General features: G+C 37.6%; 64 protein-coding genes and 1 tRNA gene (1 of these 65 running past the window's edge). 40 read left to right on the top strand and 25 right to left on the bottom strand.

The features are described 5' to 3' along the window. A protein-coding gene (gene mqnE, locus SLH51_RS15615; protein WP_335962289.1) for an aminofutalosine synthase MqnE crosses the window boundary here: on the bottom strand, positions 1-878 show its 5' portion. 217 nt of this gene lie to the left of the window's left edge; 878 of the gene's 1095 nt are visible here — the first part of the coding sequence; it begins with the start codon at positions 876-878; its stop codon lies beyond the left edge, outside the window. Between the two features lie 322 nt (positions 879-1200). On the opposite strand from mqnE, the gene SLH51_RS15610 reads away from it, so the two are divergent. Together SLH51_RS15610 and SLH51_RS15605 are read left to right on the top strand one after the other, a co-directional pair. After that, positions 1201-1401, top strand: coding sequence for an aspartyl-phosphate phosphatase Spo0E family protein (locus tag SLH51_RS15610; RefSeq protein ID WP_335962288.1), 201 nt, complete (start codon positions 1201-1203; stop codon positions 1399-1401). 81 nt (positions 1402-1482) lie between these two features. Continuing rightward, positions 1483-1836, top strand: a complete 354-nt coding sequence (locus SLH51_RS15605) for a HesB/IscA family protein (protein WP_335962287.1) — start codon at positions 1483-1485, stop codon at positions 1834-1836. A 151-nt stretch (positions 1837-1987) separates the two neighbouring features. On the opposite strand, the gene SLH51_RS15600 is transcribed toward SLH51_RS15605, so the two are convergent. Further along, positions 1988-2977: an NAD(P)/FAD-dependent oxidoreductase gene (locus SLH51_RS15600; RefSeq protein ID WP_335962286.1), complete on the bottom strand. Its 990-nt coding sequence runs from the start codon at positions 2975-2977 to the stop codon at positions 1988-1990. Between the two features lie 324 nt (positions 2978-3301). Here SLH51_RS15600 and SLH51_RS15595 point away from each other — a divergent pair, with 324 nt between their 5' ends. From SLH51_RS15595 to SLH51_RS15580, 4 genes are all read left to right on the top strand, one after another. After that, positions 3302-4501 carry an NAD(P)/FAD-dependent oxidoreductase gene (locus tag SLH51_RS15595; RefSeq protein ID WP_335962285.1) on the top strand — a complete coding sequence of 400 codons (1200 nt, stop codon included), beginning with the start codon at positions 3302-3304 and terminating at the stop codon, positions 4499-4501. Between the two features lie 197 nt (positions 4502-4698). Continuing rightward, positions 4699-4848 (top strand): YuiA family protein, encoded by a 150-nt coding sequence (locus SLH51_RS15590; RefSeq protein WP_335962284.1) that lies wholly within the window; start codon positions 4699-4701, stop codon positions 4846-4848. Positions 4849-5113: 265 nt separating this feature from the next. Continuing rightward, on the top strand, positions 5114-5431 hold the full coding sequence (locus tag SLH51_RS15585) for a YuiB family protein (RefSeq protein ID WP_335962283.1): 318 nt from the start codon (positions 5114-5116) through the stop codon (positions 5429-5431). 312 nt (positions 5432-5743) lie between these two features. Further along, positions 5744-6442, top strand: a complete 699-nt coding sequence (locus SLH51_RS15580) for a 3D domain-containing protein (RefSeq protein ID WP_335962282.1) — start codon at positions 5744-5746, stop codon at positions 6440-6442. Positions 6443-6462: 20 nt separating this feature from the next. Here the strand turns inward: SLH51_RS15580 and SLH51_RS15575 are convergent, their stop codons facing one another. Both SLH51_RS15575 and SLH51_RS15570 read right to left on the bottom strand, forming a co-directional pair. Beyond that, positions 6463-7302: a cobalamin-binding protein gene (locus SLH51_RS15575; protein ID WP_335962281.1), complete on the bottom strand. Its 840-nt coding sequence runs from the start codon at positions 7300-7302 to the stop codon at positions 6463-6465. Positions 7303-7332: 30 nt separating this feature from the next. After that, on the bottom strand, positions 7333-7809 hold the full coding sequence (locus SLH51_RS15570; RefSeq protein WP_335962280.1) for a divergent PAP2 family protein: 477 nt from the start codon (positions 7807-7809) through the stop codon (positions 7333-7335). A gap of 243 nt (positions 7810-8052) precedes the next feature. Between SLH51_RS15570 and SLH51_RS15565 the strand changes: the two genes are divergently transcribed. From SLH51_RS15565 to SLH51_RS15525, 9 genes are all read left to right on the top strand, one after another. After that, complete coding sequence (locus SLH51_RS15565) at positions 8053-9546, top strand: leucyl aminopeptidase (protein ID WP_335962279.1); 1494 nt, start codon at positions 8053-8055, stop codon at positions 9544-9546. Between the two features lie 318 nt (positions 9547-9864). Beyond that, positions 9865-10380, top strand: a complete 516-nt coding sequence (locus SLH51_RS15560; protein WP_335962278.1) for a TRAP transporter small permease — start codon at positions 9865-9867, stop codon at positions 10378-10380. Between the two features lie 74 nt (positions 10381-10454). Continuing rightward, on the top strand, positions 10455-11723 hold the full coding sequence (locus SLH51_RS15555; RefSeq protein WP_335962277.1) for a TRAP transporter large permease: 1269 nt from the start codon (positions 10455-10457) through the stop codon (positions 11721-11723). A gap of 64 nt (positions 11724-11787) precedes the next feature. Continuing rightward, positions 11788-12897, top strand: a complete 1110-nt coding sequence (locus SLH51_RS15550; RefSeq protein ID WP_335962276.1) for a DctP family TRAP transporter solute-binding subunit — start codon at positions 11788-11790, stop codon at positions 12895-12897. A gap of 230 nt (positions 12898-13127) precedes the next feature. Next, positions 13128-13925 carry a hypothetical protein gene (locus tag SLH51_RS15545; protein ID WP_335962275.1) on the top strand — a complete coding sequence of 266 codons (798 nt, stop codon included), beginning with the start codon at positions 13128-13130 and terminating at the stop codon, positions 13923-13925. A gap of 4 nt (positions 13926-13929) precedes the next feature. Next, on the top strand, positions 13930-14316 hold the full coding sequence (locus SLH51_RS15540; protein ID WP_335962274.1) for a GntR family transcriptional regulator: 387 nt from the start codon (positions 13930-13932) through the stop codon (positions 14314-14316). After that, positions 14309-14998, top strand: coding sequence for an ABC transporter ATP-binding protein (locus SLH51_RS15535; protein ID WP_335962273.1), 690 nt, complete (start codon positions 14309-14311; stop codon positions 14996-14998). The genes SLH51_RS15540 and SLH51_RS15535 overlap by 8 nt, the downstream gene beginning before the upstream one ends. A gap of 147 nt (positions 14999-15145) precedes the next feature. Then, a complete protein-coding gene (locus SLH51_RS15530; RefSeq protein WP_335962272.1) occupies positions 15146-16465 on the top strand; it encodes a Na+/H+ antiporter family protein in 1320 nt (439 codons plus the stop codon). Between the two features lie 285 nt (positions 16466-16750). After that, on the top strand, positions 16751-17341 hold the full coding sequence (locus tag SLH51_RS15525) for a hypothetical protein (RefSeq protein WP_335962271.1): 591 nt from the start codon (positions 16751-16753) through the stop codon (positions 17339-17341). Between the two features lie 48 nt (positions 17342-17389). On the opposite strand, the gene SLH51_RS15520 is transcribed toward SLH51_RS15525, so the two are convergent. Further along, on the bottom strand, positions 17390-17986 hold the full coding sequence (locus tag SLH51_RS15520; protein WP_335962270.1) for a biotin transporter BioY: 597 nt from the start codon (positions 17984-17986) through the stop codon (positions 17390-17392). 188 nt (positions 17987-18174) lie between these two features. On the opposite strand from SLH51_RS15520, the gene SLH51_RS15515 reads away from it, so the two are divergent. Further along, on the top strand, positions 18175-18612 hold the full coding sequence (locus SLH51_RS15515) for an RDD family protein (RefSeq protein ID WP_335962269.1): 438 nt from the start codon (positions 18175-18177) through the stop codon (positions 18610-18612). A gap of 151 nt (positions 18613-18763) precedes the next feature. On the opposite strand, the gene SLH51_RS15510 is transcribed toward SLH51_RS15515, so the two are convergent. Both SLH51_RS15510 and SLH51_RS15505 read right to left on the bottom strand, forming a co-directional pair. Beyond that, positions 18764-19036 carry an HU family DNA-binding protein gene (locus tag SLH51_RS15510; RefSeq protein WP_335962268.1) on the bottom strand — a complete coding sequence of 91 codons (273 nt, stop codon included), beginning with the start codon at positions 19034-19036 and terminating at the stop codon, positions 18764-18766. A gap of 110 nt (positions 19037-19146) precedes the next feature. Then, entirely contained in the window at positions 19147-19968 is an 822-nt protein-coding gene (locus SLH51_RS15505; protein WP_335962267.1) for a YihY/virulence factor BrkB family protein, read from the bottom strand. Between the two features lie 134 nt (positions 19969-20102). Between SLH51_RS15505 and SLH51_RS15500 the strand changes: the two genes are divergently transcribed. Then, entirely contained in the window at positions 20103-20510 is a 408-nt protein-coding gene (locus SLH51_RS15500; RefSeq protein WP_335962266.1) for a hypothetical protein, read from the top strand. 140 nt (positions 20511-20650) lie between these two features. Here the strand turns inward: SLH51_RS15500 and SLH51_RS15495 are convergent, their stop codons facing one another. After that, a complete protein-coding gene (locus SLH51_RS15495; RefSeq protein WP_335962265.1) occupies positions 20651-21199 on the bottom strand; it encodes a cysteine hydrolase family protein in 549 nt (182 codons plus the stop codon). Between the two features lie 204 nt (positions 21200-21403). Here SLH51_RS15495 and SLH51_RS15490 point away from each other — a divergent pair, with 204 nt between their 5' ends. The 5 genes from SLH51_RS15490 to yugI all read left to right on the top strand — a co-directional run bounded on the left by SLH51_RS15490 (position 21404) and on the right by yugI (position 26196). Next, positions 21404-21898 carry an Lrp/AsnC family transcriptional regulator gene (locus tag SLH51_RS15490; protein WP_335962264.1) on the top strand — a complete coding sequence of 165 codons (495 nt, stop codon included), beginning with the start codon at positions 21404-21406 and terminating at the stop codon, positions 21896-21898. Continuing rightward, positions 21898-23073: an aminotransferase gene (locus SLH51_RS15485; protein WP_335962263.1), complete on the top strand. Its 1176-nt coding sequence runs from the start codon at positions 21898-21900 to the stop codon at positions 23071-23073. The genes SLH51_RS15490 and SLH51_RS15485 overlap by 1 nt, the downstream gene beginning before the upstream one ends. A 559-nt stretch (positions 23074-23632) precedes the next feature. Beyond that, positions 23633-24418, top strand: a complete 786-nt coding sequence (thiM, locus tag SLH51_RS15480) for a hydroxyethylthiazole kinase (protein ID WP_335962262.1) — start codon at positions 23633-23635, stop codon at positions 24416-24418. A 17-nt stretch (positions 24419-24435) separates the two neighbouring features. Beyond that, positions 24436-25575, top strand: a complete 1140-nt coding sequence (locus tag SLH51_RS15475; RefSeq protein ID WP_335962261.1) for a DEAD/DEAH box helicase — start codon at positions 24436-24438, stop codon at positions 25573-25575. Between the two features lie 183 nt (positions 25576-25758). After that, on the top strand, positions 25759-26196 hold the full coding sequence (yugI, locus tag SLH51_RS15470) for a S1 domain-containing post-transcriptional regulator GSP13 (protein WP_335962260.1): 438 nt from the start codon (positions 25759-25761) through the stop codon (positions 26194-26196). A gap of 138 nt (positions 26197-26334) precedes the next feature. Here the strand turns inward: yugI and SLH51_RS15465 are convergent, their stop codons facing one another. Beyond that, a complete protein-coding gene (locus SLH51_RS15465; RefSeq protein WP_034751015.1) occupies positions 26335-26562 on the bottom strand; it encodes a DUF378 domain-containing protein in 228 nt (75 codons plus the stop codon). A gap of 182 nt (positions 26563-26744) precedes the next feature. Between SLH51_RS15465 and SLH51_RS15460 the strand changes: the two genes are divergently transcribed. From SLH51_RS15460 to SLH51_RS15450, 3 genes are all read left to right on the top strand, one after another. Beyond that, positions 26745-27908 (top strand): iron-containing alcohol dehydrogenase, encoded by a 1164-nt coding sequence (locus tag SLH51_RS15460; RefSeq protein ID WP_335962259.1) that lies wholly within the window; start codon positions 26745-26747, stop codon positions 27906-27908. A 154-nt stretch (positions 27909-28062) separates the two neighbouring features. After that, complete coding sequence (locus SLH51_RS15455) at positions 28063-29412, top strand: glucose-6-phosphate isomerase (protein WP_335962258.1); 1350 nt, start codon at positions 28063-28065, stop codon at positions 29410-29412. A gap of 155 nt (positions 29413-29567) precedes the next feature. Beyond that, positions 29568-29990: a YugN-like family protein gene (locus tag SLH51_RS15450; protein ID WP_335962257.1), complete on the top strand. Its 423-nt coding sequence runs from the start codon at positions 29568-29570 to the stop codon at positions 29988-29990. Here SLH51_RS15450 and SLH51_RS15445 read toward each other — a convergent pair. After that, positions 29974-30984, bottom strand: coding sequence for a potassium channel family protein (locus SLH51_RS15445; RefSeq protein ID WP_335962256.1), 1011 nt, complete (start codon positions 30982-30984; stop codon positions 29974-29976). The two genes, SLH51_RS15450 and SLH51_RS15445, sit on opposite strands and share 17 nt — an antisense overlap. Positions 30985-31094: 110 nt before the next feature. Between SLH51_RS15445 and SLH51_RS15440 the strand changes: the two genes are divergently transcribed. From SLH51_RS15440 to SLH51_RS15420, 5 genes are all read left to right on the top strand, one after another. Beyond that, positions 31095-31250 carry a hypothetical protein gene (locus tag SLH51_RS15440; RefSeq protein ID WP_335962255.1) on the top strand — a complete coding sequence of 52 codons (156 nt, stop codon included), beginning with the start codon at positions 31095-31097 and terminating at the stop codon, positions 31248-31250. Next, the gene (locus tag SLH51_RS15435; RefSeq protein WP_335962254.1) at positions 31223-31405 is read left to right on the top strand and encodes a hypothetical protein; all 183 of its coding nucleotides are present in this window, start codon (positions 31223-31225) and stop codon (positions 31403-31405) included. The genes SLH51_RS15440 and SLH51_RS15435 overlap by 28 nt, the downstream gene beginning before the upstream one ends. Beyond that, positions 31391-31461: transfer RNA gene (locus tag SLH51_RS15430), tRNA-Ala, on the top strand. Before SLH51_RS15435 ends, SLH51_RS15430 begins: the two co-directional genes overlap by 15 nt. 94 nt (positions 31462-31555) lie before the next feature. Further along, positions 31556-32641 carry a tyrosine-type recombinase/integrase gene (locus tag SLH51_RS15425; RefSeq protein ID WP_335962252.1) on the top strand — a complete coding sequence of 362 codons (1086 nt, stop codon included), beginning with the start codon at positions 31556-31558 and terminating at the stop codon, positions 32639-32641. A gap of 174 nt (positions 32642-32815) precedes the next feature. Continuing rightward, the gene (locus SLH51_RS15420; protein ID WP_335962251.1) at positions 32816-33517 is read left to right on the top strand and encodes a hypothetical protein; all 702 of its coding nucleotides are present in this window, start codon (positions 32816-32818) and stop codon (positions 33515-33517) included. Between the two features lie 438 nt (positions 33518-33955). Here SLH51_RS15420 and SLH51_RS15415 read toward each other — a convergent pair whose 3' ends face one another. The 11 genes from SLH51_RS15415 to SLH51_RS15370 form a co-directional block, all read right to left on the bottom strand. Next, a complete protein-coding gene (locus SLH51_RS15415; protein WP_335962250.1) occupies positions 33956-34831 on the bottom strand; it encodes a hypothetical protein in 876 nt (291 codons plus the stop codon). Between the two features lie 108 nt (positions 34832-34939). Further along, positions 34940-35479, bottom strand: coding sequence for a major tail protein (locus SLH51_RS15410; protein WP_335962249.1), 540 nt, complete (start codon positions 35477-35479; stop codon positions 34940-34942). Between the two features lie 80 nt (positions 35480-35559). Then, positions 35560-37191: a phage major capsid protein gene (locus SLH51_RS15405; RefSeq protein WP_335962248.1), complete on the bottom strand. Its 1632-nt coding sequence runs from the start codon at positions 37189-37191 to the stop codon at positions 35560-35562. Then, the gene (locus SLH51_RS15400) at positions 37151-38473 is read right to left on the bottom strand and encodes a phage portal protein (protein WP_335962247.1); all 1323 of its coding nucleotides are present in this window, start codon (positions 38471-38473) and stop codon (positions 37151-37153) included. The genes SLH51_RS15405 and SLH51_RS15400 overlap by 41 nt, the downstream gene beginning before the upstream one ends. A 575-nt stretch (positions 38474-39048) precedes the next feature. Then, entirely contained in the window at positions 39049-39273 is a 225-nt protein-coding gene (locus SLH51_RS15395; RefSeq protein WP_335962246.1) for a hypothetical protein, read from the bottom strand. Between the two features lie 136 nt (positions 39274-39409). Then, on the bottom strand, positions 39410-39823 hold the full coding sequence (locus SLH51_RS24490; RefSeq protein WP_390183769.1) for an HNH endonuclease: 414 nt from the start codon (positions 39821-39823) through the stop codon (positions 39410-39412). Then, entirely contained in the window at positions 39789-41549 is a 1761-nt protein-coding gene (locus SLH51_RS15390) for a terminase TerL endonuclease subunit (RefSeq protein WP_335962245.1), read from the bottom strand. Before SLH51_RS15390 ends, SLH51_RS24490 begins: the two co-directional genes overlap by 35 nt. Next, positions 41546-42040 carry a hypothetical protein gene (locus tag SLH51_RS15385; RefSeq protein ID WP_335962244.1) on the bottom strand — a complete coding sequence of 165 codons (495 nt, stop codon included), beginning with the start codon at positions 42038-42040 and terminating at the stop codon, positions 41546-41548. The genes SLH51_RS15390 and SLH51_RS15385 overlap by 4 nt, the downstream gene beginning before the upstream one ends. A gap of 224 nt (positions 42041-42264) precedes the next feature. After that, on the bottom strand, positions 42265-43386 hold the full coding sequence (locus SLH51_RS15380) for a hypothetical protein (RefSeq protein ID WP_335962243.1): 1122 nt from the start codon (positions 43384-43386) through the stop codon (positions 42265-42267). Positions 43387-43411: 25 nt separating this feature from the next. Continuing rightward, complete coding sequence (locus SLH51_RS15375) at positions 43412-43600, bottom strand: hypothetical protein (protein WP_335962242.1); 189 nt, start codon at positions 43598-43600, stop codon at positions 43412-43414. A 28-nt stretch (positions 43601-43628) separates the two neighbouring features. Further along, the gene (locus SLH51_RS15370) at positions 43629-43790 is read right to left on the bottom strand and encodes a hypothetical protein (protein ID WP_335962241.1); all 162 of its coding nucleotides are present in this window, start codon (positions 43788-43790) and stop codon (positions 43629-43631) included. 313 nt (positions 43791-44103) lie between these two features. Here SLH51_RS15370 and SLH51_RS15365 point away from each other — a divergent pair, with 313 nt between their 5' ends. The 6 genes from SLH51_RS15365 to SLH51_RS15340 all read left to right on the top strand — a co-directional run bounded on the left by SLH51_RS15365 (position 44104) and on the right by SLH51_RS15340 (position 47115). After that, on the top strand, positions 44104-44595 hold the full coding sequence (locus tag SLH51_RS15365) for a hypothetical protein (protein ID WP_335962240.1): 492 nt from the start codon (positions 44104-44106) through the stop codon (positions 44593-44595). A gap of 99 nt (positions 44596-44694) precedes the next feature. Then, positions 44695-44874, top strand: coding sequence for a hypothetical protein (locus SLH51_RS15360; protein ID WP_335962239.1), 180 nt, complete (start codon positions 44695-44697; stop codon positions 44872-44874). A 381-nt stretch (positions 44875-45255) separates the two neighbouring features. Continuing rightward, the gene (locus tag SLH51_RS15355) at positions 45256-45570 is read left to right on the top strand and encodes a hypothetical protein (protein WP_335962238.1); all 315 of its coding nucleotides are present in this window, start codon (positions 45256-45258) and stop codon (positions 45568-45570) included. A gap of 95 nt (positions 45571-45665) precedes the next feature. Next, entirely contained in the window at positions 45666-46025 is a 360-nt protein-coding gene (locus SLH51_RS15350) for a hypothetical protein (protein WP_335962237.1), read from the top strand. A gap of 146 nt (positions 46026-46171) precedes the next feature. Continuing rightward, positions 46172-46522 (top strand): hypothetical protein, encoded by a 351-nt coding sequence (locus tag SLH51_RS15345; RefSeq protein WP_335962236.1) that lies wholly within the window; start codon positions 46172-46174, stop codon positions 46520-46522. Positions 46523-46611: 89 nt separating this feature from the next. Continuing rightward, complete coding sequence (locus SLH51_RS15340; RefSeq protein ID WP_335962235.1) at positions 46612-47115, top strand: hypothetical protein; 504 nt, start codon at positions 46612-46614, stop codon at positions 47113-47115. Positions 47116-47459: 344 nt separating this feature from the next. Here the strand turns inward: SLH51_RS15340 and SLH51_RS15335 are convergent, their stop codons facing one another. Next, positions 47460-48020, bottom strand: coding sequence for a DedA family protein (locus SLH51_RS15335; RefSeq protein ID WP_335962234.1), 561 nt, complete (start codon positions 48018-48020; stop codon positions 47460-47462). Between the two features lie 288 nt (positions 48021-48308). Between SLH51_RS15335 and SLH51_RS15330 the strand changes: the two genes are divergently transcribed. Then, entirely contained in the window at positions 48309-50306 is a 1998-nt protein-coding gene (locus SLH51_RS15330; protein ID WP_335962233.1) for a YjhG/YagF family D-xylonate dehydratase, read from the top strand. Between the two features lie 208 nt (positions 50307-50514). Further along, on the top strand, positions 50515-51159 hold the full coding sequence (locus SLH51_RS15325; RefSeq protein WP_335962232.1) for a YczE/YyaS/YitT family protein: 645 nt from the start codon (positions 50515-50517) through the stop codon (positions 51157-51159). A 408-nt stretch (positions 51160-51567) separates the two neighbouring features. Here SLH51_RS15325 and SLH51_RS15320 read toward each other — a convergent pair whose 3' ends face one another. From SLH51_RS15320 to SLH51_RS15310, 3 genes are all read right to left on the bottom strand, one after another. Continuing rightward, on the bottom strand, positions 51568-52452 hold the full coding sequence (locus SLH51_RS15320; RefSeq protein WP_335962231.1) for a DUF3231 family protein: 885 nt from the start codon (positions 52450-52452) through the stop codon (positions 51568-51570). Between the two features lie 208 nt (positions 52453-52660). Then, positions 52661-52801 (bottom strand): hypothetical protein, encoded by a 141-nt coding sequence (locus SLH51_RS15315; protein ID WP_335962230.1) that lies wholly within the window; start codon positions 52799-52801, stop codon positions 52661-52663. Positions 52802-52968: 167 nt separating this feature from the next. Then, entirely contained in the window at positions 52969-53577 is a 609-nt protein-coding gene (locus SLH51_RS15310) for a lytic transglycosylase domain-containing protein (RefSeq protein ID WP_335962229.1), read from the bottom strand. A 245-nt stretch (positions 53578-53822) separates the two neighbouring features. Between SLH51_RS15310 and fumC the strand changes: the two genes are divergently transcribed. Together fumC and purT are read left to right on the top strand one after the other, a co-directional pair. Next, positions 53823-55205 carry a class II fumarate hydratase gene (gene fumC, locus SLH51_RS15305; RefSeq protein WP_335962228.1) on the top strand — a complete coding sequence of 461 codons (1383 nt, stop codon included), beginning with the start codon at positions 53823-53825 and terminating at the stop codon, positions 55203-55205. 820 nt (positions 55206-56025) lie between these two features. Then, positions 56026-57210 (top strand): formate-dependent phosphoribosylglycinamide formyltransferase, encoded by a 1185-nt coding sequence (purT, locus tag SLH51_RS15300; protein ID WP_335962227.1) that lies wholly within the window; start codon positions 56026-56028, stop codon positions 57208-57210. Positions 57211-57380: the final 170 nt, after the last annotated feature.

The raw sequence follows: 57380 nt of genomic DNA, 5'->3' as shown, positions 1-57380 counted from the left end.
GCTTTAATGTGATCAAAGTTGTCTAGCATTAATCGGCTAATGGCAAGAGTGCGCATATCATCATAAGCCGTTGTACGTCGTTTAATTCCAGCATTGACACTACGAGGTTGCATCGCGAGTGGAATAAAGACCATGAAGCCGTTTGTACGATCTTGAAGTTGACGAAGGCGATCCATATGAATTAGACGTTCTTCTACTGTTTCAATCGAACCGTAAAGCATAGTAGCATGGGTTTTTAAACCAAGGTTATGAGCGATCTCATGAGCTTCTAACCATTGATCAGTTGAAGCTTTATCTGGACTCATTTTTAAACGGTAGCGTTCCGTTAAAATTTCAGCACCTCCACCAGGCAGTGTATCTAAACCAGCTTTAATCAAATCTTCTAAAACCTCTTTCATTGATAAGCCAGAAATACGGGAGAAGAATTCAATTTCAGCACCTGTATAAGCTTTGACTGTTACTTGAGGATAATGCTTCTTTAACGTACGTATGGTATCTAAGTAATAGTCGAATGGAACCTCATGGTTGTGCCCGCCGACAATGTGGAATTCACGAATGTTATCATTCCATCTTTTTTCTACGTATTCAAGTAAGGCATCACTATCCATCGTGTAAGCGCCCTCTTCACCTGGCTTTCGTTTAAATCCACAAAATCCACAGTTTGCTTCACATACATTTGTTGGGTTAATATACATGTTTTCAATGAAATAGACGTTGTCCCCATTTTTCTTATAGTTCACAGAATTAGCTAGTTGGGCGATCCCTAGTAAGTCTGGGCTATCAAATAAATATAACCCATCTTCAATTGTTAGGCGTTCACCATGATTTACTTTTTCAGCTATTGTTTGTAGCTTAGTATCGGTTAAAATTATTCCCATACGTTTTATCCTCCGTTTCTTCATCATACCGTAACATATTCTTAACTTAGATTCGACTTGTTGAAGGAATATGCTTGTTTTTATAGAAGTATATTATTAAAGATCATAAAAGTCTTTCATGTTTACCTACTATTATACTATCAGAATAAAGTTATTGAAAGAAATAGGGTTCAATTGGTAAGGTTATTCGCTTTCAAAAAAAGGAACTTATGTAAAAACATCCTATTTTACCATTTGTTATTGCGCAATTTTCCTTTCATTTGGTAAAATTGCAATATAGATGTACGGATGAGTGAATACTGTAAATGGGGGGGATGATGGGATGAACAAAGTATTGAGACAAGAAGCCTGTATGGAGAGAATTGAAGAGCTTCGTAAAAAAATGATCGCTGCAGCAGGACAGTACGGAATGAGTCATCCTATCGTGCTGCATTATAGTCAGGAATTAGATCGTGCACATAATAAAATGATATTACTAGAAGTATCAAATCCGAAAAAATGGGAACAATCATTGTCGTTCTAAACATAATTGGGTGAGCAGACATCTTGAGTTTCACCGTTTTAAAAGGTATACTGATCGTGTAACACGATTAGGAGGGGTGACATGATTACATTAACGGATGCAGCAGTAAGCCAAATTAAAGACATGATGGAAGCTGAAGGTGATCAAAGTTTAATGCTTCGAATCGGTGTAAAAGGTGGCGGCTGTAGTGGACTTTCATATGGGATGGGTTTTGATTCAGAAAAGCATGAGGAAGATACACTTTTAGATATTAATGGACTTTCCGTTTTGGTGGATAAGGAAAGCGAACCAATTGTTAAAGGATTGGTTGTAGATTACAAGCAAAACATGATGGGTGGGGGATTCACAATTGATAACCCCAATGCAATTGCATCATGTGGATGTGGCACATCATTCCGTACAGCTACAAATACGGGAACACCTGAAGAATGTTAAAGACTTACCGATAAAAAATTCAGACCTCCTAAACGAAGTAACATCTAGGAGGTCTTTTTGTTGGTTCTAAGGATGAGGAAGAACAGGACTGATAACATTCAAAACGGTATGACCTTATAGTGGACAGACCTTTTGAATTTTCAAATTCTTATTAAAATAAGCTAGTACTATGTCCTGGAAATACTTTTGCTTTTGGATCAACATATGTTTTTGCATTGTTTACAGCAGTAGGTGCTTCACCAAAGCCGGTCGCAATTAATTTCACTTTTCCTGGATATGTACAAACATCTCCAGCAGCATAAATACCTTTTCGGTTTGTTTCCATTTTTGTATTGACGATAATCGAATTTCGTTCAATTTCTAATCCCCATTCTTTAATAGGGCCAAGAGAAGAGACGAATCCAAAATTTACGATGACTGCGTCAACATCAATGGTTTGTTCAGTGTCACCTTTAATTTCTTTAATAAGCACTTGCTCGATTGCATTATCATTACCTATTAATTCTTTAATCTCAAAAGGAGTGAGGATTGTTACTTTTGATTTATTTAACAGTTCAATGCTATGTTCATGGGCACGGAATTTGTCTCTGCGATGGATGAGTGTAACCTCCTTTGCAATTGGTTCCAACATGAGTGACCAATCAACAGCAGAATCACCACCACCACAAACTAGGACGCGCTTACCAGTGAAGGCACTTATATCTTGAATGAAATAATGAAGATTTTTGCCTTCATATTGTTCAGATTTTTCAACGTCAAGTCGCCTTGGTTGAAATGCTCCAGCCCCAGCTGTAATAATTACGGCTTTTGAATTATGGCTTTCTTTATCCGTTTTTATTATGTAACTTTCATCTTCTTGTTCAATCAATTCTTGTACGGATTGTTCAAGAACGATGGTTGGATTAAATTGTCCGGCTTGTTTTTCTAAGCTGTTCACTAAGTCTTGTGCTTTAACTTTTGGAAAACCAGCTACATCATAAATGTACTTTTCAGGATAAAGCGCAGATAATTGTCCGCCTAATTGAGGCATACTCTCGATGATTTTTACTTTTGCTTGTCTCATTCCTGCATAAAAAGCTGCAAATAAGCCAGTAGGTCCACCACCAATAATGGTAATATCGTATAGTTCAGTGTCTGTCATCTTCTCCACCTCCAAAAAAGTCAAACGTCATCTTAATTATATGCACAGAACAGCGTAAAAAGAAAGGAATAGCTATGTAAGTGTATATTTTAGATGATTTCGTTTACATTATTAGCGAGTAAAGAAAAAAACTAAGGTTATTTTTAAAAAGACAGTTGAAAAAAAAGTCGAAAAGCCATAATATAAAAGAGGGTTTTGTGACTATTTTACGAAATTATTATATATAATATGCTATTATTCTAGTTACGTTCGTGAAAATAATCACAATGTTGTTTTTCGGGAGAGAATATGGTAATTAAAAATTAAAAGATGGAAGTGATTAATTTGAAGAAGCCAAATATTGTTATTCTTGGCGCAGGTTATGCGGGGATGATTACAGCATCTCGTTTAACAAAACAGTTAGGACACAACGAAGCAAACATTACATTAGTTAACAAGCACGACTATCACTATCAAACAACATGGTTACATGAACCAGCGGCCGGTACATTATCTCCAGAGCGTACTCGCATGCCAATTAACAGTGTACTTGATTTAAATAAAATTAAGTTTGTTAAAGACAGTGTTGTTGAAATTAAGCGTGAAGAAAAGAAAGTTGTCCTTGAAAATGGTGAACTTGAATTTGACTATCTAGTAGTTGGATTAGGTTCAGAAGCTGAAACATTTGGTGTGCCGGGTGTTCACGAACATGCTTTCAGCAAGTGGACTGTAAATGGTGCTCGTGAAGTAAAAGAGCACATTGAGTATATGTTTGCAAAATATAACAATACACCAGAAAAGAAGGACGAGCTTTTAACCTTTATTGTAGCTGGTGCTGGTTTCACAGGAATTGAATTCATTGGTGAACTATCAGAGCGCTTGCCATCTCTTTGCGCACATTACGATGTACCGCGTGAAAAAGTGAAAATGTATGTGATTGAAGCTGCTCCAACGGCATTACCTGGATTTGATCCTGAGTTAGTTGAATACGGAATGAATCTTCTTGAAAGTCGTGGAGTAGAATTCAAAATTAACTGTCCAATTAAAGAAGTGACAGATACAGGCGTAACCCTTGCAAGCGGTGATGAAATCAAAGCAGAAACGATTGTTTGGGCTACTGGCGTACGTGGAAGTTCTGTCATTGAAAAGTCAGGATTTGAGGCAATGCGTGGACGTATTAAAGTTGACCTTGATTTACGTGCACCAGGACATCAAGATATTTTCGTAATTGGAGACTGTGCTCTAATGATTAATGAAGAGATTAATCGTCCTTACCCTCCAACTGCACAAATTGCAATGCAAATGGCAGAAGTGTGTTCCCACAACATTACAGCACTTATTAAAGGTGACTCACTGAAAACCTTTAAACCAGATATTAAAGGAACAGTTGCTTCTCTTGGTGGAAAAGAGGCTATCGGTGTTGTCGGTACAAGAAAATTATTTGGTACATCTGCTAATTTCATGAAGAAGATGATCGATAACCGTTATTTATTCCTACTTGGCGGTCCTGGACTTGTCCTAAAAAGAGGAAAGAATCCAATGTAAATAAAATGAGAAGACGAATGCAAATTATGCATTCGTCTTTTTGTGCTTGAAAAAGTAAGGATAAGGGTAAAATAATTAGAAAGATTTAATTGTTTGCGCTTACATCAGTCCGTAAGATAACTTCACAAGGTTTTAATATTGTAAAGATTCTGATAATATTCTACTATGATGTTACACGTACAAGGGGTGGGGTTTAAGTGAAACGTCCATATACAGAAACAATTACGGATCAGTGTCCTTATTGTGAAGGAACTGGTTACTTTCAGCTGTTACTTGGTGGAAGCGAAACGTGCTATCAGTGCGAAGGGGAAGGGCAAGAGCAAAAGCAAAAGTCAGCAAAAGGGTGACTTTTCATACATTCATTTTAAGAGTGAGTTAGTATTTACTGAGTCACTCTTTTTTATATGCCAAGATACTTGGTTAATACAGGTTCATTGCCGGGCAAACAGAGAGAATTCGGTCAGATTAGATATGCCGGTTCAACGGTCGTAATTTGATCAAATAGTTCCTAGTAGCTTTCATAAAGGAGAAACTTGCCTTGGGCCATGTTTTTCTAGTTGACTTAAATCCTCAGTGTTCAGTAAACTTATAAAGAATACGGGGGTGCAAGATGTGAATTTACCACAATTAGTTATTTCAATGGTCCTTTTTCTTATTCTGTTTTTTGGAATTGGATTTTTGTTAAATATGGTTTTACGTTCAACATGGATAATGGCCTTTTTTTATCCAATCATTGTCGTATTAATTGTAGATGACGTTGGTTTTTTTGATTATTTTATTTCACCACAAGCATCATTTATGATGCTTGGATCTGATTTGGTAGCACTTCAGGTTGTGGATGTTTTAGTCTTAACAAGTGGTTTCATTGGAGCGATTATTGCTGGTGTCGTAATTAAGATGCTACGTGTAAGAGGATATCAAATGTTTTAGAGAAAAAACCTCCACTGTTGGAAGCCACTGAAAAAGGTAAAACCGAAAGGGCACTGAAAAAGTCCATCGAGGAAGCGGCAATAGCTCCGCACGTTGCGCGCCCTCTATGAGAAACCCACTCATAGCGGGCTTTAAAACCGACCTTTTTTAGTAGTACTACTGTTGTTGGTTTTTTTACTTTTTTCCTTGCTTTTTTATATGTTAACAGATAGTTATAGTGTAAATTAATATATTATTTAAATTTTCCATCAATTTATTTGTATAATTTCTCTTTTCTCTGGGGATGCTGAATCCAAGAGAGGAGTGAAATTTGTGGTAAGCTTGAAAACAGTGAGTCGTCGTCTTTTCATGACCGGCTTATTTGTAGCAGCATTTTTTACAACATTTCAAACTTTTTCTGGTGTGGGTGCAGCAGAATTGCAACAGTGGATGATGGATAACTTAGAAAATGAACGGGAAGAAGTCGTACATACAGCGAGAGACATTGCCTCTAAAGGGACTTCATTTAAAAGAAGAGCCTTACCAGCTGTAAAAACTGAAGAATTATCGATGTCTCAGGAAGTAAATTCGTTTCCAGTTTCATTAGAGGAGGCTGTTGATTGGTCGCAATATCCCTCACACAAGGTTGTAGCAACTGGCTATACTGCGGGATACGAATCAACAGGAAAAAACCCCGATCACCCGGGATATGGCATTACATTTTCAGGGGTTCAAGTGAAGCGAGATCTATATTCAACAATTGCAGCTGATCCTACGGTATATCCAATTGGGACGATCCTTTTTATTCCAGGTTATGGATATGGGGTAGTGGCAGACACTGGTTCTGCTATTAAAGGTGACAAAATTGATTTGTATTATGAAACTGTTACGGATGTATTTAATGATTGGGGCAAACAAGAAGTAGAAGTGTATCTTGTGAAAAAAGGTAACGGAAGTCTTTCAGAAGAAGATTTAATGAATTTAAATGAAGATGAGACAGTACAGGTATTTAGGAATCAAATGTTTGAGTAAGAAAAAGAAGAGGTTGGCTCTCAATTGAGCCATCCTCTTTCTTTTTCTGATATAAATGATAGCAATGGATCAATTCCATCATTAGCTGGCATATGATTAGGGTGAAGAATCGCGGCTAGTTTTTTCAACCCTAATAGCAATCGGGGCGAAGGACGGCAATATAGATCTTCTTCCAAAATGTGCACTTGATTTTCTTGTAAGGCTTGTAGTTTGTTCCAATTCGGCCGTTTCCATAGTAAATCGGCTTTGATTTTCTCTGTTTGAATGCCAACCCATGCTAAACAAATATGATCGGGATTATGATTGTATACGTCATTCCAATCAGTTTGAATGCTTGCTTTATTCGTATGAGCATAAATATTCTGACCACCAGCAAGTTGACTAATTTCTGTTAACCAATTTTGTTGACCTGGAGTGAAAACGGGTTTTGGCCACCATTCCCAATAAAGGCTTACTGGGTCAATGCCACTGGAGTGCTCTTTATATGTATTTAGAAAGTTATCGTATGCGTTGATAACTTGTTGCGCTTTTAATTGGCAGTTTGTTCTTTTACCTAGATCGAGAAAATTGTGTCTAATATCAGCTAACGAATTGGGATTATAGACAACATGGGGTATTCCTCGTTTTTGTAACTCTTCAACATTCCGTTCCATTCCAGGAACACTCAGAGAGGCGAGAACAAGCTCAGGTTCGAGTGCTTCAACATCATCGATACGAATGGATAGGTCTGGACCAAGTCGAGGCAATTGCTTAACTTGTTTTGGCCAATCAGAAAAATCGTCGACGCCAACCAAATGTTCTGTTAAACCTAGATAGGCTACTAGTTCGGTATTGCTTGGGCAAATGGAAATAAGTCTCATAGGTTATCACCTCTTTATTATTGTTTAACTTTAATGGACGATGACGTGTAGCGTAAGAGTGAGAAATATGCCAAGGAGTGCACCAAAGAATACTTCGATCGGTTGATGCCCTAAGAGTTCTTTTAGTTCTTTGCGCTTCTCAACTTCTTCTTTTTTAGGCCATGACTTCACTTCATCAACGAGTTTATTGAAGTCTGTAACAAGTTGATTAATTACTGTAGCATGATAACCTGCATGGCGTCTAACACCTGTTGCGTCAAACATGACTATGATTCCAAACACAGCAGCGATGGCAAAGACGGAAGAACCAAGTCCAAATTCGAGTGCAATGGCAGTTGACAATGCTGTAACAGCAGCTGAATGTGAACTCGGCATTCCGCCAGTACTAGTTAGCAAAGACCATTCTAATTTTCTTGTTGCGATAAAAGCAAGTGGGACTTTTACAAATTGAGCAAACCCAATTGCGAATAATGCCGCCCATAAAGGGAAGTTGTTAAATAATTCCATTGTTCAAATTACGTCCTTTCCGGTCAACCAATAATATACTTAGTTCTAATACCCTTAAATTTTTGTGTAAAACGAATAACTGGGTGAATAAGATTGTGATTTATTATATCATAAATTGCCTTCTCGTTATGTTAGTGTTCGTTAACAAATCTGATTTTATTGAATGAATATAATTTCGTAAATCGAAATAAACGGCAGAAATATGTATAATAGGAAAGGATAATAAAAAAGGGAGTGTTATGATTGTTTAAATCTTTACCAACGTTCGAAAGAAATAATGAGCATGATGTATTAGTATTCGGAATTTTTGAAGGGGAGGAATTCCCACAAGGAGCAGAAGCAGTGGACCGCTTACTTAATGATCAAGTATCGAAGCTAAAGAAAACAAAGAAAATTGCCAAACAAGGTGAAATGACAACGGTGTATCCACTTGGGAAGCTAAAGTCAGAAGCTATTTATGTTGTTGGACTCGGCAAGAAAGAAGACGTAACAACAGAATCTTTACGTGAAGCAGTAGCAAGAGTAGGTCAACAAATAAAAAAGGAAAAAAGCATTAATATCGCTTTTTTAGTTGAAAGTTTTGTGTGTGAGTCAGTTGGTGAGACTGATGTTGCTGTTTTAATAGGTGAAGGTCTTGCTCTTGGTACATATAAGGTATTAGATTACAAAGAAAAAACTAATGAAGTAGACAAGCAGCTAAAGGATGTTACTCTCTATGGTCAGGAAATAGAATTACTGCAACGGGCAGCTAATGAAGGTTATACATATGGACTAGGTACAAATCGAGCCCGTAAGCTTGTGAATACACCTGGGAATTTGATGACTCCAACGGACCTGGCTGAAGAAGCGAAGGTGCTCGCAGAAAAACACGGATTTGAATATGAAGTACTAGAGCGCAAAGAAATGGAAAAGTTGGGAATGGGAGCCTTACTTGCTGTTGCTGCAGGGAGCGATCAACCCCCTAAAATGATTGTCATAAAATATAGTGGAGACAAGCAATCCAATGAATTACTTGGTTTTGTAGGCAAAGGATTAACATTTGATTCTGGTGGAATTTCGATAAAGCCTCGTGAAAACATGCATCAAATGAAGATGGATATGGGAGGGGCAGCTGCTGTCCTTGGTGCAATGGATATTATTGGTTCTCTTAAACCAAATGTAAATGTACTTGCTGTCATTCCATCATCAGAAAATCTTTTGAACGGTTCGGCACTAAAACCAGGTGATGTGATTACATCTTTAAGTGGCAAGACAATTGAGGTAAGAAATACAGATGCTGAAGGACGATTGATTTTAGCTGATGGAATTACGTATGCAAAACAACTAGGGGCAACATCGCTCATCGATGTAGCAACACTAACGGGTGCCGTCTTAATAGCCCTTGGAGATTGTACGACTGGTGCAGTAACAAACAATGAAGAACTAATGGAAGAAATTCTAGAAGCTTCTGCTGAGACTGGTGAGTGGATTTGGCGCTTGCCCAATTACGCTCCGTATAAGAAAATGCTAAAAACGAGCGATGTAGCTGATTTAAATAATGCTCCAGGTAGATTAGCAGGAAGCATAACGGCTGGTTTATTTATCGGTGAGTTTGCTGAAGATACCCCTTGGGTTCACTTAGATATTGCGGGAACGGCTTGGCAGTCAAAGGCGACAACCTTAGGGCCATTAGGTGGGACAGGGGCAATGGCAAGAACTCTTGCACAATTAGCAGTAAATAAAGATATACAGCAATAAGTAAATTGAACGATCTAACCGAAAAAGTCATATGTATCTAGTGAAAAAAGGCAACTTATGAACTAGAAATGTGGGCTAGCGGTTAGATCTTTTTTTGTTCGCTCTTGAGTATCTGTGAATATACAAGCGTTGAGAGGAGGATTAGGCTAGATTTTCAGGGTTAGCTGGTCTGATGCGAAAATATGCAAATTTAACCAAGAACGAGCGTTTATATCACGTTTGAGCTGGGAACATTCTTCCAGTATGATGTTAGTACTTGGTGTTTTTGAACTATTTTTTAAAATTTGATAATTCAGTAAAAGGAGAGGGGGTCAATCATTGAATTTCATACGAACACTTGATAAGTGGTTAGTGAAAATAGAAGAGCAAATACTCAGTTATTCTATTATCTTAATCGCTATTATGGTTGTTGGAAATGTTATAAGTCGTGCAGTAATAGGCTCAAGCTGGGCTTTTCATCAAGAAGTAAGTCGATTTGCTGTTACGGTAGCAACCTTTATGGGGATTAGTTACGCAGCAAGAAAAGGAAGGCATATTAGTATGTCTGCCTTTTATGACATGGCTCCATTTCCTATTCGTAAAGCGCTGGCCATTATTATCCCGGCGATTACTGCCCTTATTCTCTTTACACTGTCTGTATTTGCTTATGAGTATTTCATGTCCCTTGTTGCATCTGGGCGTGTGACGACGGCGATGCAAGTACCTGTTTATTTGTTTGCTATGTTTGTACCAATAGGGTTTGTTCTTGGAGGTATTCAATTTTTACGGAATATGTGGGTGAACATTAAAGAGAAGGAAGTTTATTTGGCCCAAGAAAAGAAGGATTATTCCTAAAAGAGCTAGTTCTTTACATTTTAAACTTCCCATATAGCTTAGAAACTAAACAAAGACTGCGAGGAAACTAAAGAATGATAGCAACTATGTTAACGATCATGATCGTGCTGCTTTTATTAGGCTTCCCAATGATGATTCCGATGATGGCTGCGGCAATTGTTGTTGTAATTTTCTTCATGCCAAATATTGATCCTATGTTTTTAGTACAACAGATGATGGAAGGGATATCATCTTATGTTCTACTAGCGGTTCCGCTGTTTATCTTTGCAGCTGACATAATGTCGACGGGAAAAACATCGAAACGGCTATTAGATTTTGTAGGTGCATTTATTGGACATTTGCGTGGGGGTTATGCAATTACAACCGCAGCAGCTTGTACATTATTTGGATCCATTTCCGGATCAACTCAAGCAACGGTTGTAGCCATTGGTACACCAATGCGAAAAAGACTTTTATCAGTAGGGTACAAAGATTCAAGTGCGATTGCTTTAATTATTAATGCAAGTGATATTGCTTTACTAATTCCTCCGAGTATTGGAATGATTATTTATGCATTAGCTGCTCCTAGAGTGTCAGTAGGAGACTTATTTATAGCTGGAATTGGCCCCGGGTTACTAATATTTGCGATGTTTGCGATCTATAGTTTTATTCATGCAAAAATATTTAACATACCATTAGCACCAAAATATAGCTGGAAAGAGCGCTGGAAAGTAACAGTAAAGGCACTATTTCCATTAGGGTTTCCTGCCATTATTGTTGGGGGGATTTATTTCGGGATTTTCAGCCCGACTGAGGCAGCTGGGATATCAGTTCTTTATGCACTTATCCTTGAACTACTAATCTTTCGGACAATTAAAATACCAGATGTGCCAAAAATTGCTCTCTCAACAGGTCTCGTAACATCAGCTGTTTTTATTCTAGTTGCAGCAGGTCAAGCCTTTTCGTGGCTCATTTCATATGCGAGAATTCCACAAATGTTAACAGAGACAGTACTTGGTTCAGACCCGACAGCCTTACAAGTCTTGTTGATTGTCGCAATCTTTTTCTTCATAGGCTGTATGTTTGTTGATCCGATTGTTGTTATTTTAATTTTAACGCCGATCTTTTATCCAGCGGCTATGGCTGCTGGGGTTGATCCAATTCATTTAGGGATTGTCATTACGTTCCAAGCAGCACTTGGTTCAGCGACACCACCGTTTGGGGTTGATATATTTACCGCCAGTGCGGTGTTTAATAAATCCTATTTGGATGTTATTAAAGGCACACCGCCTTACATTGTGATGCTACTTATCGCATCGGTGTTAATTATACTATTTGAGGAAATTTCACTCTTTTTGTTGTAGTACAATCGCTACCTAGATAGAGAGGTTTCCTTAATAATAGATTAAATTTTACAGGGGGTATTTGATGTTTTTTAAGAAAAGAGGATGGAAGGCAATTGCTTTAGCAGGAGCGCTAACAATGAGTCTCGCTGCATGTGGAAGCGAAGAAGCTGGAACAGATGACGGTGCGGGAGCTGCCGATGATGGTACAAGCGATGATGGAGCAGCTACTGAATCACAAGAGACTTATAACTGGCAATTTGTAACAGAGGAAGTTCAAGGTCAAGTGCAATATGAGTATGCGGCGGAGTTTGCTGATTTGATTAATGAAAAGTCAGACGGGCAAATCAACATTGATGTTTTTGAATTTGGTGCGCTAGGTAGTGAAGTGGATCAGGTTGAGCAACTTCAAAATGGCATTGTTGAATTTGCGATTATTTCACCTGGGTTTACAGGCGGGATGGTAGCTGAAGGTCAAGTGTTTGCTCTTCAATTCCTTTTCCCAGATGATCAAGAAGTAACACAAGAAATTTTAAATACAAGTGAAGCACTACATACACATTTATCTGGTATGTACGAAGCTCATAATATTAAGCCACTTGCTTATTTCACTGAAGGGGCTATGCAGTGGACGGGAAGCAACGAACTTCGCACACCTGCTGATTTCGAAGGATTTAAAATGCGTGTACAAGAATCACCTTTAATTATGAGATCATATGAGGCGTATGGTGCAGATCCATCTCCACTTAGCTGGTCTGAATTGTATACTTCACTTGATCGTGGTGTTGTAGATGGTCAAGAAAATCCAATCTTCTTTATTGAAGATGCTTCATTCCATGAGGTACAAGATCATATGACGATTTCTAACCATAACAACTATGTAGCGATGTCAACGGTTAACCCAGACTTTTATAACGGCTTACCAGATGACATTCGTGCGTTAATTGATGAGACGGTTGAGGAAATGCAACCAAGAGTCTTTGAAATGCAAGCTGAAATGAACGAAGAATTACTAGATTCAATTATTAATAACACAGATAATCCTACAGAAGTAATTGAATTAACAGAAGAAGAACGTGAAGCATTCCGTGAATTAGCTTTACCAGTACGTGATTTCTTCCGCGATGAAGTTGTTGGTGACGAAGGTCGTGAAATGTTAGAATTACTTGAAGAAGAAATTGCAGCACACGAATAAAACAGAGAATAAGACTGTTGAGAGAAATCTCAACAGTCTTTTTTCTCTGTTTCACATAACCTGTGAACAATTAATATGTTTTACTCGCTTAATCCTTGCTTGCTTTCCTGTCTACTGTAATTACTTACTCATACGATTTTGAAATTAGGCGTTTATTTCATTGACTGTATTTTAGTATTAGTGTACTATCTAATTAGTACACTAATACTGAGAAATATGAGGAGGTAAATATGAATGCATGGGTCAGTTTATTGAAAAAAGAGTTGCGTTTAGGAATGTCAGCCTTTTTAGGGCCGATTATTACGTTTGTTATTTTAACAGTTGTTGCAGGATATATTGGTTCACGTAATGGTTTTACATGGGAAGTTGTACAAGGGGTTGCGCTTTTCGCAACTGGTTTTCAAATTTTTTATTTAGTGTATTACATGTTAACAAGTTTGCAAGCTGAGAGGAAAAATTTACATTTATGGCTTCATAGTCCGATGCCAGGGTATGGACTTTTGTTAGCAAAACTAGTTGCTGGTTTTATATCGATGTTGCTCACACTGTTTGTTACAGGAACGACCCTTTTAATAGCACTAAATCAATCCGTCCTATTTTCAGAGCACCTACAACTGATTGATGTAACGAGTGTAAGCTTTTTCGGAGGAACGCACTTAATCTTGCTCGCACTTACCTTTGGAATTTATGCTATCTTTTATTGGATGATTTTTTTATTAATAAATCGTCATTTAGGGTCATTTTTAAGTTTTCTAGCAACGATAGCGATTTTTACTTTGTTAACAACGATTTTTAACGCTTTTAAAGAAACTAGTTTGTATGGATTACTAACACAATGGGGAGAGATTCAACTTACTGGCATTACGGAGAGCATAGGTTTTTCGATGAATCTAGAAACGGGAACAGAAGTCATGACAGAAGTAGGGAATCTTAGTCTCTATCTTGGTGTTTATTTAATTGAGACAGTCATTGCCATCCTCTTATTCGTTGCAGCTTGTTGGATGCTCGACCGAAAAGTAGAGGTGTAATTTTATGACAGATACGTTCCATTCATCACAGCCCATCTATAGCCAACTTGCAGAACGGATCAAAAAACAAATATTACGTGGAGAATTGAAACCAGGTGATAAACTTCCGTCCGTACGTGAGATGGGGATACAAGCAAGCGTGAATCCGAATACGGTTCAACGAACGTACAGGGAATTAGAGGGGATGAGCATTGTGGAAACGAAACGGGGACAGGGAACCTTTGTCACTGAAAATGAGGAGATATTAGCAGTTATGCGAGAGCAATTAAAACAGGTAGAAATTTCAGAATTTGTAAAAGGCATGCATGAAATGGGTTATGGTGACGCAGAAATTGAAGCAGGGTTAAAGAGTTATTTGAAAAGCGGTAGGGAGGTGCAAGTTGATGATTAAACTAAATTTGGTAACCAAAAAATTTATCAAAAAAGTAGCATTGCGGGATGTGAATCTTGAGTTATCACCAGGGAAGATCGTTGGTCTTGTCGGCGAAAACGGTAGTGGGAAATCGACTACACTAAAATTAATTGCTGGTCTCACACACCCATCAAAAGGCACAATTACAATTAACGGCGTGAAAGTGAATCGGATAGCGACTCATGTTTCATACCTTTCGGAGCTTGATGAATATTATAGCTTTTATAACGTTGGAGAAACGATCAATTATTATGCTACGCAATTTCCTGACTTTAACAGAGAGAAAGCAGAGGAAATACGAACGTTTATGAAGTTAGACTTGAATGCGAAGCTCAAACACCTTTCAAAGGGGAATCGCGGTCGCTTGAAACTCGTATTAACTCTAGCGCGTGAAGTACCAATTATTTTAATGGATGAACCACTGTCGGGACTTGATCCTATGGTTCGTGATTCGATAGTAAAAGGTTTGATTTCCTTTATTGATCTTGAAAAACAACTTATCCTTGTGACAACTCATGAAATTAGAGATATCGAAACAATTTTGGATGAAGTCATTCTCATTAAAGATGGTAAGATTCTTGGGCATCAAAACGTTGAACAACTGCGAAGTGAACAAAACATTGGAATTGTTGAATGGATGACAAGCGCACATCAATCATAAAGCAAGCAAAGAGGGATGTTCAAAGAAAGAATGTCTCTTTTTATTATGTTAAAAATATCATTGACAGTATTTCAATATAATGATAATTTAGTTGAGTGCTTTATCATATTAGTGATTTAACAAACTAAAGGATTTGGATGTGGATTTATGAATGCCGTTTTAATTGCAGTGCTTGTTATGTTAATTCTTAGTTTAGTGCGTGTTCATGTAGTAATCGCACTTGCGATCGGTGCGTTAGTAGGAGGCCTTTTAGGTGGTTTAGGCTTTGATCAGACGGTAGACGTTTTTACTGGTGGGTTGGGAGGAAGTGCCACGGTTGCACTTAGTTATGCCCTTCTTGGTGCGTTTGCAGTTGCGATCGCTCGAACGGGATTACCAGACGTAATGGTTAATTGGGTCATTAAATTAGTAGGTCGAAATGAAGACTCAAGAAAAAAAGCATTATCAAAAGCACTCATTTTCTTTTTACTAGCACTTGTTTCTTGTTTCTCACAAAATGTTGTTCCAATTCACATTGCGTTTATACCTATATTAATTCCGCCAATCTTGAAAATATTAAATGAATTAGGTGTAGACCGGCGTGCGATTGCAACGGTTTTAACGTTTGGTTTAACAGCTCCGTATATTTTCTTGCCGTACGGATTTGGACTTATCTTTCATGAAATCGTTGCAGATAATATGGCGGAAAATGGTTTAGTCATTGTACTATCAGATATACCAAAGGCGATGGCATTGCCAACACTAGGGCTTGTTGCAGGGTTGCTCATTGCTATTTTTATTACGTATCGGAAAAGTAGACAGTATGAAGATCGCAATATTGTAGGGGTTCAGGCCAATCAGCACCAATTTACAAAATGGTCGGTTGGATCTGCTGTTATCTCGATCATTGCAACACTTGTTGTTCAACAACTATCAGAATCTATGATTATTGCAGCACTTGCTGGTCTCGTTGTTCTACTTGTAAGTGGTTCGCTACAGTGGAAGGAAGCAGATGGTGTGGTGACAGAAGGGATGAAAATGATGGCATTTATCTCCTTCGTAATGTTGGCAGCATCAGGATTTGCAGCAGTAATACGTGAGACCGGACATGTTGAGTTACTCGTCACGCAAGCGTCAACGATCGTTGGCGAAAGCCAAGCGGCAGCAGCTCTTCTTATGCTTGTCATAGGGTTATTTATTACAATGGGAATTGGATCATCGTTTGCGACGATTCCCATTATTGCTACGTTATTCGTACCACTTGGTCTAGCGGCTGGTTTCTCACCGCTTGCGATTATTGCCTTAATAGGAACGGCTGGAGCTCTAGGAGATGCAGGGGCACCTGCTTCAGATAGTACTCTAGGGCCAACGGCAGGTTTAAATGCAGACGGACAACATAACCATATTTGGGATACATGTGTGCCGACCTTTTTACACTTTAATATCCCGCTATTTCTATTTGGGTGGTTAGCATCAATGATACTATAAAAGAAAAAAGAGATTCATTGAAAAAGGTCGGTTTTGGAGGCCACTGAAAAAGTCATCGAGGAAGCGGAAATGGCTCCGCACGTTGCGCGCCCGCGGATTGAGAAACCTACTCATAGCGGGCTTTAAAACAAGGAAACGACTACGCTTATTGCTTTTTCAGTGGCCTTCGGTTTTGACTTTTTTAGTGGTCTCTTTTTAATTAATTCATAATCATTGTCATTATTTGAAACCTTTTCCATCTTTTGCGCGTCTAATATGATAGAGATTACTAGAGGTGAGAGAGATATGAAAAAGTGGATAGTTGGTTTCGGGTTAATCAGTGTATTGCTAACAGGGTGTCATCAACAAGAAATAGATGAAAATGCTGTTCTCTCCTTCTATGATGAATTTTTCACACAGGTACATGAATTATTTGCCTATCACATGCTTGATGATGAAGGCTATTTTAACAAAAGGTATCATACGGATGAGTCAATACGTTTACTACTCGAGGAGTTTATGACAGACGAGGGAATGATTAACTTATTAAATGAGCTTTATGTTGAGAATGATGGAAAATATTTTTACAAGGATCAGTTCCAATCTTTTTTGCGGGAGAGTGAAGCGTCCTATTACGAAGTAACACGGAAAACGGTGTTTAACCCTGGGGTGCGTATGATTGTAAGTGAAGATTTACATATACATGAGTCTGCAACAGGAGAAATTGTAATTGTTGCTGATAATGTTCCGGTTCAATTTTATTCTGAAGATAGTTCTTATGGACAAAGTCAATTTGGAAAGTTAGGATACCCACCTATTGACCATGTTAGTTTAACTGTATCAATCGTTAAAGAAAAAGAAAATTATCGAATTAATAATGTAGAGGTACAATCTTAAAAGAGGGGTTACCAAAGGTGAAATGCAACCTTTCGGTAACCCCTCTTACTATGCAGCGTGATTGGATACTTTTCCTCGGCGTCTGTTTACTGTGTGATAAATCCTTGATGAAAGAATTGCAGCAAAAATGGTAAGAACTACATCTTTCACTGCAGGTGCAACCATCCAAGCCCATACGACTTGGTAACTGACTGCTTCAATTCCTGTAAGGAATTGAAATGCGAAATACATATAATGAGTACCCACCACATAGTTAATAATAAGACCTACAAAACAAGAAATTATGAAAGTTGGCAATACCTTTTTCTTGCTTTTTTCAATAATCAGACCTGTAATAAAAGCAACAAGAATAAAGGAAAGTAGGAAGCCGAATGTCGGACTAACAAGCGTTCTAAGCCCTCCTGAAAATTGCGAGAAAACAGGAAATCCAACAAGTCCAACTAATAAATAAACAATGATTGCTAAAGAGCCTAAGCGACTTCCGAGTAAAGCTCCAGCTAAAATAGCAAAAAGGGTTTGCATGGTAATAGGAACGGAACCGATTACAAGGAATGAAGTAATATTGGCTCCAATTGCCATTAATGCTGCGAACATGGCAACTAATACTAGATCAACGGTACGAATGTTCGTTTTTTTACCGGACATTTGTTCACCTCTTTTGTGAATTTGGTTAACATTAGATTAATTAGGAATTGTAAGTATGTCAATATGTTTTTGTGAGGTGGTTAACATTTAAGTGGGCTGTGTACAGTAGCATGGTAATCGAGCTATAATAGTGTTGTTAAAAAAGTGTGTTTATCATTTAAGCTTATGGAAGTAGAGAAGGGGGAATTATGATGATTGAACGTCCTGCTGGTTTTTGGGTTCGGCTCGGAGCAAGTATTCTTGATGGGCTACTGATAAGTGGTTCGCTCTTTATTATTGCAGCATTAATTAATTTAAGCTCCGATACGAGAGATATTTTAGATGGGATAATTAATGTGCTGTATTCATTATTACTTCCGATATTCTGGTATGGATACTCGGTTGGAAAACGAATGCTTGGTATTCGCATTGTGAAATTAGATGGAAGTAACGTTACATTTGGTACGATGCTCTTACGTGTGATCGTTGCGGGCTTTGTTTATGTGATTACGTTAGGTATCGCATTTATTGTCAGTATCTTCATGGTTGCTTTTCGAAAAGACAAGAGAAGCATTCATGATATGATAGCGAACACATACGTAACCTATCAAAAGCCAGAAGAAGTCAATCCATATCAAGAGTCGTAATGCTCGTGTGAGTAAGAATAGAATATACGTAAAGTTGAGTAATGGCTTCGCACGTTGCAAGCCTTTTAGGAAAAAACACTCCTAAAAGGCTTAAAATCATAGCAACGGCTTTGCTCATTGCTTCCCAAAGACGGCCATGCCGTCTTTTATTTTATTTTACTGCTTCTTTTAATTGCTTTCCTGCTTTAAACGCTGGTGTTTTTGTTGCGGCAATATCAATTTCCTCACCAGTTTGTGGGTTACGACCTTTTCTAGCCGCGCGCTCGCGGACTTCGAAGTTTCCAAAGCCAATCAGTTGAACAGTTTCCCCTTTAGACATAGACTCTCCAATTAAATCAAATACAGCGTTGACGGCACTCCCGGCATCTTTTTTCGATAATTGTGTGCGTTCTGCAACAGCTTGCACAAGTTCTGTTTTATTCATTTCCTTGTCATCTCCTCATTCTTTGATTCACCATGCATTCTGATACCATCATCTCCAATTCTCATTAATTTATTCATTCAAAATTGAAGTTTTTCAGGGAAGTGCTAGAATTAAGCCTTTTTCTGCTTTTGTAAATACAATGTTGCGTTGATTTCTCCTCCTATGACAAGAATGATTCCTGTTAGAAAGAACCATAGCATTAGAATGATCACACCACCAAGACTTCCATAAGTTGCTGTGAAGTTTCCAAAGTTGCTTACATAAGTCGAAAATAAGACGGAAATAACTTGCCAACCAACTGTTGCTGTAACCGCTCCAAGTATCACTTGTTTAATTGTTAATTTTACATTAGGCGCGATCGAATATAGTACCATAAGAACAAGTGTCATTAAGCCAATTCCAACGATCCAACGTAAGGAATTCAGAATGGTGGCTGTTTCAGGTGGCAAAAAGAAATATTTTTCTAGACTTTGAATGATGACGTGACCAAATACGGGCAATAACAAGGTAACAACAATAACAATAATCATGGCAATGGTTAGTACAATAGAAAGGAGACGGAGTGTGATAAAGTTTCTTGTCTCTTCAATGCCGTAGGAGCGGTTTACAGCTCGTACTAAGGCATTGACACCATTAGAAGCAGACCAAATTGTTGCTATTACCCCAAATGACACTAAACCGCCCTGTGGTTCACTAATGACTTCTAATATCGTTGTTGAAAAAAGGTCTGCAAGTTCTTCTGGCACATAATCGTTAATAAATCCATAGATCGTATTGATATCAAAATGAAAATAGGGGATAAGTGCTAAAAGAAAGATTAGCAGTGGGAAAATTGAAAGCATAAAGTAATAAGCAAGAGTTGCTGCCCAATCTGGTATTGGGTCGGTTTTTAATTTGTGAATAAATAGATTCATAAACGAATGTTTTTGCATGTTGTTCTCCTTTTCTATTCAGTGATAAGGAATTCCCTTTCGGATATTTAGACAAATTCGTGTATAATAAAGGTATTATTGTCTACATGAAGCAACGATTGAATTTTTGTTTCTTGACAGGAAGGTTGTGTATTATGACTTATCAGGCTAAGGAGCCAAAATTTTTATGGATTCTTTTATTTATCTTAACAATTACTTACGCGTACGCGTTAGAGTCAACTTTGTGGACGTATATAGCCTATAGTTTTGCTTTTATATTCTTTGCTGCCATTACTATGAGCTACCAGTTAGAAATAGTAGAGGACAAACTGATATATGTGATTGAAATCTTTGGATTTGCGGTTAAGAAAAGAACAATACTTGCAAGAGAGATTGAGAAATTGAATGTTATTCAAATAGGACAAAAGTCGATTCTGCTTGTTTATCTAAAAAAAGGATTTAGAATTAAACTTCAACGGTTTCAACCTGAAGATGTAACAAGCAAAATGATTGACTTTGCAAGTGGTAACAACATAAAAGTTGTGAAAACTGGTGATGCCTAATAGAATTCGTTTGGATAAGAGGGTGACTGAAAACAAAAGGATCTGATCCACTAGTGTTTATGACGTTGTGTAAAGACTCAATTCCTCTATATACTGCTGACTAGTTGGGGTAGGATTCTTTTGTGCCATTCTCCTTTTCCTTATGTAAGAATTGTTGAAGAAGGAGAGATGTCTGCTTTTAATACATCCTCCATTAATTGTAGAGCATGGTCATTTGTTTCGATCGTGTTAGAAGCAACACAATCGGCGGGCACGTAAAGCTTATAATCTCGCATATAGGCATCATTTGCTGTGAATTGAACACACATATTACCGGCAACGCCAGTTATGATCAATGTGTTTACTTGTAAGTGATCAAGTAATAATTGCAAGGGAGTTGCAAAAAAGCCAGAGTACTTTGGTTTTAAAACAAAGTAATCGTCTTCTTCTGGTTCCATGATCTCAGCAATTGGTTTTCCACGAACATTTTCTTTTAAACAATGTGAAACAAGATAGCGAAAATCTGATTGCCATTTTCCGTAATTATCATTCACATAAATAATTGGTATTGCATGTTTTTTTAAACGCTCTTTCAATGTAGCGATATTTTTAGCAGACTGTAAGGCATAAGGGAATAATTGATACCCGCTAGAGAATTCCAAATCATTAATCATATCTATGATAAGTAAGGCATAACGTGGTGAGTTCATGATACAATCTCCTTTATATTGGGCTACCTAGAGTAAACGTTCTAGATGTACATTATTTACCCATTTCTGTGAGAAAATAATCAAGAAGTATGATAAAAAATATAAAAATAATAAGAAGAATGACATTTGTTACTGTTGTTCGGTATGTTATGATAAACCAAAAGATTAGCTACCATACGCTTATTTTGCGGAAGGGGATTAGTAATGGATCAAACAGCAGTTGAAGTATTAAGAATTATAGAGGAAAATGGTCGAGTAGCAGTACCAACTCTTGCAAAAATGGTTGATGCAACAGAAGAAGAAGTACAGAACATCTTGAAAACATTAGAAGATGAGAAAGTGATTCTTGGTTATTCGGCGGTCATTGACTGGAGTAAAGTGGAGAAACAAGAAGGAGTAACTGCGGTTATCGATGTCAAGGTTACGCCTCAGCGTGGTGTTGGCTTTGATGAAGTGGCTGAGAGAATTTATCGTTTTCCAGAAGTTAAGGCATTGTATTTAATGTCTGGTGCATATGATCTTTCCGTTGTGATTGAAGGGAAGACAATGTCAGAAACAGCTCGATTTGTATCAGAAAAGCTCTCGACGGTCGATACGGTTATTTCAACAACAACTCATTTTCAATTAAAAAAGTATAAGCATGATGGTGTCGTGTTTGACCAAGGAGAAGAAGACCATCGAATTGTGGTGACTCCGTAATGGCAAAACTCAAAACGAATACACGTCTTTCTAAACGTGTTCAAACGATAAAACCGTCAGGAATTCGACGGTTCTTTGATTTGGCATCAAAAATGGATAATATTATTTCGCTTGGTGTTGGCGAACCTGATTTCGTCACGCCTTGGAATGTACGTGAAGCAAGTATTTCATCGCTCGAGCGAGGGTTCACCGCTTATTCGGCTAATGCGGGGATCATAGAATTAAGAAAAGAAATTTCTGCATATATGCAAAGACGTTTTGCTACTAGTTATGATCCGGAAACTGAAATTTTGGTGACGGTTGGGGCTAGTGAAGCAATTGATATCGGAATGCGTGCCATCCTTGATGAAGGGGATGAGGTCATTATTGTCGAACCTAGCTTCGTGTCCTATGTACCGTTGGTGCAAATGGCAGGAGGTGTTCCGGTTGCAGTCGGAACGAATAGACACGATGATTTTAAAGTATCTGCCTCCCAAATAGAAGCTGCTATTACAGATAGAACAAAGGCATTGATGTTATGTTTTCCGAATAACCCAACAGGAGCAACGATGACCGGTGAAGAAATGAAAGAAATTGCAGCAGTCGTAGAACGCCATGATTTGCTTGTTTTTTCAGATGAAATCTATGCTGAGTTAAGTTATGACGAAAAGCCTGTTAGCTTTGCTTCACTTCCAAATATGAAAGAAAGAACGATTTTAATTTCAGGATTTTCAAAATCGTTTGCTATGACAGGCTGGCGCTTAGGGTTTGTCTTAGCTTCGCCTGATTTACTTGCTGCAATGCTGAAATTACACCAGTATAGCTTGATGTGTGCCCCAACTATGGCACAGTACGGTGCATTAGAAGCATTAAAAAGTGGAATGGATGACCTTGAGCGGATGAAGCAGTCGTATAAACAGCGACGTAATTATATCGTGAAGTCGTTCACTGAGATTGGGTTACCTTGTCACAAGCCAGGTGGTGCTTTTTACGCGTTTCCATCAATTGAAAAGACAGGATTGACATCTGAGCAGTTTGCAGAAAAATTATTATTAGAAGAACGTGTAGCCGTTGTTCCCGGTCATGTATTTGGAGAAGGTGGAGAAGGACACATTCGCTGTTCTTATGCAACTTCTATGGATAATCTAGAACAATCGGTAGAGAGAATTGATCGTTTATTAAAGACATTGTTGTAAAATAGAGTTTCTTCGTTGCTGAGGTTGAAATACATAAGGTGTTTCGACCTCAGCTTATTTTTATGGATTGTCAAACTTCAGTTATGTGTTGTGGGTAGGATGAGTGTTAGTGTGTTTCAATTTCGTTGGCGGACCAGAGTTTGTTGATCCATATAGTAGGTAGAAAAGAAAGGGAGTTCGAGCGCCCTACATAACTGGAGGAAGAAACAGGGCAAAGAATTCTTCCTCCAGTTATTCCGGGTGAGTGAGGAGATCCGATAGGAAGTAAGAAAAACTAAGGCCACCGCCGGATTGTCAAACTTCGGTTATGTGTTGTGGGTAGGATGAGTGTTAGTGTGTTTACTAATTTAGTTGGCGGGAGCCAAGTTTTTCTAAAAAAATTGGCAAGAGCGTTTGCTCTTGCCTTATTCGTAGGGGGAATACGATTTACTATTTATTATAGGCAGGCTTTTTATTTTTATACATATTTGTTAGAGAAATGTTTCGTTTGTTTTTATTAGCAAAAAAAGGTAAGATTTTCTCATATTAAGTACGACCTGAGTGGGAAGGTGTGTGTGATATGTTATTAACAAAAGTTCGAAACGAAAATCCACTTATTCATTGTATGACCAATGTTGTTGTGACTAATTTTACGGCAAATGGGTTGCTTGCGTTAGGGGCTTCACCGGTAATGGCTTATGCAAATGAAGAAGTTGCAGAATTAGCTAGTGTAGCAGGAGCGTTATTGCTTAATATTGGAACGCTCTCGAAAGAACAAATAGACAATATGATTATTGCTGGACAAGCTGCCAATCGTGCAGGTGTGCCGGTTATTCTTGATCCTGTTGGTGCAGGAGCAACACCTTTTCGCACGAACATGAGTAAACGAATTCTTAATCAGGTAGAAGTGTCCATTTTAAGAGGGAATGCGGGAGAAATTGCCTCCTTAATTGGGGTTGAAGCAAGTGTAAAAGGCGTTGATGGTGCAATTTCCGGAGATAATGTCGCACTTGCAAAACAGGCAGCAATGGAATTTAATTGTGTGAGTGTCGTAACAGGTGAAGTTGATATTATTTCAGATGGTACGATTGTGCATGCTATTCATAATGGACATCCTTGGTTAACAAAAGTAGTTGGGACAGGCTGCTTATTAGGAGCTGTAATCGGGGCTTTTGTAGCTGTTTGGAAACATAACTTAGCTGAAGCTGCTGTATATGCTGTTAGCTATTACGGGGTTGCTGGTGAAGCAGCTTTTGCTAGGACGCAAGAAGAAGGCATCGGATCGTTTCAACAAGCCTTTTTAAATGAGCTACATCTATTAACAGAAGAGACAGTGGAAAGAAAACGCCGAATAAAGGCGCTATGATAGAAAGAGGGAATAACATGAGTGATACATTTACATTTGATCGTTTACCGAGTTATCTTGCAGAAGCATTAACAGAACAAGGAGTACATCAACCGACGGATATTCAGTCTAAAATGATACCAGAAGCATTAGAAGGTCAAAATTTAATTGCGCGTTCGCAAACTGGAACAGGAAAGACGCTTGCCTTTTTACTTCCGGCATTAGCCAAGATTGAAAAAGAGAAAAAGAATCTTCAAGTTGTTGTTTTGGCACCGACACAAGAGCTTGCGATGCAGGTCGTAGAAGTAGCAAGGAGTTTAACAAAGCATGAAGCCATTGAAATTGGCGCATTCATTGGTGGCGCTAATATTAAGCGTCAAGTTGAGAAATTAAAAAAACAAAAGCCACAACTAGCAATAGGTACACCTGGGAGATTGCTTGAGCTAATTGATATGAAGAAGTTGAAACTACACGAAGTGAAAGTGGTGGCAGTGGATGAGGCTGATCGCATGATGTCAGAGCGTCCTTCATGGGAAGCAACGATGCAAATAGCGAAACGTGCGGGGCAACAAACACAATTTTTATTTGTATCCGCTACGATTCCTAAGGATTTTGCAGAACAAGTGAGTGATGCTGCACCTTTTGTTGTCCAAATAGAAGCTGAGGGTGGGTTACTACACACTGATAATGTTGATCATGTGTACATTCGAGTTGATACGCGTGATAAGATCGATGTTGCAAGGAGACTAATACATGCTGAGAAAATTGAGCGAGGGATTGTGTTTGTGAATCAACTTGATAAAGTGGCCGAAACCGCAGAAAAATTTTCATATAAAGGGATTAAATCGCTTGCTCTCTCATCAGATCAAGCGAAACAGGAACGTGAGCATGCCCTAAACTCATTCCGAAAAGGGGATACACATATACTTGTCGCAACAGATGTGGCAGCAAGAGGGTTGGATGTAGAGGATGTAACTCATATTATCCAGCTAGATCCCCCGGCAAGTCCTGACAGTTATTTGCATCGTGCTGGACGAACAGGTCGAATGGGCAAAGATGGAAAAGTAATAACATTGATTGATTCAAGAGATGGATATAAGTTAGAAAAATATAAGCGTGACCTTCACATCGAACTTGAGGAACGATTTCTTGAACGTGGAGAATTAAAGGCAAAATAACAATGAAACGTTAAGGGGGAGAAGTACTACAAACCTTAACGTTTTTTATGATTATATGTTTTAGGCAGAGGGGATTAGGGTATAGTTTCTTACTAACAATTATAGGAAGAAACCTATTTTTGCGTAAACTCATTAATTATGTTAAAATTAAAAGGTTAAAAATTATTTAGGAGATGTATGTATATGTCAAATTATGAAGTAGGCAGTATTGTAGAAGGAAAAGTAACTGGCATTAAGCCATTTGGTGCGTTTGTAGCTCTAGACGAAAAAAAGCAAGGATTAGTTCATATTTCAGAAGTTGCACATGGTTTCGTTAAGGACATCAATGATGTTCTTAAAGTTGGAGACGAAGTAAAAGTGAAAATTATGAATGTTGAAGAGGAGTCAGGAAAAATTTCACTATCGATTCGTGCAACCCAAGAAGCTCCAGAGCGTCCAGCTCGTCCAGCTAAACCTCGTCCAGCTGGCGGTGGCGGTGGATTCGGTGGTGGCGGTCGTAAGCCTGCACCACAAAAGCAACAACAACAACAAGGTTTTAACACATTAGAAGATAAGCTAAAAGAGTGGTTAAAACAATCAAACGAAATCCAAGCAGATTTAAATAAACGTGCTAAAAAATAATAATTAAAAAAAAAGTACTTACCTTGAGGTGAGTACTTCTTTTTTAGTCATAAACATGGATTCAAAATGTTGTCCTTTATCCACTTCTTTAACAAGAAAAAGGGGTCTGATCTCATAATGAGCAGACCCCTCTCTTTATTAACGTTGTGTTTCAGGAGCACGTTCAAGCTCTTCATCGGGCTTGAATAAGATGGAAATACAATATAGACCTGCTAAACCAACTAGGGCATAAATGACACGGGAAAAAGCTGCTGCTTGACCACCGAAAATGGCTGCAACAAGGTCAAAACGGAAAAAACCGATAAGTCCCCAGTTTATTGCACCAATAATCGCTAGAACTAATGCTGTACGTTGAATACCGCTCACATTAATCACCTCCAGTAAGGGTTATAGACATTTTCTTGAAAATGTCTTTACACAACTCCATTTGTTGTGTTTCACCAATTAGAATGAGGAATTTATTACGTAAATATACAGAAGTCCAAGTGCCAATCGTTTACAATTCTAATGTGGTTGGTAATAATAAGGGGGAAGAGGGGGAGATTTGAATGAATCTATTTACTTTTTATAATCCTACAAAGCTGGTTTTCGGAAAAGGTCAAAACGCTAAAATAGTGAAAGAAGTCGAGAACTATGGCAAAAAAGTCTTGCTCGTTTACGGAGGAGGAAGCATTAAACAAAATGGTCTATATGAATTTGTGACAGGTCAACTAAGTGAAGCAGGTCTTCAATTGACAGAACTTGCAGGTGTTGAGCCTAATCCAAGACTGACTACTGTCAAAAAAGGAATTGAACTTTGTCGCAAAAATGAAATTGAACTGGTTCTTGCTGTAGGTGGAGGTAGTGTCATTGATGCCTCCAAAGCAATCGCTGTAGGAGCAAAGTATGAAGGTGACATCTGGGAAGTTATCACAAAAAAAGTGCAACCAGTAAACGCGCTTCCACTCGGTACTGTTTTAACACTTGCTGCTACTGGTTCTGAAATGAATTCTGGATCTGTTATCACAAACTGGGAAATCAATGAAAAGTTAGGATGGAGTAGCCCGTTTTCGTTTCCTAAATTCTCCATTCTCGATCCGAAAAACACCGTATCAGTCCCGAAAGATCAAACGGTATATGGTATGGTTGATATGATGAGCCATGTGGTTGAAGCTTATTTTCACAAAGCTGAAAATACGGCATTACAGGATCGGATTATGGAATCTATTTTACTAACGGTAATGGAAACAGCTCCGAAGCTGTTAGAAGACTTGGATAACGAAGAGCATCGTGAGACAATCCTATATTGTGGGACGATGGCATTAAATGGAATTACACAGATGGGGTTACGGGGCGATTGGGCAACACACAATATGGAGCATGCTGTATCAGCTGTATACGATATCCCACATGCAGGAGGTCTAGCAATTTTATTTCCGCATTGGCTTCGCTATACGTTAAATGAGCGTATTAGTCGTCATGTTCAATTAGCAACTCGTGTTCTAGGAGTTGACCCTATTGACAAAACGGACCAAGAAATAGCTCTTGAGGGAATTGAAGCCTTGTCCGCATTTTGGACCTCTTTAGGTGCACCGACCCGTTTAGCTGATTACAACATTGATGAAAGTCAAGTTGAGAAAATGGCTGAGCTTGCCTCTAACCGTGGCGAGTTTGGCAATTTTAAGTCTTTAACTAAAGAAGATGTTGTTAATATTTTAACGGCAGCATTATAAAGCGGAATTGACATGTAAGTGTAATCAAAAATGGCTTAAGTTTGTCTATAGAAGTTAATTTAATACATTTACTTATTCAAGAAAGCTTGATTCTTTACGTTGCTTTAGATAAAGTAAAAAAGAGAATTTTTTTAAAAATTAGGGAGGCTGAAAAATGGAGAACGTACGCTTTGATTATTCAAAAGCACTGAGTTTTTTTAGTCAGCATGAAATTGATCATATGCAAGGTGCTGTAACAGCGGCGCATGAAGCATTACATAATGGAACTGGAGCAGGAAGCGACTTTTTAGGGTGGATCGACCTTCCAAAAAATTATGATCGTGAAGAATTTGCACGTATTCAAGCAGCCGCAGAAAAAATAAAGTCTGATTCAGATGTGTTGCTTGTTATTGGGATTGGTGGTTCGTACTTAGGGGCACGTGCTGCGATTGAAGCACTTAATCATTCTTTCTACAATACCCTATCAAAAGAAGAGCGTAAAACTCCACAAGTCTTTTTTGTTGGACAAAACATTAGCTCTACATACATGAAAGACCTACTTGCTTTAATTGAAGGGAAAGATGTATCAGTTAATGTAATCTCAAAGTCAGGTACAACAACAGAACCAGCTATCGCATTTCGTATTTTCCGTGATTATTTAGAAAAGAAATATGGAGTGGAAGAGGCTCGTAAGCGCATTTACGCAACAACGGACCGTGCAAAAGGCGCGCTAAAAACACTAGCAACAGAAGAAGGGTATGAAACATTTGTAGTGCCTGATGATGTTGGTGGACGCTTCTCTGTTTTAACAGCTGTAGGTCTATTGCCAATTGCTGTGAGCGGTCTTAATATTGAGTCAATGATGAAAGGCGCAGAAGCTGCAAGCGAAGATTTTGCAAATCCTAATTTGGCTGAAAATGAATCATATCAATATGCGGTTGTGAGAAATGCCCTTTACAATAAAGGGAAGACTATCGAGCTTATGGTTAACTATGAGCCTTCTCTTCACTTTGTTTCAGAATGGTGGAAGCAATTATTTGGAGAAAGTGAAGGGAAAGACGGCAAGGGAATTTTCCCAGCTTCCGTTGACTTCTCAACAGATCTTCATTCGATGGGTCAATATGTTCAAGATGGACGACGTGATCTCTTTGAAACGATCATTAATGTAGAGAATGTACGTGAACAAGTTACGATTGAAGAGGCATCAAGTGATTTAGATGGTCTAAACTACCTTGCTGGTCAAACGATGGACTTTGTAAACAAAAAAGCATTCCAAGGAACGATGCTTGCTCATACTGATGGTGGAGTACCGAATTTAATCGTCAATGTTCCAGAATTAAATGAGTACTACTTTGGATATCTAGTGTATTTCTTCGAGAAAGCAGTTGGAATTAGTGGCTATTTACTTGGTGTGAATCCATTTGATCAAGAAGGTGTGGAAGCATATAAGAAAAATATGTTTGCTCTTCTTGGGAAACCAGGCTTTGAGAAAGAAAAAGCAGAGCTTGAAGCTCGTTTGAAATAAATAGAAAGCTGCTGAGCCGATGTGCTCAGCAGCTTTTTTGTACAAGTAGAAATAAGACTCGTCTGGGGCTAGGCATTGCTTAGAATCGTACATAAAATGAATTGTGAGAGGTCACACTATTTTTAGATAAGAACGTCTGTGAAAGGATGAGGTTGATGATCGCTCTGCAATCAGAAGTAGAAGGAAAGGAATTCAAGCTGAAAGAGCTAGAAGATAAATTAAAGCCGCTTGGATATGATATCGGCGGCGGCTGGGAATACGACCATGGATATTTTGATTACAAAATAGATGAGGATCATGGATATACTTTTTTACGTTTGCCATTTCAAGCAATTGACGGCGAGCTTGACAAGCGTGGTGTCACTGTTCAATTAGGGAAACCGTTTTTGCTCAATCACAAGTATCAAGAAGGATTAGATGACAATCCGGATGTATTTAATGGCTTATTCAGAATGGCCTATAATAGTTCGATTAATCAATTTCAAGAACCGGTTGATAAAGATGCAGAAGTGAATCAGAAATATATGCCAACTGCAAGAAGTCTTATTCAAGAGTTAGAACTTACCTTGCTTTATTAGGCTTAATGGTAATCAGTTCATCTTCAGCCTCTAGAAGCAGAGAAGCGTGTGGGTGCAAGATAATCTGCTCGCTTCTTTTTAAGCCAATTAAGAGAAACCCTTTTTGATAATAAGCTGTAACAATTTGTAAGAAGGTTTGACCAATCTGTTCTTCACTGACAGGTGATAAGTCAATTAAGTTCTTACGATCATAATCAAGTAATTCATTTACCACATCGCTTGTTTCATGGTGAATTAAATTCGATGTTAAGACTGCACCAGTTAATGAAGTAGATTCCACACATTTATCAGCCCCAGCACGTCTTGCGTTCGCTAATTGCTCTTTTGTAAGAATTTCAACCGTTGTGTAAATGCTTGGATTTTGCCCCTTCACAGCAAGTGTCGTTAAAACTGAGCGAGCATCAGCGGCAAATTCACTCCCTTGATGTTTCGCTGTAATGAGGACTGACGATGCAAGCGAAATATTTGCTTGTTTTAAAATCGCATCTTCACTGCTATTTCCTTTTACGAAATGTAGATTTTTATAGTTTTTTGGTATTTCTGGCAATGATTCATCGATAAGGACGATTTTCAAATGGGGTTTTGCGTTTTGGATGTTCTCAATAGCATGGCGGCTTTTTTCATTCCACCCGATGATAATGACATGTCCTTCTCCGATAAATGAAATCGTTCCTTCCTTTGTTGACTGATTAATCGACACAGCTGCACCTGCAAACGACGTTACAAGAAGCGTCATAAATCCAACACCAACAAATATTAGTACAATGGCAAGTACTCTTGTAATCGTTGCTTCCGGAACAAAATCACCATACCCGACGGTTGACACAGTAATAAATGCCCACCAAATTCCATCGAACCACGTTGTGAATCTATCTGGCTCTAACCAATGAACGAAAGCCCCTGCAATAATACCTGAGCTAATAACAGCTAAAAGAAGCTTTACTAATAGCGGCACATGACCTAGTAGTGTGCGAAAGAAATACCATTGTTGCATACAAAACACCTCTTTAACACCGCGTATAAATACATTATTGCCAATCTCTTGCGGGATCAATCATTTGTTTGCTATGATTATATGAGAAAAATGGACAGGAGCTACGAGGGATGTCGACGGTTATTTTTGCGTTTTCAATTTTCTGTGGGTGGCTTATTTTCGATATCGTCAAACATAGAAAAATCAAACTAGAGATTGTTTTAAGCTCGCTTATTGTTGCGATCATAGCAGGAGTATTATGGTGGTTGTTAGATTTGCTATTTTAAATTTAGAGCTTGTCACATTCGAAAAAAACTTTTATAATAAAGAAGGAAATACAAGGGGCATTAGCTCAGCTGGGAGAGCGCCACGCTGGCAGCACGAAGGTCATCGGTTCGATACCCGCTATGCTCCATTTAAACGTCTTGGGGCCTTAGTTTAATGGGAGAATAGTTGACTGGCAGTCAATTGATACGAGTTCGATTCTCGTAGGCTCCATACCTTTGTTTTTAAAAAAATATCTGTTGTGATACGGTCATTTTTTGACCACAACACTTCGCCATTTCTGATCAGAAAAGGTGAGGTGTTTTTTATGTCCTTAGGTTATTTTGATGAAAAAGAAAAAGTGAAGAAGCGTCAACCACATAAAAGGAAAAGCGAAAAAACAATTCAAAAAGATTCTCTCAAAATTATATTTGAAAGGTTTTTAGAATTTAAACAAAAACAAAATTTACGACCATCTACACTCAATCAGCACATTGACTTGTATAACAGCATTGAAAATTTTCACTTTAGTAGAACAGACAAACCATTTTATTTGAGCGATTTAACAACAGAATTTATATCCGATTATGTCTATTGGATGAAAAATGAAGCCGTAAGGTTTGAAGGACATAAATATAAACCCAATTCAGCGAAAACGGTTGGATTTGCAGACGCAAGTATCGAAGGACGTTTGAAATATTTAAAAACTTTTGTGAATTGGTGTGTTAAACAAGATAAATTGAAAAAAAATCCATTCGATAAATTTGAGGGATTTAAAAAAGATGCGCATACGATAGACATTCTGAGCCGAGAGGAAATAAACAGCCTTGTGAAAGTGGCAAAAACACATTCCAAAAAAAGTTATAAACATTATCGAGATTTCGTCTTACTGCATTTATTGATTGATGGCATGGTTCGTATTTCAGAAGCATTGCTGATAGCGCCAAACGACATTGACCATGTCAATAGAACAGTCATCATTCAATCAACCAATGCGAAGTCACGCAAAAGCCGTATTATTCCTTTATCGAATAAAACGTATAGATTGATAACTCAATTGATTGAAGAAAATGAGTTGTTTGAAAGTGAAGTAGATGATTTACTATTTTTATCGTTGAGCGGGCGAATGTTAGACAAGAACAACGTTCTACGAGATTTGAGGAAATATGCTGTGGAAGCGGGGATTAAAAAGCGATTTTACATTCATTTATTGCGCCATTCGTGTGCAACTCACTATTTGAGTTCTTCAGGTGACGTTGAAAGTTTACGGAAAATACTTGGTCATGCTGATTTGAGAACAGTATTAAATTACGCCCATATGGCAGACACGACGATTGTAGAAAAACATGCCAGTCATGGGTTTTTCAGTGCAGATAATACAACAGATCGAAAAAGAAGCAATAAACGTATTTAACCTATTAACAAAAGTGTTTAGAGCATGCCAACCATGTGTTAGTATAGTGAAGTTTACAAAATAAAAACCGCTTAACTTATCACCGACCAAAGCGAAAGTTAAACGGTTGCCAAATCCAAAGGACTTGTTGATTCCATTATAACAGCAAGTCCTTCCAATGAGAAGGAGAATCATATGTGCATAAAAGGAAATATCAACCAATTACAAAAACGTTTGCTTGAACGACTGAACGTTAAAACAGGGAGTACGTTATATCTAATCATCCAAGAGGTTTCTCGTCAAGCATACGCAAAGCAGTCGTATTCAGTGAGTCAGAAAAACTCCACTCTAGCGTCAAAATGTAAAGTGACAGCGAGCACGATTAGTCGCAACTTGAAAAAATTGAAAGAAAAATGTGCCGATCTAATAACGATTGAACAAAATAGAAACACAGAAGAAAAGTTCGCAGCACTCGTTTTTACTTTTCAATGTCAAACGGTAGGATCAAACGGTCTACAAACGGAGCAAGTCAAGGACTCCAACGAACCGAACGAGGTAGCCGAATCCACTTCTAGTTTATTTTCTACTAATCTTTTAGTTCATAATAAAAATACTAATACTTATAATACTAATACTGTTAAACAAGACGTTAAACAGGAACAAATTATTTTTGATACATACATTGAATTTTCAAAACAAGGGATAAAAAAGGAATTGTTTAATAAAGTTGTTTCCGAAGTGAAAGAAAAGAAGCACGTTAAGAATTTTAAAGCGTATTTAAGAGGAGCACTCGAGAACGTACTCGAATACAAAAATAATGTGATTGAAGATTTTACAGAAACTGTATATGTACGACCTACTAATTGGTGGCTGGATAAAACTGGAATTGAATATTAATATTCAAAAATATATGGGTTTATATGGAAAATATATCATTTATATATCATTCAATGACAACGTAAATATATAAACGATATACATTATATATTGAAAAAATATGGACTCCTCAACGAAAAGGAATCCATTTCAATACATTTATGTTATTCGATTTAATTTGATTGACTATACTATTATATTTGATTAGATCACAGCGTCAGACAGATTTTAAAACTTTTTTCGCTGATTTGGTTTACACTTTTATTTTGTCCACTAAAATAGCAGTATCAACAAAACGAAAGGAGCGAACAACGACAGCACATTGTTCTTTGACAATTGAATAGTTGCCATAAAAAAAGGAAGGGCGCTCGATTTGAGCACCCTAGTTAATTGAAGCATTTGCGAGGAAAACCAAGAACTAACGAGGTAATCTTCTGGTAAAATATTGATTTTATGAAGTTAAATACGAGAAAGTTTTGCCATGTGGTTGGTAATTGCACCATCTGCCCACATTTCAATTACGTAAACTTTTTCGCCTTTAATCGCTTGAACAGTGCTTGGAGTTGTTTCAACGACTTTAATATCGCTAATCATCACTGAATATGCTTGTGGACAAGCAATTCCCCAAGCCATATTTTGATTTTCACTATTTCGAATACGCTCTCTGTAAACTGGCAAGCCCATGAAAGTGGCATATGCTCCTTCTGGTTTGTCTTTATCGTCAATTTTAAGCATTTCGTCTCCTGTGTCTGGATTAATGATGCTTGGAGTAATACCACTATTTATAAACCAACAAGCATCTTTTGAAAATCCAGCATCATACAAAGGGTTATAGCCATTTGTAATCATGGTATTATAATTAAATACTAATCCTTCAGGAGTAAGGTTGTTTGCATCGGGAAATAAGAGTTGTACATCTCTTTTTTTAATTTCTTCTGTGCTGTCATTGTGAGCGCCATTGAATAAAATTTGACGAGAAAAGCCAGCAATCATTCGTTGCAAAGCTAAATCTCTAGCGTATTTCACATGGTCAATGCTTGAATCATTTGCGATTTGTTCAGATAAAACAATTTTATCAGCAAAACGCTTTGGTTTTAATATTGTTGTTGAATTAGCAATATGATTTTGCTCTGTTGCTTCTGTTCCTTCACTCTTGGCTGTTGCCCAAGGTGAGCTCGTAGGTCGGATTAACGGAATTTCTTTTCCTTCTTTAACAAAAGGTTCGTGTTTAAAATGTTTTAAAAAACGACCTCCAATAGGATTATCTGAAACTTCAATTGCTTCAGTCAAAGACATGCTTGTTACTTGTGGAGCACTGCTTGTATTCATTATCATAATAAGTTCCTCATTTCATTAATTTTGTGGGGATAATCTCGTGCTTTGTAATTCACCTACAACGCTTGTAAACAAATAAAAAAGCACGAAATTAATCGTGCTTCGTGATTATTTTTGAACCGTTTGGTACCAGTCATCTGCTTTAGTTCCAGTGTGTTGACCAGTATCAACCATTTGGAACACTTCGCCTTCAGCAAGTTCACGAATGGAAAATGTTAGTTCGATTGTTTCCTCTTCGATACCGCCTTCCATGGTTTGAGCATTGATTGAAGGAGGTGCGAATTTACACGCATAGATGACGTAAAGTACTTTGTCTTGAGAGCCAAGTTTATTGCGTTCAAATAAAACTGCTACTTCAGGAGAAACGTCTGTTGATTTAACAAGCACTCCACCATCTGATACAGTTGAGCCGAACAGCATTTCATATTCATCCATTGTTAGACCAGAAACTGTAAGCGAGCCTTCTCCGCCGTTAAAGACGAAATCTGTGTAATCTATAGCATTATCAGCGTAAAATTGCACGTTTTCATAGTTTAATTCTGCTTCAATTGACTTTGCACCAAGTACAGGAGTAGGGGCTTGAAATGTGCCATCCGACACTAATTTTGCAATGTGAATTTTAGAAAACCCACCTAATCTTTTTTTCATATTGGTAACCTCCGAGGTTTTAATTTTGTTGGGATAAATAAAAAAGAGGACTCAATCAAGAGCCCTCAAATTAAAAAAGACTAAGCCTGTTTTAAGAACTTAATCGCTTCTTCGTTTAAAATTTTAAAATCAGCATAAATATCTAACATGATTAAGTGAGAGCCACGCAGTGCCTGTGTCGTATCATCGCTGATTCTTTTCATAGATGCACCTTTTTTAATCATGCTTGCAGTCGCTTCACCGAAGTTAACAAATGCAACTCGAACGCCAAACGCATTATCTTGCATGTGATCTTGGATAAGGATTTGATGTCCGAAAATCTTATAAGCAGGTTTACCTGCAACAACGTCTTTAACTACGTGGTAGTTGCCATCGTTGTCTTTAAGCTTAGCAATTTTGTTGAACTCTTGACGTCCCATTACGAATACAGCCGAATCCAAATAATCAGGATGCATTGCAAGAGTCATATCAAGTAAATTGTCAAGAACAACGTCTCCAACTACTTCAACAACAACTTCTGCTTCAGTTGAACCAAGAATACCTTCAAATTGCTTGTTAGTTTTGTCTCCAACTAAGCAACTTTTGTCCATCTCACGTGCTAAACGTCTTGTAAGCACACCTACTGAGTAATCAATAATATTGATTCCAGAGTCGTTTACTAATTGTTGAGAAAGTTCGATTGCAGTAGCCGCACGCCTTTGTTCGAGCACGATTTTATCAAATTCAAATTCTGACATTTCGGCATTGGTCATTTCGCCAATAAACGTTGCGCCACCAATGTTTTGTTCACGTAGCACTTCTAAGGTTCCCGAAACAGGAGAAAATCCTTTAGCACGACTAAACAATGACGCTTGCTCAACTAATTTTTCTACGATTGTTTGTGATAGGTGAGTTGGAATTGTGATTGCTTGGTTTCCAGTTGTAAGAGCACGTGTTTCAGGTGCTGACATGTTACCTTTAATAAATTCCTCAACACCACGAGTTTCAACTGTTTCAGTATCAATTTGTTCAGCACGAACTTCTGCAACTTCAACAGGTGCAGTTTCTGCTTCTTTAACTTCTTTTTCAAGTGCTTCCATTTGAGCACGTAGTTCTTTTAGCGTTTTCTCTTTTGACATTTTAGGTTCCTCGTTTCGATTAGTTTTTTGGTTTTCTTCATCAATTAAAATAGGCTCTGCTTCAACCAATTCGATTGAGCGAGCCTGAATAGTGGATTGTACATAAGCAGGTGAGTAAACAGCACTCACCTCTGCTAAATGAATATCTTTGATAGTGCGGTTGTACGTTCCATCATCGTTTCGTTTCCAATCATCATCAGCAACTCGCATGCCAAAACTCATGTTAGTTAGCAAACCATCTTTAATAAGTTGGTGATAATCTTTGCCCCATGAGGTAGCAGAAATTCTTGCTTCCATGTGTAGTCCAACTTCATCTTCTCGAAGTGTTAAACTTCCATTCTTTGTAGAAGCAAGTAGTTTGCTTGAGTCATGCTCCGCAAGAAACATAACGTCATTGCCTTTTTGTAATGCCTTATTAAAAGTCCCTGGCATGATACGTTCCTTGAAACGTTTTTCACGACCAAGAAACTCAGACCACTGACCTGTCTTATTGACGTAGCCTGAAACTAATAAGTCTCCCGTGGATTCTTCGGTTTGACCGCTTAGTTCAAGGTCAATTGTCCGAATTTCCATCTTGTTTAGTTGGTTTTCCATTAGAATTTTCTCCTTCCACGTTTGGTACTTTAATGTCGCCAGTTTCTGGGTTAAGCATTACGTCACCAATTGATAATTTTAAAATGTCTTCACTGATTGCTGGTAAGTCAAGTTTTGATCGACCTTCATTGATGGTATAAATACCACCGCTTACTGCTGAAACAATTGTGTCAACTCGCTCTTTTTCTGTAGCACGTACCAATTCAGCAGTATCAAAGCGGAAGAAATACCCAGCGTTTTTTTCGGATTCAAGCAATAACGCTCGATCCATTGCGCTTTCCAACGAGTTAATGATTGGGGACAACGTAGATTTTAAGAAATGTAAGTTGTTTTGTTCAATGGAAACGTATTGTTTGCCTACTTGAGAAGCAACCAAACTTTCAGGAACATTGAACAATTTACAAATCTCGCTTGCTGTACCTCTTCGTGTTTCGTTCATTTGGATCTCCTGGGGATTCATCGACAATGCTTCATAAGACATTCCTTCTTGAAGGACAACCGTTTTAGCAGAGTTTTTGATACCACCGTAAAGATTGCGCCATGCTTCACGCAAACTAGTTGCTTGATTCTCAGTCATGCGACTGTCCGTTTTTAATAATCCTAGTGGCAATGCTCCACGTTCATACAGGTTAGATGTGTATTCAATTTCGCTTAATGCTTGTCTGAATAACTCTTGACCATGAACAATTGCTCCTTTAGAAGTCAATCCGTCATGAGTCTCTTGGAGAGCAATCATTAATTCGTAAGGTTTGAACTTCATTTGTTTCTTTTTAACTTGGTTAAAAGCACCGCTTTCTGAATTGGACAGCACAATATCAGCACCGACTACTTTATATCCGTTCTGAATGCGTTTATTGACGACTATCGAACGTGCTGGTAGTGGGTGAAGTTCTAATACCGTATTACCTGCTTCAACGAGTGAAACGTAGGAAGCGCCATGTAGCACATAATCTTTTACCATATTTCGCTTTAGACTGTAACCATTTAGGAAATCGTTCGCTTCGTGGTTTAAGAGTTTCATACGTTTATCATTTATCTTTTCAATGGAGCCATCAGAGTTTTCTTTGTAGAGATATACCGGCATTTGTGCAATTGAACCAGCGATTAAATCCACACATGCTTTTGCTGAAGGAATCTTTAAGACTTTTTCTTCTGTAATGGCATTAGTCGTGAACAAACTGTCCAGTGAAAATGCGCCATCAGAAAGAGTTGTTGATTCGGAGTTATATATCGCTCGTTCTTCAACGTCATTTTTTGGGAACCATTTTTCTAAAAACCCCATATTTTCAGTCCTTTCATGTAGTATTTTTGAATATTAATATTCAAAAAAAATAACCCTCCTAGAAAATGGAAAGGTCTTGTTTATCAATTCTATAGAATTGGCGAGCATGTGGGACTCGTCAATTCTGAGAGATGATAAAGGATTAAAGCCTTAATCGAAAAGAGTGTATGAAATACACTAAACCACACTGGGAAATCAAATTATTTTGGAGTGTACATTAAAAACCCAGTGCAATTTACTATCTTCATGAAATCCCAATTTTACTGACCTTTCAGATCGACTTCATAATATCTTTGCTAATGCAAAGCGGTTCAAGTATTATCGCAAGTCAATCTTAATCGGTAAGTTTAAATTAAAGTTATTTTTTGTGCGCTCATCCTAATAGGAGTCGTGGCGACACTCAAGCATAAGCAAGGAGTTCTCAACAGACTAATTAACCAAATAAAGAGCAACAACAGAGTGGAAGGGTCCGTCACCATAAATACCTTATTAAATGAGACTTCTCATTTTATAGCACTCTAATGAGCACCAAGCATTTCACAGTTAAATGAAATCTTTGCTACTCAATAGAAGTGTTAAGACTTTTTCTTTTTCTTGTTCAAATGATATTTAACAGTCGAAAAGTGAATAGGATCTTGGTCATGAAATTCTAATTCACGATTAATGATTTCGTGTATCTGTTTGTATTTAAATTTTTGCGCCCGTAACTCTTTAATTCTTTGCTCTTTGTACACTTCAAAAAATTTTTTCGCTTCGATTGTATCAAGTAACCTGTAATCCAATTCAGCAACATCAGTCATAAAATCAACTCCTTTATATGGTTTAGTGTCTGTTCATTAGACACTCACTTTATATATGTGTGCTGGTGAGGTAGAAGTAAGGCGAAAACTTAGACTTTTTTAAAAAAAATAAAGTGCAATCGCAAAAGCGATCACACTATAAAACATATGGCATTTCAACTGGTGGCGACCATTCAAAATCTAATACTCCTTTGGTTCCCAATGAAGTATTACAAGATTTGCAGAGCGTGATTAGATTGGTTTCTTCGTATCTCAAATCAGGAAATCCTTTTGTACCATCGTAGATACTTCGAGGTTTAAGATGATGAACTTCTAAACTAGACGTTGTAATAATATTATATTTGATTAAACACCGTTGACAGTGTGCTCCATCACGATTTATTATTATTTTACGAGTTTTTTTCCATCGAGTAGATTTGTAAAACGTTGTCGCTTCTGGATTTTGTGCTTTTTTCTTACACTCGCACACTTCACCAGCGAGAACCAATTTTCCACAAGAACATAGTTTGTTAGTTTTATAACTCAAAGACAAAATTCCTTTCTGTCTCATATAAATTGTGTTTTTCAAAGAACATGCTGACTTTCATAGCATTGAAACTGCTAAACAAATTATCAATCTTGTTACGCTCTTTGCTCGATTTTTGAATGTAAACTTTTCCTTGTCTGAACTCAATGAGTCCATTGGTGAAAGCAGATTCCATAAGCGGATTAGGTGCATAATTGAAAGACCCTTCATAAACAATTCGCTGAAGGGTTGAAATAGCATCACCAAGGTTTTTGCTGTCTTGTTCAATTTTCATGGGTTCAATTTCCATGGGCAACTCTTCGGTCAATCGTTTTATCAATGTGTAACTATACTTTGTATCGAAAGCGACCGAAGCAATACCAATGTCATAATCGGAACAAATTTTAATGATGATATCTGCCATTTCATCGAAATCAACTACGTCTTCACCAATTGCTTGACAATACCCAGCCTTTGCCCACTGAGCGTAAGGAATACGTTCAGCCTTCGATTTATATTCTTCCATGTTCTTAGGATAAAAGACTAAGTTCTTCGTGTAATACTGATCATTTGCTTGGTCATACCACATGAATGTACAGGCGGTATTATCTCTGGAAAGTGATAAATCCAAACCAATGATAACTTGACGTTTTCCACGCCACCATTCCCAATCTTGCGCTGGTTCAAAGTAAGATTTCTTGAGCGTGTGCATGTCCACAAAGAAATTGCCATCATCTTCATTGGCACCCAACCACATGTTAAGATTTTTTACTTTGAACAAGAAGAAATCCTTTGGTATATCACGCTTGGTTTTGTAATCCTCAATCAGTTTTTCAGCTAAGTCAGGTACTTCAGCTACTAGGGGATTCGCTTCTGCCCAATTTTCAGGGTGTTCCCAACGTTCCTTGCGTTCACCAGACGCACCAAGTTCAATTGTTTTAGGATCGTCAATAGAGAATATCAAACCAAATTGTCTTGGGTTAGGATCGTCAGCAAACGTGTTCTTGCGTAATTCTTCAACTGTTTCATTCCAATAGTTGAAACCATTTTCAATGGGATAAGACGTTGAAATTTTAATCATTAGCGGATTGCGTGGTCCGAATTGTCCTGTAGATAATGACGATACCATTTTGAAGATGTCATTTGAGGCTCCGAGTTCATCAACGCTACAACAGTAGACCATAGTTCCATCCGCTTTAGAAGCGTCACCTGAGAGAGCAACGATTTTACAATTTTTTGGAACAAACTCAACATAAGTTTTCTTTATGTTGAACAGTGGCAACATATGGGGGCTGGATTTAATAATGCCAACCAATTCTTCAAAAATGATATTTGCCTGTTGTTTTGTGTTTGATCCAATATAATGCGTTTGGTTTTCTTCATCGAGGAAAAACGCTATCAGATGGATAATACATGACAGGACAGATTTTGCATTTTTACGCGCCACAGTGAATATTACTTCACGAATTTTTCTTTTAGTGGGAAATTCACGATACACCCAACAAAAAGTCTGTTGCAACATGAACCATTGAAAAAGGGCAAGATTCTCGAACATTGGTTCGGAACTCTTTGCTCCTCTAGCAAAATTTAATAGTTTGATAATTTCGTCAATTGCTACTTCAATTTTATCATTCCACATGAAAGGATAATCTTCTTGGTGTTGAAGTACATTATATTCCTCCAAGAAATTCTTACATGCTTGGCGAACCTGAGAGGGAGCAACGATTTCACCTGACAATACTTTAGTGGCATATTCTACAGATTTATTCATTTCAACGCCTCCAAGATCGCCAATGCAGGATTGACTTCTACTTTTTGTTGTCCGTTCATTGAAGCGAGTTTTTTCTCCTCGATTAGCACTTTTGCAAGATCATTAGCAAGACGTAGACGTTGACTAAGGGGGAGACATAAAGCGCTCATATGAACTGTAATTTGTTTATCGAGTGCAATCATCCGTCTTTCAATGTCTGTTGCTTGTTCATCTAATGGGTCAAGATCGTCAAGTAATTGTTTCAACGTGTACCAACGATTCAAGTAATGGACTAATAAATTTAATGATTCTGAATCTGCTTCTGTAAAGTTGGTGCTACGTTTCTTTATTTTGTTAAACAGTTTTCGCTCTTCTTTGGAAAGCATAGGTGACGCTTTGGGAGTTGTTTGATTGGTTACAACTTGTGCTTCCGCTTCTTTTCTTGCAGTGAGTTCTGCTTTTGTTATATGACGCTTCAATTCGCTAACCGAAGTTGTGGTTCCTCGTGCCATAATTTATAACTCCTTTCGCAATAAAAAAGACCAGCGAGGGATTCTCACTGGTCATTGCTTCAATATTTTGTTGTGGCTGGGTGGAAAAGTAGAGATGGGAATAAAAATTTTTGGAGTTAACCGGGACTGGTCCTCCACTCTACTAAGCAAAATAAAAATTGGGTACACTGGGGACGTCTTATGTCCCTTAGTACCCTAGATGGTTGAATATTTATATTCAATTATTAGACAGCGATACCAAATCCTGTATTTTCAATCTGTCTAACATCAATCATCAATTGCTTATATCGTTCGTTGAATACATGAGCATTGTAATCATTGAACAACAACTCAGTGAAATCAACAGCGAACTCATTCAATCTATTCTCACAAGTGATACCAATAGTACCTGAGTCAACGAACTTACGAACTGCTCTAACCGCTAATTCTTCACGATGTTCAATGAAATCACATTTAAATTCATCAGCAAGTTCAATGCTATCATAATCAATATCCAAGTCTGAACCATCATAATCTAACGCTTCATAATCATGAACGACTTCTGTTTTATTCATTGAACCAATGACAGCGTACTTATTATAGAAATAACTGATTTCATTGTCGTATAGTGGTTTGTAAATGTCCGTATCTTCAATCAAATTGAGATACACTTCATTGATTAAATTCATTTTCATAACATAGTACAAATATGTTCCATATCGCTCATTGACAATCTTTTCTGCAGTTGTTCGAGCATCTTGATATAAAGGATATAACTCTTCAAGTTCATTCGCCTCATGGTGACCATTCTTGAAAGTGGCAACGTACATACGCTTATCAAGTGTTACACCCTCAAATATGCCTTTTTCAATTAAGTCGAATGCTTGATCTAATCTTCCATTTAACGATTTGCCATGATTGTTTACTAATTTCATTGTGAACCTGTCAACAGCGTCCATTTCACACAGTTCTTTATCCTTGAAGATATTCCCAGCGTGTTTCAAATTTTCAAAATCACAACCAAGCATGACAGCGTATGCTCTTTTAGCATGATGATTGGCGTCCATAGTATCGCTTTGTGCGGATAATGAAATTAGAGTAAATGCCAATTTGTATTTGAGAGAGTTTTTATCAATGACACCCTTGTTTACAGGTTCGATCCCAGTGTTGCCATGAACACGTTCTTGAATTACTTCATAGATTTCATCAATGTAGTATTTTGTTCCAGCACCGACTCCTTCAGTGTGCCATTTACAATATTGATCTGCTTTTTTCACTTCAGTGCGCCATTTATCTTTGGGTAATGTATGATCAAGACCCCATTTTATGGCAAATTCTTTCTTTTTCAATCCTTTTAATGGTTCCATGAGAGTGTTACCGTTCAATCTAAAGTCAAATTACTCGTTTGTAATTGTTCATCGCTTTAGACAGCCTTTCATCTTTTTTGAAAAAATATGTTACTCGATCGGGTTTTCCTTCAACTTCTCCTTCTTTTTCGTAAAGATAAATCGCCCCTTGTTCAATTAAATATTCTTTCATTCTTTCATTAAAAATACGTTTTTTACTGACATAGTTCATCATCTTTATTCCTCCAAGTGAGTGTTTATTTTTATTGCAATTTTCCAAGTTGTTTCAATCTATCGATGGCGAGTTTTCTTAACGCTGTTGATGTAGTTTCGCCAATGTCATCTGCATATTTCAATATTGCAATACTTTCGGTGTCGGTAGTTCTTGTTGAATGCTTTACATTTCTTGGTTCTTTCTTTTTCATATTCATTCTCCTTTGTCCTCACTTGTCCTCATAACATATATACATTCCCATCGGATGGGTAAGGTGATTTGAGGACATTTCATACTTTTATTTTATTGTAAAAATCGAAAATGACAGCGCAAATAATAGGGTAAAAATCGCTAGTGTATATATTAGTATTAAGTATTAGTTATATATAAGTAACTACTATATAAGTAACTATACTTATATATACACAAGGGAAAATTACCCTATTATTTTTACAATGTCAGTCCTGTCAAGCGTTTCTGTTCAAATACAATAGTTTTGTAATGAAAACAGGAGGGTATTGACAATGAAAACAAGAGCGGAGTTCATTTCCAAATGGAAACGAGAATGGCAAGAGCAATATGCAAGGGAATTGGCATATTTTAGTGATAAAAGTGAACCTATAACAGACGATGAGAGAAAGAAGTCAATCGCCACTATTCACTATGTAAATGATAATATTGAAACCATATTGGATGAGTTTTATAAATTTGAAGATTTTATTTATGCAAGACCTGTCGAAAGAATTGCTTTTGATCCTTCGAAGTTGTTGAAAGATTACGAGTTAATTGATACAGATTTAATTAAGTTCATTGATGAAAGAAGTTATTTTAAACTTTATGATGAAGAAACAAACGAATTATTTTTTTCGTTCATTACAGGCAAGCATGACTTTTATTATGAATTAATGTCTTTTGGGAGTTATGACAGAGAATGGTTCAAAAGTGAACAAAAAACAGAAGAACAACTTAATGAAGAATTTGAAAGAATGTATAACCAAGATTATAACCACTCTTAATGAGTGGTTTTTTTATTTGGCAATTATTTACCATTTACTTCTTTCCTCGCTGGTAATATTTGTCTTATGATGGACTCAGCGGAAGAAGGGAGCGAAGAAATGGACAAACGATTAATCGAAGCTTTGGAAAAAATAGGAAAAGAGTTAGAAAAGTGTAATGATTTGAGACAGACTCGTATTGTAAATGCTTATGTAAGATCTGAGATCGAGTATATTGCCAGTGAAATTGGAGAAGTAGAACCAACTTTGGGTCGATTGTTGCGAGAATACATTAAATAGCAATTTTGAAAGGGTAGGCTGCTTGAATTGAAGGTCATTTGAAATGACCTTAGATTGGAGGCAATATCTAATGACCTTGGATTGGAGGTTTATGCGTGAACCTTGGATTTAACATTCACCACATGAATGTTGCCACGTGCGACAAATTGTCGCACATGGAAACTCATTGATACGCTTGATGTTGCTGAGGAGGGACGTGTTCCTTCATTATATATGGTCCAAAAAATTGAGGTAGTCACAATGTGACCACCTCGAAAAAACCGTCAATAAATGAAGGAAAAAACAATTTATATTTATTTCAAATTAAACTTTACAAAGTTTTAGGTATCAATATAATAGTCGAGTAATCAAAAACGTCACACAAACAAAACAGGAGGACAAATGACAAAAAAACAAAAAGTAAATACTGAAATTTATTTAAATGAACTCGTTGATAATTTTTATCTCAATGAACGAGAAGAAGGAATATTGTCTCATTATAAACCGAAGCAAAAAGAAGTTTACATAATGAAAAAATTCATTGGACAGTACAGTTTCATTCGAGCGATCCAAGGTAAAGGCTCCAAAGCGGATTGTTTCAAGAAAATGAACGAGTTGTTAGTGAAACGAGGATATAAAGAAAAGAAACATGTGAGCACAGTTTATCAGTTTTGGAATGCTCCATTCGTTTCATTTGAATTTGAGACAAACGATTGAGAAAAAAATCAACTATGACCTGACTTTGAGAATTTTCTCAATATGATAGTACAGTGTAAAACAAACAAATTAACCGAAAAGGGAGAATGATTATTATGATTAAATTTAAACCGAAAAAGCAGTGGGAAAGAAAAATGATGGATGAAATGGAATCAGCATTGAAAGAAAAGGGTTATGAATACGAAAAACATTATTTTGGAGATTTGATTGTCAATCCAAATGAAACAAATGGCATGATGTATGTTATCGGGGTCTTTGACAAAAAAGGGTATTTATTATCGCCACACATTATGAAAACAGGCGACCCAGAAATTGGTGCAAATTACAGTTGTAAAACGTGGACGCCAAGCGACCCTGCTGACTTAATTGAATGGATGGAAGGAATAAATAAAGATTTTCTTAAAATGGTGGACTATATCCGTATTGATTTAGATTTAGAGCCTTTGAGAGTATAACACATCACCAATCGTCAGTGATCAAACACTGGCGGTTTTATTTTTTTATAAATATTTTTCTATTTCGGTTTACACTTTGTTTTAACTCACTATAATAGCCGTACAAGAAACAACAAAACAAAACAAATCGAAATGGGGAATTAATTATGACAGCAACATTAAACACAACAAAAACATTATCGCTGAAGTTTCAACCAAAGCAAACAGTAAATGAGATTCATGAAATTGTGGAAGATTTTGCAGATTGGTTAGTAGCATCTCAAAATGAGGTAACACATTACAAACCCTTATTCACTCCATTACCAGATAGCAAATTAATTGTTATTGAATATACCACTTCCGATGAAACATATATGGTTGACTTTATAACGTTCGCTAATGATTTGCATGTTAAAGAAAATGGGAATCGTTATGTAGAAATTAAATTGGCAATGGAGCACCATACAGAAATGTTTGCACATGTTAAAAAAGCAACTGAATGGTATAACGAAGAGTAACACCACCAGACCGCAGTAAATACGTTTGCTTGCGGTTTTTCTTTTTATATGCCTTACTAATTGAAAACATTCAATACAATGGTAGTGAGGTGAAGGATTTGAATAAAAAAGATCATCCATTGTATAGACGTTGGAAAAACATGATTGATAAATGTTATAAAGAAAAACATAAGCGGTACAAATTTTACGGTGCTAAAGGAGTTCGTGTGGATGAACGTTGGCACGATTTTAAAAACTTTGTTTACGATGTGGACAACCACTTGAAAAACGGTCATTTATTATACGAAAAAGGGAAATGGCATTTGGACAAAGATGTTAACGGTGGCAAGTTGTATTCACTTGAAAAATGTGTTGTTCTATCTCCAGAAGAAAATCGAAGGCTGTCCAATAAAAAATTAAGCAAAGAAATTATAGCAATAAAAGATGATACCCAAATTCTTTTTGAATCCATTTCTGAAGCAAGTAGACAATTGAATATTAAACGTACCAATATACGCTATTTTTTACGCTCAGGAAATGCTTGTAAAACCACAAAATACAAATTCATTTATACGAGCGAAAATTCTTGTAGTGATGAGGTCAATTCAGTATAATGAGACTAACAGAATTGGCGAATACGTTGGTACAACAACATTTTTATACAAAGGTATGTCAAAAAAGATGACCTCTTTTCTGGCAGCGTGGAGGTCAGCGGTTCGATCCCGCTATGCTCCACCAATTATTAGTAAGGTAACAACTTAGAGTAATTGTGGAGAATCAATATCAAATGAGTTCTCATACATCTTTAGATAACTACGCAATTTCTCGTTTTAACGAGAAACTGCGTAGTTTTTTTATGTGAAAATTAATACAGGCAAATTTCTTTTAAAAGTATTCCAAAGAAAATCAAGATGAAGCTTTTGCGAAAAGAGATGGTGTTATGGTTGGATTAGTTATGTTACTTTCTCCGATAAAATCGAAAAGCGATATATCCAAGAATACATACTGCAATGATTAAAAAGATTAGCCATTGTATCTGTTGAACCTTTTCAACTAATACTTCTAGGTTGCCCAAAGTCCCTAAATAGAACATTAGAACCGACAATGAATAAAATCCAATAAAAGTTAGCCCAGCGAATTTCCAACTTTTCATGTTGCCTAAACCAGCAATATACGAGATATAACCCATCCCTATAAAACGTCCTATAGCAATCATCCACTCTCCATACCGATCTATATACCTTTGAGCAAAATGAAGCTTTTTCAGTGGTAACCTTTTCCGAATAAAATTCTCATAACGGATACTTACATAATAAGGGATAAAGCTAGCTGCTACGTATACTAACGAAGTAAAAACGGAAAAATATAGAATTTCAATCCAACTAGGATTTAGTAAATATCCATAAACCAAGACAAATAAAGCTGCAGGAAATGGGACCGATAACGCTTCTACTGCAACACCTAAAATCAGTCCAATCCAACCTATTTCACGTAATATATCTAGGGTAAATTCTAGCATTTGGTTACTCCTCATATACTTTTTACAGTAAACTCTCTCTACTATTGCTAGTTTTATTCCCTATTCCTTTGAATGCTAACCTTTTTTTATAAATGCTTTATCACATAGACTTCATTCCTTGATAATGTAATTGACTGTTCGTTTTCATCTTTAGGAGGTCAAAGAAGTATTGTGTAATTTCGAACTTTCTGATAAAGTTCAAGTGAAACTAAAAATAATAGATTACTCTATTATGTTCACATAACAGAACTTAGTTTTATAATGTAAAACAAATTAGGAGGGGATTTTATGAATCATTCATTCGATTATATATACGGACAAAAGGATGCTGACCTATATACGATACAAACAAGTGCCGAAGGACCATCAGGATCATTGCCACTAACGTCTGAAATGTTGTTAAATTCACCGAGTGGTGACCTGTTTGGACTGTCGCAAAATGTCGGGATGGGCTGGAAACCATCGGAATTAAATGGAAAACAATTTTTAATCTTAAGTACTCAAGGTGGAATTAGAGGAGAAAATGGGGAACCGATTGCTTTAGGGTATCATACAGGCCACTGGGAAGTTGGTTTGCTCATGAAATCTGCAGCTTTGGAAATTAAAGAAAGAGGCGGTGTGCCGTTTGCTGGTTTTGTAAGTGATCCATGCGACGGGAGATCGCAAGGTACGACGGGAATGTTTGATTCGTTTCCTTATCGAAATGATGCTGCTATCGTGTATAGACGACTGATTCGTTCTCTTCCAACTAGAAAAGGTGTCATTGGGGTTGCAACATGTGATAAAGGATTGCCAGCAACTACGATAGCACTTGCAGCTATGCATGATTTGCCGACTATTATCGTACCTGGTGGTGTAACGTTACCCCCTAAAAATGGAGAGGATGCAGGGAAAATCCAAACAATTGGGGCGCGGTATGCAAACCAAGAGATTACACTCGAGGAAGCAGCTGAGTTAGGTTGTCGAACGTGTGCAACTCCAGGAGGTGGCTGTCAGTTTCTCGGAACAGCAGCAACAGCTCAGGTTGTAGCTGAAGCGTTAGGAATGTCCTTGCCTCACACGGCACTTGCTCCTTCTGGTCAAAAAATATGGGCGGAAATGGGAAGCCAATCTGCACGTGCTATCATGAATATGGAAAAGAATCAGATTCGAACAAAAGATATTGTTACAGATGATGCCATCCATAATGCAATGGTCCTTCATGCGGCATTTGGTGGATCAACCAATTTGCTCCTACATATTCCGGCGATCGCGCATGCGGCAAAATGCAGAATTCCTACTGTGGATGATTGGAGCATGATTAACAAAGAAGTACCTAGGATTGTAAGCGTTCTCCCTAATGGACCTGAGTATCATACTACGGTTCGTGCCTTTTTAGCTGGCGGAGTTCCTGAAGCGATGTTACATCTTCGTAAACTTGGTGTCTTGAAAGAAAATGTATTAACGGTGACAGGTGAAAAACTAAGTGATGTATTAGACTGGTGGGAAACATCTGAACGAAGAGCAGCTGTTCAAAAAAGACTACAGGAGGAAGATGGTGTTTCGCCAGATGATGTTATTATGAGTCCTAAAAAGGCGCAAAGCCGCGGACTTACTTCTACTGTTACGTTCCCAACTGGAAACCTTGCTCCAGAGGGGTCAGTCATTAAATCAACCTCGATTGATCCATCTGTAGTTGGTGAAGATGGCGTGTTTCGCCATACTGGAAGCGTCAAGGTGTTTACAACAGAGAAGGACGCTATTTATGCCATTAAATCAGGTATGATTGAAAAAGGAGATATTATGGCTGTCATAGGTCGTGGCCCTTCAGGCACTGGTATGGAGGAAACGTATCAACTCACGTCAGCGCTTAAGCATTTGTCATATGGAAAGCACATATCTTTAATTACTGATGCCCGTTTTTCTGGTGTATCGACAGGGGCATGTTTTGGACATATCGGACCTGAAGCTCTTGCTGGAGGGCCAATTGGCAAACTACGTGATGATGATGTCGTTGAACTCATTGTTGATCGAAAAACGTTAACAGGGAGTATGAACTTTGTAGGTGAAGGCCAGACAAGATTCAATCCAGAGGAAGGAGCAAGAATACTAGCCGATCGGACTCCTCATCCTGATTTAAAACCGGATCCAGACTTGCCAGATGATACACGCCTTTGGGCTGCCTTGCAGTCAGTCAGTGGAGGAACATGGAAAGGCAGCGTTTACGATGTAGACCGAATAATAGAGACATTGGAAGCAGGGAAAAAAGCATTAGATGAAAAAGAAAAAAGTGTTTCCAATACGTAGAAATGCCAAGTGAAGAATGTCTCTTATTATAGAAAAGTTAATATAATTCTTTGAAGTTAAAAGAAATGCCTAGAAACTAGCTATCTAGTAGGAGACAGTCACGATTGTCGAATTAGAAAAAATAGGGAATTCCCGATTGTTGATACGATCCTTTGTTACTTCTGCTATACTATTTACATTAGTAGAGAAAGAAATGAAGGTGTAGTGAGTGGGGAAAAGAATAGCAATATATGTAATTGGTTTAATGATCACCTCTTTTGGAATAGCATTAATTATTTCTTCAGGAGTAGGTGCAGGACCTTGGGATACGGTTGCTGTAGGGTTAAATATGCACTTAGGGTTAACGATTGGATTATGGTCTATCATCGCACAAGGCCTTGTCGTTTTTGTGACGTGGGCAATTGAGAGAAAGAGGATTCAATTTGAAGCTGTTGTAGCGATCATTATTCGCAGCATCTTTTTAGATTTATGGATTTATGTTGTGTTACGAAATATCGATTTTGCAGCATTTTGGTGGGGAATGTCTTGGTTGACATTGTTTTTAGGGATTCTATGTGTAGGGATTGGCATTGGTATTTACATAGAATCAAGATTGCCAAGGACACCACTAGACGGGTTAATGATAGCTTTGCACAACCGATTTGGTTGGAGTTTAAATATTTCAAGGATGTCAATTGAAAGTAGCGGGGCTGTTATTGGTTTTTTACTAGGTGGGCCAGTAGGACTCGGGACCGTTGTGATAGCTGCTTCTTTAGGGAGAGTTGTTCAACTTTCAAATCTTTGGTTCAAAAAAATAGTAACCTTTTACCAAGAACGTCAACAAATTCGAGTTGAGCAAGTTAAAGAGATGTAAAGAGACTAGACAGTACGAAAGGTAAACAAGAAAAAGGTGACTCCGCTGTAAAAGGTGAGTCACCTTTTTCCTATTTCAAAGCGAAAAGGCAATCTTTTGAGCCAAATGTAACTGGAATTGAGAAGTCCATCTTGTTAAATTAGCAGAACCAATTTTAGATAAAAGGAATAGAAGTATTTTCTTAATCGTCTCCATAATAATCCCTCCTATATTTTTAGAATGTGCAAATTTATGATAAAGAATGTTAAGAAAAACATGCCATTCTTGCTATAGGTCTGTATCGATGAATTAACCTTTTGCCAGTCGTTCCCGATTGTCCGTTTGTGGCGGTTCCTCTAGCCATCCGTGGTTAATCATAATATTTGCTCCTTCTTCAGCGTACAATGAGATTTCAGGAATTAACGAAGCCTATTTAAAGGCGATATCTCTTCTTGGGCTTGCTGCCATTGCTGTACCATAGTTTCCGATCCCAGCAGCAATCATTGCGGTTGTATGAAACATCATTAATTTATCAGAGAACGGGGAGTAGGTTGAATCGGTAACGGCAGTATCCCAACTCATTGGGGCAGGAAGATCTTCCTTTTTAAGGACACTACTGAACAAGTCTATATGTTTTTGAGAAATTTTTTTCCCTTTTAAAAAGTATTGAGTAATTTCTTCATTATTCGCACATTGGGAAAAGGCCATCATTAGTGTTTTGCCAATTGCATTTGTTTGGACATTAATGAATAGATGAGTAATTTCAATAGCTGTTAACGGTCTTCTTTCACCAATGAATCCAGCTAAGAAACTATGTTTTTGAACGAAGTCAACATGGTCTGGTGTCGAAATAAATGGCGGTCTTATATAGGTTCCTTGTTTAAGCATGACTTCTCTCGATAAATCTTGTAGTGTCACGGATTCTTGTAGAACAGATTGATGAAAAGAAACGACGTCAGAACGAGTAACGACACCAATAGCAAGACTACTTGTGGTCATGGCTAATATAGACATTTGTCTTAAGTACATAAGAGTGAATGTGTCTGAAAGTAATTTAGGGGCATCGAGCTTAACATCTTTTTTAGAGAATCCAACGGGAATAGGAACATCGTCTTTTGTAAAAAGTGTATGTAATTCTTCAATATGTCTTAGCGAACAATTTAAAGCGTATTCTATAACAGGTCTTACTTCTTCGTCTTCCACTTTTGTTAGGGAATGCTCTAATACACAAACAGATGCGGTATCATTAACATACTGTGACCAAAGACTTGATAGTTCAGCGGCAGTTAAGCGGATGTTTGTTTTATTATCCATATGTACCTCCATAATAACTTCATATCATTAGATAGATATTATTATGAATAAAAATTTTGACTGCAATACAAAACAAATAATGGTATTGCACTTTTGGAAAAGTGGTTAATTTGAATTGGGGATAAAACTTTAAAAAACGTTTAGTGGATTCAAGCTATGTACTTGGAAGAGGAAAGAAGAGGGGAGGGGGACGACGGCAAGGACTCACCTATGTCTTCGTTACTTTAAATTTCTTAAATGATTTATCAACAGTTTCTTTTAGCAGATTAATTTCTTCTTGACGTAATACACGTTTTAGTTTTTTCTCAAAACGTGTAACAAGTAGTTCCAAAGCTTGTGTTTGTGACATTGTTATACCCTCGCTTACAAAAAAAGTATGGAAAATAGTGTATCTTTATCAATACTATACCTCCTAATGGGGATAATTGTAAACTGTTATATTGATATTTTATACGATTCTAGTATATGAATCCAAATAAATGGGTATTTACAGTAACCATTTATTTGGAGGGAGTTTTATTCAAAACAGTTAATTGACATGTCCTTCGCTTCAAAGTTTTCTTTATAAAGGTTATAAAAGTACAATACTTCATCTACATATATTTGACTGTGATTATAAGCAAATAATGCTGCGTTAGTATTATTATTAGATGCTCCGTGATCTGCTAGGTATTTTGCTGCTGCATGCACCGCGTCGGTAATATTAAATGGATCGGCTTTGCCAGTGCCTGATGCGTCTATTCCATATCCGCCAAATTCAGCAATGATATCAACATCAGTAATGTCTGTCTCGTCTTGAATTTCTCCTAAATCACTTCCCGGATACTTCCAACCTACCCAAGTTCTTGGCATAAATTGAAAGTGACCGACGGCTCCAACGGGGCTAATCATTGGATCCATAGTTGAGAAGATCGTCTCAACACGATGGACTGCAGCTAATAGCTTCCATGAGATTTCATATTTTTCTGCTGCTTGCTTATAGAGCGATATATAACAATTAGGAATCGAGTTAGCGGCAAACGTTAAGTGATTAGGTTCATTTTGTCGATCTATATTCATCTTTGTTTCAATGATCAATACTATGGTGGTGAAAACGATCATTACTAGCAAAATCCACTTTTTCATATTTCTCTCCTTGAATGCTTCTGTAAACTTTCTTTCTCATTCTACTTCCCGTGTGAAGTTTTGCATATCCTTCATTATGACGGACTTATTTACATTTTCTTGTTGAACATGCAAAATAACCGTTTTATTAATTAAGGTGAAGATCATTACTATGGAAAAACAGGTGGATTATTGATTCAATTTCATAAAATCGGGAATATTGATGATGATATAGAAGACGCATGTTACTCAGTAGGAGGATTAATATGGACTATCGAATCGAAAAAGATACGCTAGGAGAAATAAAAGTGTTGGCATCGAAAAGATGGGGGGCGCAAACGCAAAGAAGTAGTGAGAACTTTAATATTGGAAACGAATTCATGCCAACAGAAGTGGTTCAAGCTTTTGCGATATTAAAAAAGAGTGCGGCAATCGTGAATCAACGGTTAGGAAAATTAAGTGAAGAAAGAACAAAGGCGATTGTGAAAGCAGCGGAAGAGATAATCGAAGGAAAGCTTGAAGAACATTTCCCATTAAAAGTGTGGCAAACTGGAAGTGGTACACAATCCAATATGAATGTGAATGAAGTGATTGCCAATCGGGCCAATCAATTATTAGCGAAGACTGAAGACTATATTCATCCAAATGATGATGTCAACAAATCTCAAAGTTCGAACGATACATTTCCAACAGCAATGCATATGGCAAGTTTAATAAAGGTCGAAGATGAGCTCCTACCAGCATTAGCTAAGCTAAAAAATACGTTCAAAACAAAATCAGATCAGTTTGATGACGTTGTGAAAATTGGCAGAACGCACTTGCAAGATGCAACACCATTAACGTTAGGTCAAGAAATTAGTGGCTGGTATCGCATGTTGGAAAAAAGTGAAATCATGATTAAAGAAAGCATAGAGTCACTTAGAGAGCTAGCGATTGGTGGTACAGCTGTAGGAACGGGCATTAATGCTCATCCTAAATTCGGAGAACTCGTAGCTAAGGAAATTAGTATTATTACGAATAAAACGTTTAAAACAGCCCAGAACAAATTCCATGCTTTAACAAGTCACGATGAGCTAGTTTTCACACATGGAGCCTTAAAAGCGTTGGCGGCAGACTTAATGAAAATAGCTAATGATGTAAGGTGGCTTGCTAGTGGGCCACGTTCTGGAATCGGAGAGATTACAATACCTGCTAATGAGCCAGGGAGCTCGATCATGCCCGGGAAGGTAAATCCAACTCAAAGTGAAGCATTAACGATGGTTGTTTGCCAAGTGATGGGCAATGATGTCACAATTGGGTTTGCGGCAAGTCAGGGGAATTTTGAATTAAATGTATTCAAACCGGTTATTGTTTACAACTTTCTACAGTCGGTCCGTCTACTTACTGACTCAATGAACTCCTTTAATGAACATTGTGCAGTTGGGATTGAACCGGATCGTAACGTGATTAAGCAAAAACTTTACCAATCACTGATGCTTGTAACGGCCTTGAATCCACACATTGGCTATGAAAACGCAGCTTCGATTGCCAAGCTTGCTCATAAAGAAGGCCTGACATTAAAGGAAGCTGCGTTAAAAACTGGATTATTAACAGAAGACCAATTTAACAAAATGGTTCAACCTGAAAAAATGGTTTACCCAACAGAATAGTGGAAGTAAGTATGAAGAGGGTGACTCAAAACCAAAGAATCTAAAACCCTTGCGTACTATATTTAATGTTGTGCAAATGCTCAACTTTTATATAGTGCTAACTTACCAGGGGCAGACCTTCTTGAGTCACCAGTTGAAGTTTTAACCTATTCCTTGTAGAAAGTATTCTTTTAATTCAATTGAAAGGACTACGGCCATTCTTAAAAAAGATTGGGACCTATTCCTTGGTAGTCATTTCCATCGATCCCCATCCCGGGATGACCAATTCCTCCTAAGCCGCCAGCTGTATGACTATAGCCACTGACTGTAGTACCCAAATCATTGGAATCCGCACATGTAACGTTTTCACTACTGAGCCTAGGTCTAAAATTTTTGCCGGTGAATAAACCTATACATACTCCGAACCAGTCAATTCTATTCATCAAAAGATCCCTCTTTTCTTTGTGGAACTACGATACTATAGCCTATGGGTATTAGTTTGTATTCGAATAGGCAAATGCCTTTCTTTTGTGAATTGATGAAATAGCCTATACAAAAACAAACATTTCAGGGATTTTGTCTATTACTCTTTTTCAGAGAGTTATACACAGTCATTTTGTGGATAAAGTGGATAACTACGAACAAATATTCGACAAATGTATTACCTTTACAGACATAATTCGAGTTATAGGTTCTTTATTTTATGTTTGTGAGAAAGGCGAATGTTTTGAATTTTTTTTTATTTAACGTTCGTTTAATCAGCGATTTTCTCTTGTTTAGTTTGCTAGATGAGCGTTATTATGATAGAGAAAGCTAATATATTACGAAAGAGGCGTTAACTATGTATGGGGTACCGTTATCAAAACGAGCTAAGAAAATGATGTTACTTGGATCAGGAGAATTAGGGAAGGAAGTTATCATAGAGGCGCAACGATTAGGAATCGAAACAATAGCTGTTGACCGCTACGCGGGCGCACCGGCAATGCAAGTAGCGCATCGTTCACATGTCGTTGATATGTTAGATAGAGAGCAGTTACGTTCTATTATTAAACAGGAAAATCCTGACTTGATCGTACCTGAAGTAGAAGCTATACAAACGCAGGTTCTTCTAGAATTAGAGGGAGAAGGGCATGTTGTTGTTCCGACCGCATTAGCAACCAAACTGACGATGGACCGGGAAGGAATTAGAAGACTCGCAAGTGAAAAGCTCGGACTGCCGACAGCGGGCTATGAATTTGCGAACTCTTATGAAGAATTACAAGAAGCGGTTAGAAAAATAGGAACCCCTTGTGTTATTAAACCACTTATGAGTTCTTCAGGAAAAGGTCAAAGTTTATGTCGGTCTGAAATGGATATTGAGTCATCGTGGAACATTGCCCTTGAAGGAGGACGTGGAAAGAGCACAAGAGTGATTGTCGAAGAGTTCGTACAATTCGAGTCGGAAATTACGTTATTAACTGTCCGTTCAGTATCAGGGACATCGTACTGCCCGCCGATCGGCCATGTTCAAAAAGATGGGGACTACATACAGTCGTGGCAACCTCATCAAATGAGCGAAGAAAAAATTGCTCAGGCGCAAGAAATTGCGAAAAATATCACAGATGAACTTGGTGGTTACGGATTGTTTGGTGTTGAATTATTTTTAACAAAAGACAAGGTGTATTTTAGTGAAGTATCGCCTAGACCACATGATACAGGACTAGTTACTTTGGCAACACAGAATTTATCAGAATTTGCTTTACACGTTCGAGCGATACTTGGTTTCCCGATTCCAACGATCGAGCTTCATAGCCCGGGGGCAAGCCATGCTATAAAAGCTTGGGAAGAAAGTGCGAACTATCTAGTAGCTGGTTTAGAGGAGGCATTAGCAGTTACTAACACTCAAGTTCGCGTTTTCGGCAAGCCGGAAACAAAGGTAGGACGCAGAATGGCGGTTACTCTTAGTACAGCAAGTACATCCGAATCGGCATTAGAGCTTGCTGGAGAAGCGGCAGCGAAAATCAAAATTGTCTATCACCATGAATAAGTAATGAGGGTTCCCATAAGAGGCTACTGAAAAAGTCGATTTTTCAGTAGCCTTTACGACAATATTTTAATCAAAATAGTAAATTATCTATACTGAATCAATTTCATAAAGCTTACTTAGCGAACCATAGAAGAACCCAATTTTGGTTATGACGTTTTTTAAAGTTGATT

The organism is Halalkalibacter kiskunsagensis (assembly GCF_037027555.1).
Taxonomy (GTDB): Bacteria; Bacillota; Bacilli; order Bacillales; family Bacillaceae_D; genus Halalkalibacter; species Halalkalibacter kiskunsagensis.
Note: the sequence above shows the minus strand (reverse complement) of the source record. Positions and strands in the feature narration are given on the sequence as shown.

What these genes read in the sequence shown, in the direction of transcription:
- SLH51_RS15610 (WP_335962288.1), top strand. Translation starts at nt 1,201, where the DNA reads ATGAACAAAGTATTGAGACAAGAAGCCTGTATGGAGAGAATTGAAGAG.
- SLH51_RS15605 (WP_335962287.1), top strand. Translation starts at nt 1,483, where the DNA reads ATGATTACATTAACGGATGCAGCAGTAAGCCAAATTAAAGACATGATG.
- SLH51_RS15600 (WP_335962286.1), bottom strand. Translation starts at nt 2,977, where the DNA reads ATGACAGACACTGAACTATACGATATTACCATTATTGGTGGTGGACCT.
- SLH51_RS15575 (WP_335962281.1), bottom strand. Translation starts at nt 7,302, where the DNA reads ATGAGACTTATTTCCATTTGCCCAAGCAATACCGAACTAGTAGCCTAT.
- SLH51_RS15570 (WP_335962280.1), bottom strand. Translation starts at nt 7,809, where the DNA reads ATGGAATTATTTAACAACTTCCCTTTATGGGCGGCATTATTCGCAATT.
- SLH51_RS15555 (WP_335962277.1), top strand. Translation starts at nt 10,455, where the DNA reads ATGATAGCAACTATGTTAACGATCATGATCGTGCTGCTTTTATTAGGC.
- SLH51_RS15550 (WP_335962276.1), top strand. Translation starts at nt 11,788, where the DNA reads ATGTTTTTTAAGAAAAGAGGATGGAAGGCAATTGCTTTAGCAGGAGCG.
- SLH51_RS15545 (WP_335962275.1), top strand. Translation starts at nt 13,128, where the DNA reads ATGAATGCATGGGTCAGTTTATTGAAAAAAGAGTTGCGTTTAGGAATG.
- SLH51_RS15540 (WP_335962274.1), top strand. Translation starts at nt 13,930, where the DNA reads ATGACAGATACGTTCCATTCATCACAGCCCATCTATAGCCAACTTGCA.
- SLH51_RS15535 (WP_335962273.1), top strand. Translation starts at nt 14,309, where the DNA reads ATGATTAAACTAAATTTGGTAACCAAAAAATTTATCAAAAAAGTAGCA.
- SLH51_RS15530 (WP_335962272.1), top strand. Translation starts at nt 15,146, where the DNA reads ATGAATGCCGTTTTAATTGCAGTGCTTGTTATGTTAATTCTTAGTTTA.
- SLH51_RS15525 (WP_335962271.1), top strand. Translation starts at nt 16,751, where the DNA reads ATGAAAAAGTGGATAGTTGGTTTCGGGTTAATCAGTGTATTGCTAACA.
- SLH51_RS15520 (WP_335962270.1), bottom strand. Translation starts at nt 17,986, where the DNA reads ATGTCCGGTAAAAAAACGAACATTCGTACCGTTGATCTAGTATTAGTT.
- SLH51_RS15515 (WP_335962269.1), top strand. Translation starts at nt 18,175, where the DNA reads ATGATGATTGAACGTCCTGCTGGTTTTTGGGTTCGGCTCGGAGCAAGT.
- SLH51_RS15510 (WP_335962268.1), bottom strand. Translation starts at nt 19,036, where the DNA reads ATGAATAAAACAGAACTTGTGCAAGCTGTTGCAGAACGCACACAATTA.
- SLH51_RS15505 (WP_335962267.1), bottom strand. Translation starts at nt 19,968, where the DNA reads ATGCAAAAACATTCGTTTATGAATCTATTTATTCACAAATTAAAAACC.
- SLH51_RS15500 (WP_335962266.1), top strand. Translation starts at nt 20,103, where the DNA reads ATGACTTATCAGGCTAAGGAGCCAAAATTTTTATGGATTCTTTTATTT.
- SLH51_RS15495 (WP_335962265.1), bottom strand. Translation starts at nt 21,199, where the DNA reads ATGAACTCACCACGTTATGCCTTACTTATCATAGATATGATTAATGAT.
- SLH51_RS15490 (WP_335962264.1), top strand. Translation starts at nt 21,404, where the DNA reads ATGGATCAAACAGCAGTTGAAGTATTAAGAATTATAGAGGAAAATGGT.
- SLH51_RS15485 (WP_335962263.1), top strand. Translation starts at nt 21,898, where the DNA reads ATGGCAAAACTCAAAACGAATACACGTCTTTCTAAACGTGTTCAAACG.
- thiM (WP_335962262.1), top strand. Translation starts at nt 23,633, where the DNA reads ATGTTATTAACAAAAGTTCGAAACGAAAATCCACTTATTCATTGTATG.
- SLH51_RS15475 (WP_335962261.1), top strand. Translation starts at nt 24,436, where the DNA reads ATGAGTGATACATTTACATTTGATCGTTTACCGAGTTATCTTGCAGAA.
- yugI (WP_335962260.1), top strand. Translation starts at nt 25,759, where the DNA reads ATGTCAAATTATGAAGTAGGCAGTATTGTAGAAGGAAAAGTAACTGGC.
- SLH51_RS15460 (WP_335962259.1), top strand. Translation starts at nt 26,745, where the DNA reads ATGAATCTATTTACTTTTTATAATCCTACAAAGCTGGTTTTCGGAAAA.
- SLH51_RS15455 (WP_335962258.1), top strand. Translation starts at nt 28,063, where the DNA reads ATGGAGAACGTACGCTTTGATTATTCAAAAGCACTGAGTTTTTTTAGT.
- SLH51_RS15450 (WP_335962257.1), top strand. Translation starts at nt 29,568, where the DNA reads ATGATCGCTCTGCAATCAGAAGTAGAAGGAAAGGAATTCAAGCTGAAA.
- SLH51_RS15445 (WP_335962256.1), bottom strand. Translation starts at nt 30,984, where the DNA reads ATGCAACAATGGTATTTCTTTCGCACACTACTAGGTCATGTGCCGCTA.
- SLH51_RS15440 (WP_335962255.1), top strand. Translation starts at nt 31,095, where the DNA reads ATGTCGACGGTTATTTTTGCGTTTTCAATTTTCTGTGGGTGGCTTATT.
- SLH51_RS15435 (WP_335962254.1), top strand. Translation starts at nt 31,223, where the DNA reads ATGGTGGTTGTTAGATTTGCTATTTTAAATTTAGAGCTTGTCACATTC.
- SLH51_RS15425 (WP_335962252.1), top strand. Translation starts at nt 31,556, where the DNA reads ATGTCCTTAGGTTATTTTGATGAAAAAGAAAAAGTGAAGAAGCGTCAA.
- SLH51_RS15420 (WP_335962251.1), top strand. Translation starts at nt 32,816, where the DNA reads ATGTGCATAAAAGGAAATATCAACCAATTACAAAAACGTTTGCTTGAA.
- SLH51_RS15415 (WP_335962250.1), bottom strand. Translation starts at nt 34,831, where the DNA reads ATGATAATGAATACAAGCAGTGCTCCACAAGTAACAAGCATGTCTTTG.
- SLH51_RS15410 (WP_335962249.1), bottom strand. Translation starts at nt 35,479, where the DNA reads ATGAAAAAAAGATTAGGTGGGTTTTCTAAAATTCACATTGCAAAATTA.
- SLH51_RS15405 (WP_335962248.1), bottom strand. Translation starts at nt 37,191, where the DNA reads ATGGAAAACCAACTAAACAAGATGGAAATTCGGACAATTGACCTTGAA.
- SLH51_RS15400 (WP_335962247.1), bottom strand. Translation starts at nt 38,473, where the DNA reads ATGGGGTTTTTAGAAAAATGGTTCCCAAAAAATGACGTTGAAGAACGA.
- SLH51_RS15395 (WP_335962246.1), bottom strand. Translation starts at nt 39,273, where the DNA reads ATGACTGATGTTGCTGAATTGGATTACAGGTTACTTGATACAATCGAA.
- SLH51_RS24490 (WP_390183769.1), bottom strand. Translation starts at nt 39,823, where the DNA reads ATGAGACAGAAAGGAATTTTGTCTTTGAGTTATAAAACTAACAAACTA.
- SLH51_RS15390 (WP_335962245.1), bottom strand. Translation starts at nt 41,549, where the DNA reads ATGAATAAATCTGTAGAATATGCCACTAAAGTATTGTCAGGTGAAATC.
- SLH51_RS15385 (WP_335962244.1), bottom strand. Translation starts at nt 42,040, where the DNA reads ATGGCACGAGGAACCACAACTTCGGTTAGCGAATTGAAGCGTCATATA.
- SLH51_RS15380 (WP_335962243.1), bottom strand. Translation starts at nt 43,386, where the DNA reads ATGGAACCATTAAAAGGATTGAAAAAGAAAGAATTTGCCATAAAATGG.
- SLH51_RS15375 (WP_335962242.1), bottom strand. Translation starts at nt 43,600, where the DNA reads ATGATGAACTATGTCAGTAAAAAACGTATTTTTAATGAAAGAATGAAA.
- SLH51_RS15370 (WP_335962241.1), bottom strand. Translation starts at nt 43,790, where the DNA reads ATGAAAAAGAAAGAACCAAGAAATGTAAAGCATTCAACAAGAACTACC.
- SLH51_RS15365 (WP_335962240.1), top strand. Translation starts at nt 44,104, where the DNA reads ATGAAAACAAGAGCGGAGTTCATTTCCAAATGGAAACGAGAATGGCAA.
- SLH51_RS15360 (WP_335962239.1), top strand. Translation starts at nt 44,695, where the DNA reads ATGGACAAACGATTAATCGAAGCTTTGGAAAAAATAGGAAAAGAGTTA.
- SLH51_RS15355 (WP_335962238.1), top strand. Translation starts at nt 45,256, where the DNA reads ATGACAAAAAAACAAAAAGTAAATACTGAAATTTATTTAAATGAACTC.
- SLH51_RS15350 (WP_335962237.1), top strand. Translation starts at nt 45,666, where the DNA reads ATGATTAAATTTAAACCGAAAAAGCAGTGGGAAAGAAAAATGATGGAT.
- SLH51_RS15345 (WP_335962236.1), top strand. Translation starts at nt 46,172, where the DNA reads ATGACAGCAACATTAAACACAACAAAAACATTATCGCTGAAGTTTCAA.
- SLH51_RS15335 (WP_335962234.1), bottom strand. Translation starts at nt 48,020, where the DNA reads ATGCTAGAATTTACCCTAGATATATTACGTGAAATAGGTTGGATTGGA.
- SLH51_RS15330 (WP_335962233.1), top strand. Translation starts at nt 48,309, where the DNA reads ATGAATCATTCATTCGATTATATATACGGACAAAAGGATGCTGACCTA.
- SLH51_RS15320 (WP_335962231.1), bottom strand. Translation starts at nt 52,452, where the DNA reads ATGGATAATAAAACAAACATCCGCTTAACTGCCGCTGAACTATCAAGT.
- SLH51_RS15315 (WP_335962230.1), bottom strand. Translation starts at nt 52,801, where the DNA reads ATGTCACAAACACAAGCTTTGGAACTACTTGTTACACGTTTTGAGAAA.
- SLH51_RS15310 (WP_335962229.1), bottom strand. Translation starts at nt 53,577, where the DNA reads ATGAAAAAGTGGATTTTGCTAGTAATGATCGTTTTCACCACCATAGTA.
- fumC (WP_335962228.1), top strand. Translation starts at nt 53,823, where the DNA reads ATGGACTATCGAATCGAAAAAGATACGCTAGGAGAAATAAAAGTGTTG.
- purT (WP_335962227.1), top strand. Translation starts at nt 56,026, where the DNA reads ATGTATGGGGTACCGTTATCAAAACGAGCTAAGAAAATGATGTTACTT.